This window comes from Streptomyces sp. TG1A-8 (assembly GCF_030499535.1).
Classification (GTDB): Bacteria; Actinomycetota; Actinomycetes; order Streptomycetales; family Streptomycetaceae; genus Streptomyces.
Genome location: NZ_JASTLB010000001.1, coordinates 5,961,118 through 6,016,861 on the forward strand (window position 1 = coordinate 5,961,118; position 55,744 = coordinate 6,016,861).

53 protein-coding genes, 5 pseudogenes and 1 riboswitch (2 of these 59 running past the window's edge) are annotated in these 55,744 nt (G+C 74.4%); of the genes and pseudogenes, 29 read left to right on the forward strand and 29 right to left on the reverse strand.

Annotated features, from left to right (window positions below):
* Positions 1–489, forward strand: partial view of a Gfo/Idh/MocA family protein gene (locus tag QQY24_RS26320; RefSeq protein ID WP_301975193.1) — the 3' portion only. 423 nt of this gene lie to the left of the window's left edge; the window shows 489 of its 912 coding nt (coding positions 424–912); its start codon lies beyond the left edge, outside the window; the stop codon is at positions 487–489.
* Here the strand turns inward: QQY24_RS26320 and lnt are convergent.
* Positions 407–1,981 (reverse strand): apolipoprotein N-acyltransferase, encoded by a 1,575-nt coding sequence (gene lnt / locus QQY24_RS26325; protein ID WP_301975194.1) that lies wholly within the window; start codon positions 1,979–1,981, stop codon positions 407–409. The genes QQY24_RS26320 and lnt overlap by 83 nt on opposite strands.
* A 229-nt stretch (positions 1,982–2,210) precedes the next feature.
* Here lnt and QQY24_RS26330 point away from each other — a divergent pair, with 229 nt between their 5' ends.
* On the forward strand, positions 2,211–2,822 hold the full coding sequence (locus QQY24_RS26330) for a DUF4291 domain-containing protein (protein ID WP_301975195.1): 612 nt from the start codon (positions 2,211–2,213) through the stop codon (positions 2,820–2,822).
* A gap of 15 nt (positions 2,823–2,837) precedes the next feature.
* On the opposite strand, the gene QQY24_RS26335 is transcribed toward QQY24_RS26330, so the two are convergent.
* Both QQY24_RS26335 and QQY24_RS26340 read right to left on the reverse strand, forming a co-directional pair.
* The gene (locus QQY24_RS26335) at positions 2,838–3,017 is read right to left on the reverse strand and encodes a hypothetical protein (RefSeq protein WP_301975196.1); all 180 of its coding nucleotides are present in this window, start codon (positions 3,015–3,017) and stop codon (positions 2,838–2,840) included.
* A gap of 205 nt (positions 3,018–3,222) precedes the next feature.
* A pseudogene (locus tag QQY24_RS26340) lies at positions 3,223–3,597 on the reverse strand (transposase); the annotation flags it as partial.
* 229 nt (positions 3,598–3,826) lie between these two features.
* Between QQY24_RS26340 and QQY24_RS26345 the strand changes: the two are divergent.
* From QQY24_RS26345 to QQY24_RS26360, 4 genes are all read left to right on the forward strand, one after another.
* Positions 3,827–4,780: an aldo/keto reductase gene (locus QQY24_RS26345; RefSeq protein WP_062010513.1), complete on the forward strand. Its 954-nt coding sequence runs from the start codon at positions 3,827–3,829 to the stop codon at positions 4,778–4,780.
* Positions 4,781–5,033: 253 nt separating this feature from the next.
* Positions 5,034–5,420, forward strand: a complete 387-nt coding sequence (locus QQY24_RS26350) for a Tn3 family transposase (protein ID WP_301975197.1) — start codon at positions 5,034–5,036, stop codon at positions 5,418–5,420.
* A 175-nt stretch (positions 5,421–5,595) separates the two neighbouring features.
* Positions 5,596–5,871 carry a hypothetical protein gene (locus tag QQY24_RS26355; protein WP_301975198.1) on the forward strand — a complete coding sequence of 92 codons (276 nt, stop codon included), beginning with the start codon at positions 5,596–5,598 and terminating at the stop codon, positions 5,869–5,871.
* Entirely contained in the window at positions 5,871–6,245 is a 375-nt protein-coding gene (locus QQY24_RS26360; protein WP_301975199.1) for an SDR family NAD(P)-dependent oxidoreductase, read from the forward strand. The genes QQY24_RS26355 and QQY24_RS26360 overlap by 1 nt, the downstream gene beginning before the upstream one ends.
* Here the strand turns inward: QQY24_RS26360 and QQY24_RS26365 are convergent.
* The 3 genes and pseudogenes from QQY24_RS26365 to QQY24_RS26370 form a co-directional block, all read right to left on the reverse strand.
* Positions 6,170–6,331 (reverse strand): hypothetical protein, encoded by a 162-nt coding sequence (locus QQY24_RS26365; protein ID WP_301976429.1) that lies wholly within the window; start codon positions 6,329–6,331, stop codon positions 6,170–6,172. The genes QQY24_RS26360 and QQY24_RS26365 overlap by 76 nt on opposite strands.
* A 65-nt stretch (positions 6,332–6,396) precedes the next feature.
* Positions 6,397–6,708 (reverse strand): annotated as a pseudogene (locus QQY24_RS34835) (DUF4158 domain-containing protein); the annotation flags it as partial.
* A 356-nt stretch (positions 6,709–7,064) separates the two neighbouring features.
* On the reverse strand, positions 7,065–7,850 hold the full coding sequence (locus QQY24_RS26370; RefSeq protein ID WP_301975200.1) for a TVP38/TMEM64 family protein: 786 nt from the start codon (positions 7,848–7,850) through the stop codon (positions 7,065–7,067).
* A 395-nt stretch (positions 7,851–8,245) separates the two neighbouring features.
* Here QQY24_RS26370 and QQY24_RS26375 point away from each other — a divergent pair, with 395 nt between their 5' ends.
* Positions 8,246–9,091, forward strand: a complete 846-nt coding sequence (locus QQY24_RS26375) for a spermidine synthase (protein ID WP_301975201.1) — start codon at positions 8,246–8,248, stop codon at positions 9,089–9,091.
* A gap of 37 nt (positions 9,092–9,128) precedes the next feature.
* Here QQY24_RS26375 and QQY24_RS26380 read toward each other — a convergent pair whose 3' ends face one another.
* Positions 9,129–10,148 carry a hypothetical protein gene (locus tag QQY24_RS26380; RefSeq protein ID WP_301975202.1) on the reverse strand — a complete coding sequence of 340 codons (1,020 nt, stop codon included), beginning with the start codon at positions 10,146–10,148 and terminating at the stop codon, positions 9,129–9,131.
* Between the two features lie 145 nt (positions 10,149–10,293).
* On the opposite strand from QQY24_RS26380, the gene QQY24_RS26385 reads away from it, so the two are divergent.
* On the forward strand, positions 10,294–10,746 hold the full coding sequence (locus tag QQY24_RS26385) for a DUF4442 domain-containing protein (protein WP_301975203.1): 453 nt from the start codon (positions 10,294–10,296) through the stop codon (positions 10,744–10,746).
* Positions 10,747–10,979: 233 nt separating this feature from the next.
* Positions 10,980–11,624, forward strand: a complete 645-nt coding sequence (locus tag QQY24_RS26390; protein ID WP_301975204.1) for a DedA family protein — start codon at positions 10,980–10,982, stop codon at positions 11,622–11,624.
* Here the strand turns inward: QQY24_RS26390 and QQY24_RS26395 are convergent.
* Positions 11,579–12,160, reverse strand: a complete 582-nt coding sequence (locus tag QQY24_RS26395; protein WP_301975205.1) for a gamma carbonic anhydrase family protein — start codon at positions 12,158–12,160, stop codon at positions 11,579–11,581. The two genes, QQY24_RS26390 and QQY24_RS26395, sit on opposite strands and share 46 nt — an antisense overlap.
* Positions 12,161–12,269: 109 nt before the next feature.
* Here QQY24_RS26395 and QQY24_RS26400 point away from each other — a divergent pair, with 109 nt between their 5' ends.
* The 3 genes from QQY24_RS26400 to QQY24_RS26415 all read left to right on the forward strand — a co-directional run bounded on the left by QQY24_RS26400 (position 12,270) and on the right by QQY24_RS26415 (position 14,275).
* On the forward strand, positions 12,270–13,034 hold the full coding sequence (locus tag QQY24_RS26400) for an acyltransferase (protein WP_301975206.1): 765 nt from the start codon (positions 12,270–12,272) through the stop codon (positions 13,032–13,034).
* Between the two features lie 503 nt (positions 13,035–13,537).
* Positions 13,538–14,110, forward strand: a complete 573-nt coding sequence (locus QQY24_RS26410; protein WP_301975207.1) for a helix-turn-helix domain-containing protein — start codon at positions 13,538–13,540, stop codon at positions 14,108–14,110.
* Positions 14,111–14,128: 18 nt separating this feature from the next.
* Positions 14,129–14,275 carry a hypothetical protein gene (locus QQY24_RS26415; RefSeq protein ID WP_301976430.1) on the forward strand — a complete coding sequence of 49 codons (147 nt, stop codon included), beginning with the start codon at positions 14,129–14,131 and terminating at the stop codon, positions 14,273–14,275.
* A gap of 70 nt (positions 14,276–14,345) precedes the next feature.
* Here the strand turns inward: QQY24_RS26415 and QQY24_RS26420 are convergent.
* From QQY24_RS26420 to QQY24_RS26435, 4 genes and pseudogenes are all read right to left on the reverse strand, one after another.
* A pseudogene (locus QQY24_RS26420) lies at positions 14,346–14,732 on the reverse strand (cation transporter dimerization domain-containing protein); the annotation flags it as partial.
* A gap of 72 nt (positions 14,733–14,804) precedes the next feature.
* The gene (locus QQY24_RS26425; RefSeq protein WP_301975208.1) at positions 14,805–16,028 is read right to left on the reverse strand and encodes a 4-hydroxybenzoate 3-monooxygenase; all 1,224 of its coding nucleotides are present in this window, start codon (positions 16,026–16,028) and stop codon (positions 14,805–14,807) included.
* A 102-nt stretch (positions 16,029–16,130) separates the two neighbouring features.
* A complete protein-coding gene (locus tag QQY24_RS26430) occupies positions 16,131–17,768 on the reverse strand; it encodes an APC family permease (RefSeq protein WP_301975209.1) in 1,638 nt (545 codons plus the stop codon).
* 201 nt (positions 17,769–17,969) lie between these two features.
* Positions 17,970–18,377 (reverse strand): CoA-binding protein, encoded by a 408-nt coding sequence (locus QQY24_RS26435; protein ID WP_301975210.1) that lies wholly within the window; start codon positions 18,375–18,377, stop codon positions 17,970–17,972.
* A 144-nt stretch (positions 18,378–18,521) separates the two neighbouring features.
* Here QQY24_RS26435 and QQY24_RS26440 point away from each other — a divergent pair, with 144 nt between their 5' ends.
* From QQY24_RS26440 to QQY24_RS26460, 5 genes are all read left to right on the forward strand, one after another.
* Entirely contained in the window at positions 18,522–19,373 is an 852-nt protein-coding gene (locus tag QQY24_RS26440; protein ID WP_301975211.1) for a hypothetical protein, read from the forward strand.
* A 47-nt stretch (positions 19,374–19,420) separates the two neighbouring features.
* Complete coding sequence (locus tag QQY24_RS26445; protein WP_301975212.1) at positions 19,421–20,047, forward strand: YigZ family protein; 627 nt, start codon at positions 19,421–19,423, stop codon at positions 20,045–20,047.
* A 251-nt stretch (positions 20,048–20,298) separates the two neighbouring features.
* Positions 20,299–21,462 (forward strand): exonuclease SbcCD subunit D, encoded by a 1,164-nt coding sequence (locus tag QQY24_RS26450; RefSeq protein ID WP_301975213.1) that lies wholly within the window; start codon positions 20,299–20,301, stop codon positions 21,460–21,462.
* Complete coding sequence (locus QQY24_RS26455) at positions 21,459–24,449, forward strand: SMC family ATPase (RefSeq protein ID WP_301975214.1); 2,991 nt, start codon at positions 21,459–21,461, stop codon at positions 24,447–24,449. Before QQY24_RS26450 ends, QQY24_RS26455 begins: the two co-directional genes overlap by 4 nt.
* Before the next feature lie 192 nt (positions 24,450–24,641).
* Entirely contained in the window at positions 24,642–25,157 is a 516-nt protein-coding gene (locus tag QQY24_RS26460; RefSeq protein ID WP_301975215.1) for an immunity 21 family protein, read from the forward strand.
* A 58-nt stretch (positions 25,158–25,215) separates the two neighbouring features.
* Here QQY24_RS26460 and QQY24_RS26465 read toward each other — a convergent pair whose 3' ends face one another.
* Both QQY24_RS26465 and QQY24_RS26470 read right to left on the reverse strand, forming a co-directional pair.
* A complete protein-coding gene (locus QQY24_RS26465) occupies positions 25,216–26,907 on the reverse strand; it encodes a DUF885 domain-containing protein (protein ID WP_301975216.1) in 1,692 nt (563 codons plus the stop codon).
* A 33-nt stretch (positions 26,908–26,940) separates the two neighbouring features.
* The gene (locus QQY24_RS26470; protein ID WP_301975217.1) at positions 26,941–27,444 is read right to left on the reverse strand and encodes an Lrp/AsnC family transcriptional regulator; all 504 of its coding nucleotides are present in this window, start codon (positions 27,442–27,444) and stop codon (positions 26,941–26,943) included.
* Positions 27,445–27,503: 59 nt separating this feature from the next.
* Here QQY24_RS26470 and QQY24_RS26475 point away from each other — a divergent pair, with 59 nt between their 5' ends.
* Positions 27,504–28,703: a PLP-dependent aspartate aminotransferase family protein gene (locus tag QQY24_RS26475; protein ID WP_301975218.1), complete on the forward strand. Its 1,200-nt coding sequence runs from the start codon at positions 27,504–27,506 to the stop codon at positions 28,701–28,703.
* 171 nt (positions 28,704–28,874) lie between these two features.
* Here the strand turns inward: QQY24_RS26475 and QQY24_RS26480 are convergent, their stop codons facing one another.
* Both QQY24_RS26480 and QQY24_RS26485 read right to left on the reverse strand, forming a co-directional pair.
* Positions 28,875–30,299 (reverse strand): GNAT family N-acetyltransferase, encoded by a 1,425-nt coding sequence (locus QQY24_RS26480; protein WP_301975219.1) that lies wholly within the window; start codon positions 30,297–30,299, stop codon positions 28,875–28,877.
* A 505-nt stretch (positions 30,300–30,804) separates the two neighbouring features.
* Positions 30,805–31,633 (reverse strand): annotated as a pseudogene (locus QQY24_RS26485) (alpha/beta fold hydrolase).
* 345 nt (positions 31,634–31,978) lie between these two features.
* Between QQY24_RS26485 and QQY24_RS26490 the strand changes: the two are divergent.
* A complete protein-coding gene (locus QQY24_RS26490; RefSeq protein WP_301975220.1) occupies positions 31,979–32,740 on the forward strand; it encodes a GntR family transcriptional regulator in 762 nt (253 codons plus the stop codon).
* Between the two features lie 76 nt (positions 32,741–32,816).
* Here the strand turns inward: QQY24_RS26490 and QQY24_RS26495 are convergent, their stop codons facing one another.
* The 10 genes and pseudogenes from QQY24_RS26495 to bioB all read right to left on the reverse strand — a co-directional run bounded on the left by QQY24_RS26495 (position 32,817) and on the right by bioB (position 44,555).
* The gene (locus QQY24_RS26495) at positions 32,817–33,974 is read right to left on the reverse strand and encodes an ROK family transcriptional regulator (protein ID WP_301975221.1); all 1,158 of its coding nucleotides are present in this window, start codon (positions 33,972–33,974) and stop codon (positions 32,817–32,819) included.
* 278 nt (positions 33,975–34,252) lie between these two features.
* Positions 34,253–35,199: pseudogene (locus tag QQY24_RS26500) on the reverse strand (IS481 family transposase); the annotation flags it as partial.
* Between the two features lie 123 nt (positions 35,200–35,322).
* Complete coding sequence (gene mug / locus QQY24_RS26505; RefSeq protein WP_301975222.1) at positions 35,323–35,811, reverse strand: G/U mismatch-specific DNA glycosylase; 489 nt, start codon at positions 35,809–35,811, stop codon at positions 35,323–35,325.
* Positions 35,812–35,873: 62 nt separating this feature from the next.
* Entirely contained in the window at positions 35,874–37,316 is a 1,443-nt protein-coding gene (gene purB, locus QQY24_RS26510; RefSeq protein ID WP_301975223.1) for an adenylosuccinate lyase, read from the reverse strand.
* A gap of 148 nt (positions 37,317–37,464) precedes the next feature.
* On the reverse strand, positions 37,465–38,256 hold the full coding sequence (locus QQY24_RS26515) for an SGNH/GDSL hydrolase family protein (protein ID WP_301975224.1): 792 nt from the start codon (positions 38,254–38,256) through the stop codon (positions 37,465–37,467).
* A 91-nt stretch (positions 38,257–38,347) separates the two neighbouring features.
* Positions 38,348–39,361: a hemolysin family protein gene (locus QQY24_RS26520; RefSeq protein ID WP_301975225.1), complete on the reverse strand. Its 1,014-nt coding sequence runs from the start codon at positions 39,359–39,361 to the stop codon at positions 38,348–38,350.
* The gene (locus QQY24_RS26525) at positions 39,358–40,713 is read right to left on the reverse strand and encodes a hemolysin family protein (RefSeq protein WP_301975226.1); all 1,356 of its coding nucleotides are present in this window, start codon (positions 40,711–40,713) and stop codon (positions 39,358–39,360) included. Before QQY24_RS26525 ends, QQY24_RS26520 begins: the two co-directional genes overlap by 4 nt.
* A gap of 618 nt (positions 40,714–41,331) precedes the next feature.
* Positions 41,332–42,048, reverse strand: coding sequence for a dethiobiotin synthase (gene bioD, locus QQY24_RS26530; protein WP_301975227.1), 717 nt, complete (start codon positions 42,046–42,048; stop codon positions 41,332–41,334).
* A gap of 1 nt (position 42,049) precedes the next feature.
* Positions 42,050–43,348: an adenosylmethionine--8-amino-7-oxononanoate transaminase gene (locus QQY24_RS26535; protein ID WP_301975228.1), complete on the reverse strand. Its 1,299-nt coding sequence runs from the start codon at positions 43,346–43,348 to the stop codon at positions 42,050–42,052.
* Positions 43,341–44,555, reverse strand: coding sequence for a biotin synthase BioB (gene bioB / locus QQY24_RS26540; protein ID WP_301975229.1), 1,215 nt, complete (start codon positions 44,553–44,555; stop codon positions 43,341–43,343). The genes QQY24_RS26535 and bioB overlap by 8 nt, the downstream gene beginning before the upstream one ends.
* 146 nt (positions 44,556–44,701) lie before the next feature.
* Here bioB and QQY24_RS26545 point away from each other — a divergent pair, with 146 nt between their 5' ends.
* Complete coding sequence (locus QQY24_RS26545) at positions 44,702–45,829, forward strand: 8-amino-7-oxononanoate synthase (protein WP_301975230.1); 1,128 nt, start codon at positions 44,702–44,704, stop codon at positions 45,827–45,829.
* A 135-nt stretch (positions 45,830–45,964) separates the two neighbouring features.
* Here QQY24_RS26545 and QQY24_RS26550 read toward each other — a convergent pair whose 3' ends face one another.
* Positions 45,965–46,189 (reverse strand): DUF397 domain-containing protein, encoded by a 225-nt coding sequence (locus tag QQY24_RS26550; protein WP_301975231.1) that lies wholly within the window; start codon positions 46,187–46,189, stop codon positions 45,965–45,967.
* Between the two features lie 9 nt (positions 46,190–46,198).
* Positions 46,199–47,068, reverse strand: a complete 870-nt coding sequence (locus QQY24_RS26555) for a helix-turn-helix transcriptional regulator (protein ID WP_301975232.1) — start codon at positions 47,066–47,068, stop codon at positions 46,199–46,201.
* A 213-nt stretch (positions 47,069–47,281) separates the two neighbouring features.
* Between QQY24_RS26555 and QQY24_RS26560 the strand changes: the two genes are divergently transcribed.
* Positions 47,282–47,740, forward strand: a complete 459-nt coding sequence (locus tag QQY24_RS26560) for an ATP-binding protein (protein WP_301975233.1) — start codon at positions 47,282–47,284, stop codon at positions 47,738–47,740.
* A gap of 457 nt (positions 47,741–48,197) precedes the next feature.
* Here the strand turns inward: QQY24_RS26560 and QQY24_RS26565 are convergent, their stop codons facing one another.
* Positions 48,198–48,671, reverse strand: coding sequence for a C40 family peptidase (locus QQY24_RS26565; protein ID WP_301975234.1), 474 nt, complete (start codon positions 48,669–48,671; stop codon positions 48,198–48,200).
* Positions 48,672–48,673: 2 nt separating this feature from the next.
* Positions 48,674–48,804, reverse strand: a riboswitch (cyclic di-AMP (ydaO/yuaA leader).
* A gap of 496 nt (positions 48,805–49,300) precedes the next feature.
* On the opposite strand from QQY24_RS26565, the gene QQY24_RS26570 reads away from it, so the two are divergent.
* The 8 genes from QQY24_RS26570 to QQY24_RS26605 all read left to right on the forward strand — a co-directional run.
* Complete coding sequence (locus tag QQY24_RS26570; protein ID WP_301976366.1) at positions 49,301–49,606, forward strand: type II toxin-antitoxin system Phd/YefM family antitoxin; 306 nt, start codon at positions 49,301–49,303, stop codon at positions 49,604–49,606.
* A gap of 253 nt (positions 49,607–49,859) precedes the next feature.
* Positions 49,860–50,162 (forward strand): urease subunit gamma, encoded by a 303-nt coding sequence (locus QQY24_RS26575; RefSeq protein ID WP_301975235.1) that lies wholly within the window; start codon positions 49,860–49,862, stop codon positions 50,160–50,162.
* 10 nt (positions 50,163–50,172) lie between these two features.
* Positions 50,173–50,484, forward strand: a complete 312-nt coding sequence (locus tag QQY24_RS26580; RefSeq protein ID WP_301975236.1) for an urease subunit beta — start codon at positions 50,173–50,175, stop codon at positions 50,482–50,484.
* Entirely contained in the window at positions 50,477–52,198 is a 1,722-nt protein-coding gene (locus tag QQY24_RS26585) for an urease subunit alpha (RefSeq protein WP_301975237.1), read from the forward strand. The genes QQY24_RS26580 and QQY24_RS26585 overlap by 8 nt, the downstream gene beginning before the upstream one ends.
* Complete coding sequence (locus tag QQY24_RS26590; RefSeq protein ID WP_301975238.1) at positions 52,198–52,872, forward strand: urease accessory protein UreF; 675 nt, start codon at positions 52,198–52,200, stop codon at positions 52,870–52,872. The genes QQY24_RS26585 and QQY24_RS26590 overlap by 1 nt, the downstream gene beginning before the upstream one ends.
* Before the next feature lie 109 nt (positions 52,873–52,981).
* Positions 52,982–53,659 carry an urease accessory protein UreG gene (gene ureG / locus QQY24_RS26595; protein ID WP_301975239.1) on the forward strand — a complete coding sequence of 226 codons (678 nt, stop codon included), beginning with the start codon at positions 52,982–52,984 and terminating at the stop codon, positions 53,657–53,659.
* A complete protein-coding gene (locus QQY24_RS26600; RefSeq protein WP_301975240.1) occupies positions 53,647–54,414 on the forward strand; it encodes an urease accessory protein UreD in 768 nt (255 codons plus the stop codon). Before ureG ends, QQY24_RS26600 begins: the two co-directional genes overlap by 13 nt.
* Before the next feature lie 147 nt (positions 54,415–54,561).
* On the forward strand, positions 54,562–55,744 hold the 5' portion of the coding sequence (locus QQY24_RS26605) for an alpha/beta hydrolase (RefSeq protein ID WP_301975241.1). 413 nt of this gene lie beyond the right edge of the window; only the first 1,183 of its 1,596 coding nucleotides appear in the window; its start codon is at positions 54,562–54,564; its stop codon lies off the right edge, out of view.

Consider the following 55,744-nt stretch of genomic DNA (forward strand, 5'->3'; position numbering starts at 1 on the left):
ATGCAGAAGAACCGGGTCGGACTGCCGGAGGAGCCGCGCACGATGATCCTGGACGACTTCATCCACGTCGTCGACACGCTGCGGTTCCTGGTGCCGGGCCCCGTCGACGACGTGACCGTGCGCGCCCGCACCGAAGCCGGGCTCCTGCACCACGTGGTGCTCCAGCTGGCCGGCGACGGCTTCACCGCGCTCGGTGTGATGAACCGCCTCAGCGGCTCGGCCGAGGAGGTCCTGGAGGTCTCGGGCCAGGAGACCAAGCGCCAGGTGCTCAACCTGGCCGAGGTGGTCGACCACAAGGGACAGCCGACGGTGCGCCGGCGCGGCGACTGGGTGCCGGTGGCCCGGCAGCGCGGCATCGAGCAGGCGGTGCTGGTGTTCCTCGACGCGGTCCGCGCGGGCGAGGTGCTCAGCGCCCGGGACGCGCTGGCGACTCACGAACTGTGCGAGCGGGTGATACGGGCCGTCGTGGACCGGCCCGGCGCAGCCTGAGCGTCCGCACGCCCTCGGCCGCGCCCAGGGCGGCCAGCACCAGCACGGCGCCGTGCACCGGCCAGTCGCCGTGGCGGGCGTACGGGGTGGTGCCGTGTGCGAGCGGCACGTCGTACACGCGTGCGGCGTCCGCGCCGGTGCCGAGCCACGGGCCAAGGCGCCGGCCGTCCGGGCCGTAGACGGCCGAGACGCCGGTCAGGGTCGCGTGGACCATGGGGCGGCCGGTCTCGGCGGCGCGCAGCGCGGCCAGCGAGGCGTGCTGCGCGGGTGCCCAGCTGCTCTGGAAGGACGAGGTGGAGGACTGGCCGAGGAGCACGTCCGCGCCGTCCTCGGCGAGGTGGCGGCTCATGTCCGGGAACGCGGTCTCGAAGCACACCAGCGGGCCGACCCGCAGTCCGTGCCCCACGTCCATCACGACCTGCCCGGTGCCGTGCCGTCGGTCCTCCCCGGCGGCACGGCCGACGGAGGTGGCCCAGCCGAGGAGCGAACGGGCCGGTATGTACTCGCCGAACGGGACGAGCCGCATCTTGTCGTAGCGGTCACCGGTCGGGCCGTTCGGGCCGACGAGCACCGAGCTCTTGTAGATGCCGGGCCGGTCGGAGCGGCGGGCGTCCACGTTGACCAGCACGTCGGCACCGGTCCGCCGGGAGAGCGCGGCGAGCCGCCGGGCCAGGTCGGGCCGGTCGTCGAGGTCGAAGCCCACGCTGGACTCGCCCCACACGACCAGGTCGACGCCCTGGCCGGCCAGCCGCCGGGTCAGCCGTTCCTCGCGGTCGAACCGCCTCCCCGCACCGTCCCGCCCGTCCACGATCCCCGGCTGGACGACGGCGACGCGCACCCGCCCGTCGACCTCCGGGCGCGGCGCCCACGCCCACGCGGCCGAGGCCGCTGCGGCAGTGGCGACCAGTGAGGCCACCGCGGGCACGCGGGCCCCGCGCACGGACACCAGCACCGCCGCCGCCACGTTCACCACCACCACCAGGAAGCTGAGCAGCCACACGCCGCCCACCGACGCCAGCCGCAGTGCCGGGCCCACCTGCCACTGGCTGGAGCCGAGCATGCCCCAGGGCCCGCCGAGCCCCTGCCAGGACCGGACCAGCTCGACCATCAGCCAGGCCGACGGCAGCACCAGCAGCGCGGCCGCGCCGCGCCCCGGCGTCGGCACCCCGCTCAGGAACCGGCGCACCAGCCAGCCCCAGGGCGCCCACAGCACGCCCAGCAGCCCGGCTATCAGGAAGATGAACACGTGCAGGCTGGGCAGCAGCCAGTGGTGCACGGCCACCATGAAGCCGAAGCCGCCGCACCAGCCGTCGTACGCCGCCCGCCGTCCGGTCGGCGCCGCGCGGGCCAGCAGGATCCACGGGACCAGGGCGAGGTACGCGAACCACCACAGCGAGGGCGCCGGGAACGCGAAGACGGGCAGGGCACCCGCGAGGGCGGCGGCGCAGGAGCGGCGCCAGGGGGAGGTCAGCCAGCGGTCGATCGTCCTCATACGGATGCTCCCTACCCAGGGCTGACCCCAGTGTGCGTGCCGGAGGCGATCCTCGACAGACGGCCGGGTCCCGCCGGGGGAGAACCGGCCGGCGACCCGGTCCCCGGCCCCCGGCACCGGCTCCGCACGCCGCGCCCCCGGCCCGGTGCCGGGCGCACCGGGCCGGGGACCGGGCCGACGTGCCGATATCCGGTGGTGCAGCGTGTGACGCGTGGCGCAACCTGTCCGGGTGAACGAACGTCCAGTCGAACCCGAACCGAAGTTCCGCGTCCGCGCCCGCCACACGGAGTCCACGGTCACCGTCTACCAGGCCTACCGCCCGGGGATCGGCGGCCCGGCGGCCCGCACCGGCCGCTTCCCGTCCTCCTGGAAGCGGGAGAGGATGACCTGGATCAAGCCGTCCTTCCTGTGGATGATGTACCGCTGCGGCTGGGGCACCAAGGAGGGCCAGGAGACCGTCCTCGCCGTCGAGATCGACCGGGCCGGCTTCGAGTGGGCCCTGCGGCACTCCTGCCTGTCGCACTACGTGCCGGGCCTGCACCAGGACGAGGCCGCCTGGCGGCGGGAGCTGCGGCGGGCCCCGGCCCGCGTGCAGTGGGACCCGGAGCGGGACCTGCGCCTCGACCCGCTGCCGCACCGGTCGCTGCAGCTCGGCCTGGCGGGCGAGGCGGCCGCCCGGTACGCCGACGAGTGGATCGTCGGTATCGAGGACGTGACCCCGCTCGCCACGCGGATCCACGGCCTGGTGCGGGCCGGAGAGCCGGAGCGGGCGGCGGCGCTGCTCCCCGCCGAGCGGCCGTACCCGGTGGCCGACGAGGTGCTGGCGCACCCGCGGCCGTAGGCGCCGCGCTCCGGCTCAGGCGGCCTCGATGCCCCGCTCGCGGATCGCCTCCGCCCACTCGACCACCAACAACTCGTACTCGGCGCGCTCCGGGGGCGACAAGGTGCCACCCGCACGCAGCCACAACGCCCGGATCTGCTCGTTCACCTCGGCAGCAGACCGCACGGAACCAGGGGACATGACTTCGGGGGACATGCGGACAAGCCTAGGGGCAGGCACTGACACTGCGCTACCGCGCGGCTACGCAGAACGTATGGGCTTGGTCACCGTCGCCGGCCGGGTCCTCGGCCTCGAACACCCAGGGGCCTGTTGTTGGGGCACATTTCTCGGCTGGTGAACACGCGGAGTGATGACCGAGAAGAGGACGCTTCTCTTAGAGGCCGCGCAGGTAGGCGTGGGTTCACGGTCGGCGGTTCGGGCGTTCGTTCCAGCGGTGGGTCGCCCACGCCTGCCGGCTCAGGCTACGCACGGTGATGATCGTGTCGGTGAGATCGAAGAAGGCGTCGATGACGGTGACTCGCCGCTCGTAGCAGCGGGCGAGCCGGTAGAAGGCGTTCTGCCAGGCGTGGGTGCGTTCCACGTGCCAACGCCGACTGGCCTGGATTGGTGCGTTCTTACCTTTGTGCGCGATGCGGCCGTGGAAGCCGCGCTCTTCAAGCAGAGCGCGGGTCTTGTCCGAGTCGTAACCAGCGTCCAAGTGCACGGTGATGTCATCGGGCAACGGGCCGAGGTCGTCCAGGCGGTCCAGCGTGGGAGCAAGCAGCGGAGAGTCGTGGCGGAACGACTCACATCAGCCCCGTGACCAGCGACAGGATCTTCGTAGGTCATGCTGGCAGCGGCTTTGCAGGAACGCGGGAAGTCCGTGCGCGCCGGGAACCGTGCGGTCCACGGCTTCTCGGGGACCCATCGCTGTACCCCTCAGCCGCCCGCTGAAGTAGGCGCGCAGAAAGTGGAGACACGGACAGGGGGGAACTATAGGAAACCGAGCGCACGTTGGTCTTGACGTGACTAAACTTCGCACCCTCGGCTCGTCCGACCTCCTCGTTTCCCCCCTCTGCCTGGGAGGCAACGTCTTCGGCTGGACCGCCGACAAGACCCAGTCGTTTGCAGTGCTCGACGCCTACCTCGCCGCCGGCGGCAATTTCATCGACACCTCCGACTCGTATATGAATTACTTCGCTGGCAACGAGCCGGGACAGTCCGAGAGCATCATCGGCGACTGGCTCGCCGCCCGCCGCAACCGCGACGACGTGGTCGTCGCCACCAAGGTTGGTGACCACCCGGAGTACATGGGCCTTGCGCCTGCCAACATCAAGGCCGCTGCCGAGGAGTCCCTGCGGCGACTGCGTACCGACCACATCGATCTCTACTACACCCATTTCGACCGGGACGAGTCCATCCCCGTGGACGAGATCATCACGGCTCTCGACGATCTCGTAAAGGCCGGCAAGGTGCGTGCCATCGCGACCTCCAACATCAGCCCCGAACGGCTGTCTGCATCGCTGGCCTTCTCCGATCGCGAAGGGCTGGCCCGCTACGTGGCTCTGCAGCCGCAGTACAACCTCGTCTCACGCGATACCTACGAGGGTGCGCGGCGGGAGGTCGTGCAGCGCGAAGGGCTGGCCTGCGTTCCGTACTTCGCACTGGCCTCCGGCTTCCTCACCGGCAAGTACCGTCCCGGGAAGAGTATCGAGAACGTGCGCAACGTTCCCGGACTCGCCGGTGGCTACGCGGACACTGAACGCGGCGTGAAGGTGCTCGACGCGTTGGAGCAGATCGCGACGGCGCGGGGGGTAGAGATGGCCACTGTGGCGCTGGCCTGGCTCGCGCAGCAGCCGACCGTGACCGCGCTGATCGCCTCCGCACGCACCGTCGAGCAGCTGCCGGCGCTCTTCGCCGCGCAGGACCTGCATCTGTCGGACACCGAGCTGCAGACTTTGACGACCGCCTCGTCCTGACCGGGGGCGCGGTCGGGGGTTAGGGGCCCCGGTCGCAGACCGGGCACAGGTCCTGGTGATCATGGAGTTGCGACGCTCTGTGATCACTTGGGAGACCTGTGCCTCAGCTCCTGTTCGGCCTCCGAGGTCGCCTCGATGATCGAGGGCGTGCTGCGGCACTGCACCGGCATGGTCGTCGACCGGCAGTACACCGACACGCACGGCGCCTCCATCGTCGGGTTCGCCCGTCTGCGACTATCTGGCCGACGTCGAGATGCGCCAGGAGGTCCACGAGGGGTTGCAGGTGGTGGAGAACCGGAACTCCGCGAACAAGGATCTCTTCTACGGCAAGGACGGCGACCTGGCCGGTGCGGACAAGGAGTCCCAGGAGGTCGGCATGTTCGCGCTGCACCTGCTCCAGTCCGCGCTGGTGCACGTCAACACGCTGCCGGTGCAGGAGGTCCTGGCCGATCCGAAGTGGGCGGACGAGCTCACCGACGCGGACCGGCGGCCCCTGTCGCCGCTGTTCTGGACCCATGTGAACCCGTACGGCCGGTTCGAGCTGGACATGGACAGCCGTCTCGATCTGGACCTGTCCGTCCGGGCGGCGGTGCCCGGCCCGCGCACCCCGCAGGGGGAGGCGACCGCCGCCCAGGGGTGATACCCGGGCGCACGACGCTGTGCCCCGGCTCCCGGGCCCGGCCGCCCCGGGTCGGCTTCCGCAGACCCAGGCGATACGGCCCGAGCAGGCGGGGCACCCTTAGCCTCCGGTGCAGTCGCACCATCCGCGGTGCGGGAGCGCGGCCCCGGGGCAGCCCAGGCCGAGGGTGCACGACATGGAGCCGTCCCGGTGGTCGAACTGGTGTCCGCCGCACCGCGGGAATCCCGGGGCGGGGCGGAGCAGCCGCACCCGTCGGCACAGGCCTTCGGAGCTCAAGCGCGAGATCGGCAAACGGCTCCGCAAGAAGGTGTTCTTCGCCGCCGACTACCCGATGCTCAGCCATGACGAGTTGGTCCAGGAATGGCAGGAGCAGGGCTTCGCGCCAGACGTCCTCGACGACGTCTTCCACGGAAATGCTGAGTCGTTCCTGACCTCGATCGGAGTCAACTGATGGACCTTGGACTGACAGACAAGGTAGCCATCGTCGGCGGCGGAAGCGACGGGTTGGGCTTCGCGATCGCCGATCGATTGCTCAACGAAGGCGCCTTCGTGACGATCCTCGGACGACGTGCGGAGAAGGCCGCCGCGGCCGCTGAAGAACTTTCTCGCAGGCACGGAGAGAACAAGGTCCTGGGGCTGGCCGCCGACTGTTCGAATGCGGACGACATCGGCCGGGTCACGGCTTCGACGGTCGCTCGGTTCGGAGCTCCGAACCGAGCGACGTTGGCCGCCCATCACGGCCGCTCCTGTCAGAGGCCATCCGCGGGAAGGCGAAGCGCGCTGTCGTACGGGCCGGGCGGGATGTGGAGGGTGGCGGTGTCGTAGTCGCCGAAGCGGAGCACGTTGTCTCTGCGGTGCGGGCTGAGCGCGGCGATGTCCTCGGGGTTCGCCTCCCGGCCCTGGGCAGCCATCTGCGCAGTGTGTCGGTCATGTCGACGGTGGTGGAGAAGATGATGCTGTTGGCCATCAGGTTGAGGAACTTGACGGAACGACGGCGCTCCTCGCTCCGCTCGGAATCCGCCTCTGGCACCGTCCCCGCAGCGAGCCCCGCCTGATCGCACACGGGAGCCACGACCACCTCGGGTATCCCCCCAATCTTGGGGACACGGCCCAGCCGCACTGCGGACTTCAGCATCACCAGCAGCGCCAAGGCCCGGTCCGGGCGGTCATGCGTACGCTCACCTGCCCACGCCACGTCCTCCGCCGACGGCGTGAAGAACTCCCGCAACCCCCGTTCCGAGATCAACCTCTTGAACCTCGGATACGCCGTCCGCTCCAGCGACGCCACACTAACCGCCCCGCGCCCGACCGACCGACAGCGGCCACCATGAACAGCGGCGGTCCCGGTAGCGGGGCCAGGGCCCGATCACGGAGTGTAGACACACTCACCGTATTCGAACATCACGCTCTGCCATGAAGTGGCGGCTTTTACACGTATCTCCTCCGCCCACCCAGGAGGCCGGCACGGCCGACGACGGCCGGCGGGAAGGAGTGTCCGGGTGCCCGCGGGCGGGTCGCCGGGGCCTCGTGGCGTGCCGGCCGCGGACGGGTTCGCCCACCGTGGGGCGGCGCGGACCCCGCCCGCCGGCACGGGGGCGTGGGCGCCGGAAGGGGCGCACCCACCGCCGCCCGCTCACTGACGGTTCACCGGCCGCGCAGGTGGTGGCGCTTGCGCCAGGCCACCGCCGTGCCCGCCAGCGCCGGCAGGGCGATGCAGGCCATCGCGACCAGGAAGGCCGGGGAGGTCGGGGCGGAGGCGCGGGCGCCGGCGACGGCGTAGGCGGCGGTGTTGGGGATCGAGCCGACCGCGGTGGCCAGCAGGAACGGCAGCCAGCCCATGCGGGAGACGGCGGCGCAGTAGTTCGCCGCCCAGAACGGCACGCCCGGGAACAGCCGGGCCGCCAGCATCGAACGGAATCCGTGCCGGCTGAGCTGCCCGTCCGCCGCCTTCAGCCAGCGGCCGCGCAGCAGCGGGCGCAGCGCCTCCTGGCCCAGCAGCCGGCCGAGCCCGAAGGCCACCCCGGCTCCCAGCACCGTGCCCGCCAGCGCCACCGCCAGACCCAGCTGGGAGCCGAACAGGGCACCCGCCGCCAGGTTCAGCAGCGGACGCGGCACGAAGGCCACCGTGCACAGGCCGTAGGCCACCGCGAACGCCAGCGCCGCCGCCGCGCCGCCGAGCTGCGGTGGCCAGCCGTGGGTGAGGAGCCGCTGCGGTTCGAACAGCAGCACACCGGCCGCCGCTCCCGCGAGCAGCGCGAGCAGCAGGGACAGCCGCGCGTACGGCGACAGCAGCGCCCGCGTGCAGCGGGTGGCCAGCCCCGCGCGCGGCAGGGACGGGACGGGAACGGGCGCGGGGACGGCGAGTTCCGTGGCGGTGGCCCGGGGAGAGGCCGTGGCGGTGCCCCCAGAGCGGTTGTGGGCATCGAGCATTCCGTGACATTAACCGACGAGCAGGTGTGATCGCCGTGCGGAGGGCGCCCCTTGCCGCGCCGCGCACCGCGGGGAACCATCCGACGTGCGACAACGCGGCGGCCATGATCTGCGTCATGTCCCGGCACGCCTTCCCCCTCTCGCGGCCTCCGCCTCACGGACGCCCCGGGGCCGCACCGACCGCGCCGGGAACGTGGTCACCGGCGCCGCGCGGGGGTCGCCCGGCCCGGCGGGACGGCGGGGCGCCCGTCGGGCCGGGGCGTGAGGGCCGGCGGCGGGGCCCGGGTCCGCCGCCCGCGGGGGCGGGCGGACCGTGGGGACCGGCACGGTCACCTCCGTGGCCCGGGGGTCCCCGGGGCGGCGGCCGGTCCGGACACGCGCCGCACAATGGAGGGGTGAACGAAGCCATACCCGTGACCCGGACCGTCGACCACGGCACCGCCAAGCTGATGCCCGACGTCGACAGGGAGCGGGCCTGGCTGCTGACGGTCGACGGGGCGCCGCAGTCCTACGTCGACCTGGACGACCCCGCCCACCTGGAGTTCGAATACGCCCGGCGGCTGGGACACGTGCTGGACACGGTCGCCGGGCCCGGCAAGCCGCTGGACGCGGTGCACCTGGGCGGGGGAGCGCTGACCCTGCCCCGCTACCTCGCCGCGACCCGGCCCGGTTCCCGGCAGGAGGTCGTCGAGGCCGACCGCGCCCTGCTGGAACTGGTCGCCGAGCACCTGCCGTTGCCGGCGGGCTCGGGTGTCGCGCTGCACGCCGCCGACGCCCGGGCCTGGCTGGAGACCGCCCCGGACGACTGCGCCGACGTGCTGGTCGCCGACGTGTTCGGAGGCTCCCGGGTCCCCGCCCACCTCACCTCGCTCGGCTACGCCCGCGAGGCCGAGCGGGTGCTGCGCCCCGACGGGGTCTATCTGGCCAACCTGGCCGACGCGGCGCCGTTCGGCTTCCTGCGCTCCCAACTCGCCACCTTCGCGGCCGTGTTCGAGGAACTGGTGCTGATCGCCGAGCCGGCCGTGCTGCGCGGCCGCCGGTTCGGCAACGCGGTCCTCGTGGCCGCGCACCGGCCGCTCGACACGGCCGCCCTGGCCCGCCGCGCCGCCGCCGACGCCTTCCCGGCCCGCGTCGAGCACGGGACGGCGCTGCGGGACCTCACCGGCTCCGCCCGGCCGGTCGACGACCGCGACGCCGTACCGTCGCCCGAGCCCCCCGGCGGGGCGTTCGGCATCGGCTGACCGGCTGGGAGGCGGCGGACCGCCGCCTCCCAGCCGGTCAGCTCCCCGTCGGGTCGCCGTGCAGCCGTACCGTGCTGAGGATCTTCATGATCGTCTCGGTGCCGACCTCGCCGCTCACTCCCTTGGCGCCGTAGAAGTCGAACGACACGATGTCGTCGGCCGAGTTCCTGAACGCGAACGAGACGGCCTTGCCGTCGCTCGCGCACTTGCCCTTCTGCGGGGTGCCGGTGGAGCGGGCCCAGGCGTAGGCGCCCTCGACGCCCGACGCGGTCTTGTACGGCGTGGCCTTCTTGTCGAAGGTGATGCTCTTCTTGTCGGGCTGGGTGTAACCGCCGTACACGTACCACGGCACGCGCTTGACCGCGGCGTCCGCGGGGCTCTTCGCGCCGTTCTCGCCCCGGGTGCCGGCCACGGCCAGCGCGGTGTCCTCGGTCGTGCCGTTCTTGTCGGAGTCGGTCGTGCACCACTTCGACCTGTACTCGGCGGGCGCCGACACGGAGGTCAGCAGCTTGTTGTCGTCGGACTGGTCGTCCTCCATGAAGATGGAGACGTCCGGGGACTGCACCTCCCAGTCGGCCGGGACGTCGAACGCCGTGCCGAACTTGGGGTTGACGACGACCTTCCAGCCCGCGACGGTCGGCTTCTCGGCGGCGCCGCCGCGCGGGTTGTCGTTCGCGGTGGACGAGGTCGCGGTCGGCTGCGCCGTCGGCGACTGGCTCGTCCCGGGCTGGTTCTCGCCGCCGCCGGCCTCGTCGTCCCCGGAGCCGCCCAGCACCAGGTAGCCGGTGACGCCCGCGGCGACCACGACGGCCGCCGCGGCGACGATCGCGACGGCCTTCGTCCGGCCGCCGCCCCCGCCCCGCGGCGGCTGGGGCGTGCCCGCCGGCCCGGGCGCCCCCCACTGCGGCTGCTGCCCGTACGGAGGGGTCCCGCCCTGCTGCGGGTACTGCTGGTAGCCCGGCTGCTGGTACGGATTCGGCTGCTGGTAGCCCGGCTGCTGGTACGGGTTGTTCTGCGGGTTCTGCGCGCCCCCGGGCGGCTGCTCTCCTGGCCACATGGCGCACCACCCTAGTGCGCCGCGGGACACGGCCGGGTCACCTCCTGCTGTCGGGGACGTACCGGATCGCCGGTCCGGGCGGCCCCGGGGCATCCGGTGCCCGCGGGGGTGGCCAGTCTTGCTACTCGTCGGTAACATCAAGTCCATGACTGTTGACAGCGCCTCGATGGGCGACATGCTGGCCGCCACGGTTCCCATGGTGCGCACCCTGAACCTGGAGTTCGTCGAGGTCACCCCGGAGCGTGCCGTGCTCCGGCTCCCGGACCAGCCGGACTACCACAACCACATCGGCGGCCCGCACGCCGGCGCCATGTTCACCCTGGCCGAGTCGGCCAGCGGCGCCATCGTCCTCGCCGCCTTCGGCGACCAGCTCTCGCGCGCGGTCCCGCTCGCCGTGCGGGCCGGGATCGACTACAAGAAGCTGGCCATGGGGCCGGTGACGGCCACCGCGACCCTGGGCCGGCCGGCCGCCGAGGTCGTCGCGGAGCTGGACGCGGGCCGGCGGCCGGAATTCCCGGTCGCGATCGCCATCCGGCGCGAGGACGGCGCCGTCACGGGCGAGATGACGGTGGTGTGGACCCTGCGGCTGAACGGCTGAACGGCTGAACGGTCAACCCGCTGATCGACTGGAGGCGGGCGGGGGCGGGACCGCTGCGGAGCCTTCCCTCCCGTGTGACGGCGGGCACCCGAAACGGGAGGGGCGGGGGTGGGACGTGCCGCCGGGCACGCGTGCGCGAGCCGCCTGCGGGTGCCGACCAGGTAGCCTTCCCATGGGACGCGCCGCACGGGCGCGGCCCGGGAAGCCAGGCAACGACACGGGAGGAACCGGCGGTGCACGTCCAGGAATGGCTCGACACGGTGCCCGCGGCCGCCGTCTACGCCCTGGTGGCCCTGGTGATCGGTCTGGAGAGCCTGGGCATCCCGCTGCCGGGCGAGATCGTCCTGGTCTCGGCCGCGCTCATGTCCTCGCAGCACTCCGGCGTCAACCCGGTCGTCCTCGGCCTGTGCGCGACCGCCGGCGCCGTGATCGGCGACTCCATCGGCTACGCGATCGGCCGCAAGGGCGGACGTCCGCTCCTGGCCTGGCTGGGCGGGAGGTTCCCGCGGCACTTCGGCGAGGGCCACGTCGCCGCCGCCGAGCGCTCCTTCGAGAAGTGGGGCATGTGGGCCGTCTTCTTCGGCCGCTTCGTCGCCCTCCTGCGCATCTTCGCCGGCCCCCTCGCGGGGGTGCTCCACATGCCGTACTGGAAGTTCCTCATCGCCAACGTCCTCGGCGGCGTCTGCTGGGCGGGCGGCACCACGGCCGTCGTCTACTACGTCGGCATCGTCGCCGAGGGCTGGCTGAAGCGGTTCTCCTACCTGGGCCTGGCGGCGGCGGTCCTGATCGGGCTGTCCTCCGTGCTGGTCCTCAGGCGCAGGGCGAGGAACGCTCAGCCGGTGGAGCGGGAGGCGGAGCCCGTGGGCGCCGGGGACTGAGCCCGCCGCCCCTCGTGCACGTCCCGGTGCGTCCTCGCCAGTTCCGCGTACAGGGTGCCGTTGAGGGTGACGCCCTCCTTCTCCTCCTGCGACAGCTCCCGCTTCACCCTGGCCGGCACGCCCGCCACCAGTGACCCAGGCGGGACCACCATCCCCTGCGGCACCAGCGCCTGGGCGGCGACGAGCGAGCCCGCCCCGATCACGGCGCCGTTGAGCACGGTCGCCCCCATCCCGATCAGGCAGTCGTCCTCCACGGTCGCCCCGTGCACCACCGCGTTGTGCCCGATGGACACCCGCTCCCCGACGGTCACCGGGAACCCGGGGTCGGCGTGCAGCGTGACGTTGTCCTGCACGTTCGCCCGCGCGCCCACGGTGATCCGCTCGACGTCGCCGCGCACCACGGCCCCGTACCAGACGCTCGCCCCCGCGTGCAGCCTCACGTCGCCGATCACCGAAGCCGTGGGCGCCACGAACGCCTCCGGGTCGACCTCGGGCTCCTTGCCGCCGATGCCCACGATCAGCGCCTTGTGCGTCATCACCGTCTCCTCGCGTGTCGTCGTCCCCCGCACGGTATGTCATCCGGTGGGGTGAAGATCACAGCGTTCCGCCCTCTCGCCGCGGGGGCCCGCTGAGTACCTTTGCCGGGTGCCCAAGCGCAAGAACACGTTCTCGTCCCGGCGACGCCGCGCGGCCCAGCGCGCCGTCCACGCGGTCTGGGCGTGGGCGCAGCGCACCGGATCGGTCACGGCCGAGCACCCGGCGCACTTCCGCTTCGGCGCGATGGGTACGGGCACGCGCCTGGCCTTCCCGCTCGGCACGGTCTTCGGCGAGCCCTGGATCCGCCTCGGCGCCCACTGCATCATCGGCGAGCGGGTCACCCTCACCGCCGGGCTGATGCCGGACCTGGACCTCGGCCCCGACCCGATCCTGTGCATCGGCGACGGCGTCGTCCTCGGCCGCGGCAGCCACGTCATCGCCGACACCTCGGTCACCATCGGCAGCGACTGCTACTTCGGCCCGTACGTCTACGTCACCTCCACCAACCACTCCTACGACGACCCCCACGAGCCCATCGGCAGGCAGTGGCCGCGCATGGAGCCGGTGGAGATCGGCCCGGGCTGCTGGATCGGCACCGGCGCGGTGATCCTGCCGGGAGCGCGGATCGGCCGGAACGTGGTCGTCGCGGCCGGCGCGGTGGTGCGGGGCACGGTCCCCGACCACGCCGTGGTGGCGGGGGCGCCCGCCCGGGTCGTACGGCGCTGGACGCCCGGCGACGGCTGGCAGCCGCCGCTGCGGACCCCCGCGCCGGTGCCGTTGCCGGAGGGCGTCACCCCCGGCCAGCTGCGCGCGCTGGCCGGTCTCGACGAGGAAGCGGCCGAACACCTGGCCCGCCTCGACGCCGACGGCTGACCGGGAGCGGCGCGCGGAGCGGGGCCGGGCGCCGAGGAAGCCCCGCGCGGCCGGCGCCGTCACCACGGTGACCGGGCCGTTGCGGGCGGCCACCGCGCGGGCGCCGTTCGCCGCCGCGTCCGCCGGACCGGCGAGGCCCGGGGCCGGCAGCCAGGCCCGGGCAGGGCCGCCCTCCGGCAGGGCGGGGCCACCGCGCCGGACCGGGGCGTACAGCGCCGCGCCGCCGGCCGCGACCTCGTCGCCCGCTGCGCGAACGGCGGGAGGAACAGCCCGGTGGCGCCGGCCGGCACCTCCGTGGCCGGCGCGGGCACCGCCGGCGCGGGCCCCCGACGCGTCAGCGGCCCGCCGCCGAAGTGGCCGGCCCCGCAGGAGACCGGTGGCCGGCGCGAGACGTGCTGTCACGGGCCACCTCGCAGTACAGTGCGGTGAACGACGAGGTACACCACACCGTGGTCGAGTGAGCTGAACGCCGTCGGCCGGAACAGCGGCCCCCTGGAGGTGATGTGTCGGATCTCGACCTGCTGACCCGGTCCCTGGCGCGCAACGTGAAACGCTGGCGCACCGAGCGCGGCTTCACCCTGGAGGCGCTGGCCGCCCGCGCGGGAGTCAGCCGCGGCATGCTCATCCAGATCGAGCAGGCCCGCACCAACCCCAGCATCGGCACGGTCGTGAAGATCGGCGACGCCCTCGGCGTCAGCATCACCACACTGCTCGACTACGAACGCGGCCCCGCGGTCCGTGTCGTCCCCGCCGAGCGGGCCGTGCGGCTGTGGCACACCGAGGCGGGCAGCTACAACCGGCTCCTGGCCGGCACCGAGGCTCCGGGGCCGCTGGAGATGTGGGACTGGTGCCTGATGCCCGGCGAGCACAGCCCGTCCGATCCGCACCCGGCCGGCACGGCCGAACTCGTCCACGTCACCAGGGGCGAGCTGACCCTCACCGTGGACGGGGCGCGGCACACCGTCCCGGCGGGCGCGAGCGCCACCTTCGAGGCCGACACCCCGCACGCGTACGGCAACGAGGGCGAGGTCCCGGTGGAGATGGTCATGGCCGTCTCGGTGCCGCCCGTGCGCTGAGCGCCGCCGGACGGGCTGTTGCCACTGCTGGTGGACGCGGCCGTGGTCGACCTGCCGTACGTGCTCGTCGGCAGCGGACGGCGCCGCGGCAAGCTGCTCGTTCCCGGCAAGGCGTTCGCCGAGCTGCCCGGCGCGGTGGTGCTGGACGGCCTGGGCACGGCCTGAGGCCGGGCGCCCTGGACCGGGGCCGTCGCCCGAGGGGCCCGAGGAATCCGGACGCGGTCCGTGCCGGCGCTCAGGCCGGCAGGTGGTGGGCGAGCGGCAGGTACGGGTCCGGCCCGCCCGGCACCGGCGCCGGATCGGCGTGCACCAGGGCGGCCGTGAGCCTCGGCACGGCGTGCAGCAGGGCGTGCTCGGCCTCGACGGCGATCGCGTGCGCCCGCCGCACGGTCGCCCCGCCGTCCACCACGACCGCCACCTCCGCCCCCGGCCGGTGCCCGATCCACCGCAGCCGCAGTTCGCCCACGCCGTGCACCCCCGGGACGCCCCGCACCGCCGCCCCGGCCCGGTCCACCAGCGCCGGGTCGACGGCGTCCAGCACTCGCCGGAACACCTCCCGTGCCGCGTCCCGCAGGGCCAGCGCGATGGCCGCGGTGATCACCAGTCCCACCAGCGGATCGGCCGGACCGCCTCGCCGAGGGGGCCGGCCCGGCGCGGGATTGAGCGCGCGGCACCCCCGCGCACCGCCGGGCGCTCAGAACGAGGTGGCGGAGCCCAGGTACTGCTCGGCGAAGGCCGCCGCCGCGGTGGGCGAGGTGAACAGGCGGCGCAGGCGGGCCAGGGTGGTGGCGGCCCGGAACGGATCGCCGGACGCGACACCGTGGTAGATGTCCGACAGCCACTGCGAGAACTCCTGGTAGTCCCACACCCGTCGCAGGCACGCCTGCGAGTAGCCGTCCAGACCGCTGCCGTCGCCCCGGGTGACGTACGCGACGAGCGCGTCACCCAGCAGGAAAGCGTCGTGCAGGGCGAGGTTCATGCCCTTCGCCGCGATCGGCGCCGTGAGGTGTCCGGCGTCCCCGGCCAGCAACAGGCGTCCGGCGTCCAGGGGTTCGACCACGTAGTGGTGCATGTCCAGCACCCGCTTCTCGATCAGCCGGCCCTCCGTCGGAGCCGGTGCCCCGGCCGCGCCGAGCCGGGTGCGCAACTCGTCCCAGACCCGGTCGTGCGGCCAGTTGGCCGGGTCGTCGCCGGGCGGGCACTGCAGGTAGTAGCGGGTGACCCCGGGACCGCGCGGCATGTGCCCGGCGAAACCGCGCGGATGGATGCCGAACAGCACGCAGTCGGAGGAGGGCGGCGCCTCGGCGAGCAGCGCCAGCCAGCCGATGCCGTCGTCCCGCCGCACGATCCGCGTCCGGTCCGCCGGCATCGCGTCCCGCGTCACCCCGCGCGCCCCGTCGCACCCGGCGACGAACGCGCAGTGCAGCACACGGCGTTCGCCCGTCCGCGGGCAGAGGTACGACACCGCCGGCCGGTCCGTGTCCAGGTCGTGCAGTCGTACGTCGCGCACGCCGAAGCGGATGTCGCCGCCGCGCACGTCGGCGTACTCCCGCACGAGGTCCGTGACCAGCAGCGGCTGCGGGTAGACGTGGTGGCGGTGGTCCGTCAGGTCGCCGTACGCGAACCGGTGCCGCTCGCCGCCGAAGCGGAACTCGCAGGCGTCGTGCACCTGGGCCGCGGCCGGCAGGTTCCCGGCGAGCCCCCGCCGCCGGAGCGCGCGCACCGCCCACTCCTCGATGACGCCGGCCCGGGGCCGGGTCTCGATGAACCGCCTGCTCCCGGCCTCCAGGACCACGCAGTCGACCGAGGCGTCGCGCAGGATGTTGCCGACGGTGAGACCGGCGGGCCCGGCGCCCACGACGACGACCGTACGGCGTTCCCCGGTCGCGGAGCCGGGCGGGGAGGAGGGGAAGATCATTCCCGCATTATGACGGCGTCCCGTCGGTCGCGGCGGCTGCCGCCGCGACCGACGGGACAAGGGTCCTGCGGGGCGGGCCCTGGCGGCGGGCCCCGGGTGCGGTCAGCGCGCCGGAGCGTCCGTGACCACGACCTCCTCGATGCTCTGCTCGATCGCCTCGGGCCGCGACGCGGTGGCCCTGGCCCAGTAGTAGACGGCGACGGAGAAGGCGGCCACGACCAGGATGTCCCACCACAGTCCGATGTGGCCCTGGCCGCCGAAGCCGCCCTGCCAGGAGATCAGGCCCATGCCCACCAGGTAGCCGGGCAACCACTGCGCCGCCCTGAAGTCCAGCCGGGGCGCGTCGGGCAGGCCCTTGCGGATCGCGTACCAGGCGTAGGAGCCCAGCAGCACGTAGCCGAGCAGGATCGCGAAGCCCAGCCGCCACAGGGTGTCCCAGCCGGCCCAGTAGATGATCAGGTTGGCGACCACGAACGACACCGGCGAGATGACCTTTCCGCCGGGCAGCCGGTACGGGCGTTCGTGGTGCGGCAGCCGGTCGGAGAAGACGCCGTAGGCCAGTGGGGCGCCCGCGTACATCAGCACGCTCGCCGAGGTGATGAAGCCGACCAGTTCCTGCCAGCTCGGGAACGGCAGGAAGCAGATCACGCCGGTGACGAACGAAACGACGAGGCCGAACCACGGCACACCGCGCCCGTCCGTGCGGGCGAACAGCTTCGGCGCGTAGCCGTTCTTCGCCAGGCCGAAGGAGACGCGGGACGTGGCGGTGGTGTAGATCAGGCCGGTGCCGCCGGGGGAGATGATCGCGTCGATGTACAGCACCATGCTCAGCCAGCCCAGGCCCACCACCGTCGCCAGACCCGCCCAGGGGCCGCTGATGCCGGGGAAGTCCAGCTTGGCCCAGCCGTGCGCGAAGGCGGAGTGCGGCAGCGCGGCGATGAACACGACCTGGAGCAGGATGTAGATCACCGCGCCGATCGCGACCGAGCCGAGGGTCGCGCGCGGCAGGTCCCGCTGGGGGTCGCGGCTCTCGCCCGCCAGCTGGATCGCCTGCTCGAAGCCGAGCAGCGCGAAGATGATGCCGCTGGAGCTGATCGCGCCGAGGACGCCCTTGGCGCCGAACGGGGCGAAGCCCTCGGAGGTGAAGTTGCCGGGGTGGAAGTTGCCGATCGCGATGATGAAGATCGCCGCGAGCGGGACGGCGATCTTCCACCACGTGGCGGCGCTGTTGGTGTGCGCCAGGGCGCGGACGCCGAAGAAGTTGACCGCGACGAAGACGGCCATGAGGACGACGGCTGTGACGAAGCCGCTGGTGCTGAGCGTGCCGTCGGCGTGCTGCAGGCCGTCGGCCCAGTGCCAGTGCTTGGCGTAACCGATCATGGCCTCGACCTCGATCGGCGCCACGGTCGCCGCCTGGAGCCAGGAGAACCAGCCGAACGACATGCCGGCCAGGCCGCCGAACGCGTAGTGCGGGTAGCGGGCCGTGCCGCCCGCGACCGGGAACATGCCACCAAGTTCGGCGTGCACCAGTGCCAGCAGCACGATGGCCACCGCGCCGATCACCCACGAGATGATCGCCGCGGGGCCGGCCACGACGACCGCCTTCTCGGCGCCGAAGAGCCAGCCGGACCCGATGATGGAGCCCACGGAGGCCCACATCAGGCCGATCAGCCCCACGTCCCGGCGCAGACCGCCGGAGTCCGCCACGGCTACCGGCACAGCATGGTCGACTTTCACCATGTAAGTGGCCTCTCAGATCGTGAACACAGGTTTAACGACGCATGAGGCCACAGATTAGGGACGCCCTCCGCACGGGCAAAAGAGTGGTTGCCAAGTCTTGACCGAGGATCCTGTGTGGCTTGGGTGCAGCCTTCGCACAGGTCAGACGTCTGCCCGAATGTCAATATTCAACCGTCAACTGTAGGAAGAATCCCAGACAGGCTAACGCAGGAGGGGGATCTCGATCGCCGGGCAGCGGTCCATGACCATCTCCAGACCCGCCGCCCGCGTCCGTTCGTACGCGTCCCCGTCCACGACGTCCAGCTGGAACCAGACCGCCTTCGCGCCCTTGGCCACCGCCTCGTCGGCGACCGCGCCGGCCAGCTCGCGGTTGACGAAGACGTCGACCACGTCCACGTCGAAGGGGACGTCCGCGAGGGAGGCGTAGCCGCGCTCGCCGTGCACCGTCTCCGCCCTGGGGTGCACCGGCACGATCCGCTTGCCGAACCGCTGCAGCACCTGCGCCACCCCGTACGCGGCCCGCCCCCGGTTCGAGGACAGGCCGACCACGGCCCAGGTGTCACCCAGCTCGGTCAGGATCCTGCGGATCGTCGCTTCGTCGCCGTACACGGCCGCCTCCTCGGGCTGCGCGGGGAATGTCGTCCGGGGCAACAGCACCCACCGGACGCGGATTCCCGCCCGGTACCCCGCCACGGCGGCCGGAATCGGCGCGAGGTACCCGCTCGCCGCCGCCCGCGCGCCTACGCTCGCCCCGTGCTGCGCATCCTCGACGCCCGAACCGGCGAACCCGTCACCGCCGCCCCCGCCCGCCGCGGCCTGACCCGCGTCGCCGTCCACGCCTGCGGCCTCGGCCCGACGACCCTGCGCGTCCTGCTCACCGCCGACCTCCTGGTCCGCGCGCTGGAGCTCGACGGCACCCCCGTCTGGACGGCGCTCGTCGCACCCGGCCGGCACGCGGAGCTGCGCACGGCCGCCACCGCCCTGGGCATCCGCCCCTTCGAGGACGACCACGACCCGGCCTCCGGGCCGGGGGCGGCGCAGGTGGTCCACGTGGTCGCCGCGGACGCGGCGGACGCGGCGGACGTGCCCGGCGGCGGTCCGGTGGTGGCGGTCGCCCCGGCGGCGGGCGCCCCGGAGGGGGCGCGCGGCGACTGGGGGCCGGGCGGGGCGCCGGAGGAGGGGGAGCTCCCGGCGGCGCGCGCGGCATCTGCTCCGGGTGCCGGGCCCGGGAACCCCCCCGACACCCCGCTCACCGCTCTCCTCGCCGACCCCTCCGCCCTGCGCCTCGCCCTGCTGTCCGTCCCGCGCGGCGCCCCGGTGCGGGTGGACGGCGCGCGGCTGGACGGGGCCGCGGCGGACCTCGGGCACTGGCGGCTCGCCGTCGCCGGATGGGCCCGGCGGCCCTCGCGCCCGGTGCCCGACCGGGTCCGGGCGCGGCTGCGGGCCGCCTGGGAGGACGACCTCGACCTGCCCGGCGTGCTGGACGTGCTGCGTGACGTGGCGCAGGACCCGGAGCTGCCCGACGGCGCCCGGTTCGAGACGTACGCGTACGCCGACCGCCTGCTGGCCCTCGACCTCGCCCGCGACCTCGGCGGCCCCGCCTGACCGGGCGGCGGCACGACCGGGTCCGCCCGCTCGCATAGGCTGACGGGATGCAGGACGAGTACCGGACGGTGGCCCGCGCGGGCGTGCACGGGACCGAGGTCAACCGCTCCCGCTTCCTGTGCGCCCTCGCCCCGGCCGCCACCGAGCAGGAGGCCCAGGACTTCATCGCCTCCGTCCGCAAGGAGCACGCCGACGCCACCCACAACTGCTGGGCGTACGTCATCGGCGCCGACGCCCGGGTGCAGAAGGCCGGCGACGACGGCGAACCGGGCGGCACCGCCGGCGCCCCCATGCTGCAGACGCTGCTGCGCCGCGACATGCGGTACGTCGTCGCCGTCGTCACCCGCTACTACGGCGGCGTCAAACTCGGTGCGGGCGGGCTCATCCGCGCCTACGGGGGTGCCGTCGGCGAGGCACTGGACGCGCTCGGCACGCTCACCCGGCGCCGCTTCCGGCTCGCCACCGTGACCGTCGACCACCGGCGCGCGGGCAAGGTGCAGAACGACCTCAGGGCCGCCGGACGCCAGGTGCGGGACGTGCGCTACGGCGAGGCCGTCACCATCGAGATCGGCCTGCCGGACGCCGACGTGGACGCCTTCCGCGCCTGGCTGGCCGACGTGACGGCCGGCACGGCGGGCTTCGAACCGGGCGGAGAGGCCTACGGGGACGCGTGAGCGGTCCGGGGCACACGCGTGGCGCCGGCCGGGCGGCGGCAGCGGGGGAGCCACCGCTCCGGGAGGCCGTCGGGAACAGGATCGGCACGCGTCCCGGTGCCGTGCCGATCAGCGTCACCGGGCCCGGGACCCGCGGCTCCGGCCCGTCGTGAACGGATCCGGCGAAAGGTGACGGTTGTTCAGGCGGGAGACGGGGCGGTCATAGGGACGACCGTCCGTGATGTCGGACCCGGCCGTTAGTCTCGGGGATCATGAGACTCCTGCACACGTCCGACTGGCATCTCGGCCGGGCCTTCCACCGGGTGAACATGCTCGGGGCCCAGTCCGAGTTCATCGGCCACCTCGTCACCACCGCGCGCGAGCACGCGGTGGACGCGGTGGCCGTGTCCGGGGACGTGTACGACCGCGCGGTGCCCCCGCTCGCCGCGGTCGAGCTGTTCGACGACGCCCTCCACCGCCTCGCCGCCCTCGGCGTCCCCACGGTGATGATCTCCGGCAACCACGATTCGGCCCGCCGCCTCGGCGTCGGAGCCGGGCTCCTGGACCGCGCGGGCATCCACCTGCGCACGGAACCGTCCGCCGTCGGCACCCCCGTGATCCTCGCCGACGCCCACGGGGACGTCGCCTTCTACGGCCTGCCGTACCTCGAACCAGCCCTGGTGAAGGACGAGTTCGCGGTGGACAGGGCCGGCCACGAAAGCGTGCTCGCCGCCGCCATGGACCGCGTCCGCGCCGACCTGGCCACGCGTGCGCCGGGCACGCGCTCCGTCGTCCTCGCCCACGCCTTCGTCACCGGCGGCCGGGTCAGCGACAGCGAGCGGGACATCACCGTCGGCGGAGTGGCCGCCGTCCCGGCCGGGGTGTTCGACGGCGTCGACTACGTGGCGCTCGGGCACCTGCACGGCTGCCAGACCCTCACCGAGCGCGTCCGCTACTCGGGCTCCCCGCTCGCCTACTCCTTCTCCGAGGCCGACCACCGCAAGAGCATGTGGCTGGTCGACCTGGGCGCCGACGGCTCCGTCACCGCCGAGCGCCTCGACTGCCCGGTGCCGCGCCCGCTGGCCCGCATCCGCGGCACCCTGGACGACCTCCTCGCCGACCCGGCCCTGACCCGTCACGAGGACGCCTGGATCGAGGCCACCCTCACCGACGCGGTCCGCCCCGCCGACCCGATGGCCCGGCTCGGCGAGCGCTTCCCGCACACGCTCAGCCTCGTCTTCGCCCCCGAGCGGGCCCCCGACGACCCCGAGGTGTCCTACGCCCGGCGGCTCGCAGGCCGCAGCGACCAGCAGATCGCCCAGGACTTCGTCGCCCACGTGCGCGGCGCCGGACCCGACGCGCACGAGGCGGCCGTGCTGCGCGAGGCGTTCGACGCCGTGCGCGCCGACGGCGCCGTGCGGGAGATGGCGCGGTGAGGCTGCACCGGCTCGACGTCACCGCCTTCGGCCCCTTCGGGGGCCGCCAGACCGTCGGCTTCGACGCGCTGTCCGCCGCCGGCCTGTTCCTGCTGCACGGCCCCACCGGCGCCGGCAAGACCTCCGTCCTGGACGCCGTCTGCTACGCCCTGTACGGCTCGGTGCCCGGCGCCCGGCAGAGCGGCCAGGGCGGCGCCCTGCGCAGCGACCACGCCGCACCGGGCACCCGCACCGAGGTCCGCCTCGAACTGACCGTCGCCGGGCGCCGGCTGGAGGTCACCCGGCAACCGCCGTGGGAACGCCCCAAGAAGCGGGGTACCGGCACGACCCTCGACAAGGCCCAGACCTGGCTGCGCGAGTACGACGCCGCGGCCCGCGCATGGAAGGACCTCAGCCGCTCCCACCAGGAGGTCGGCGAGGAGATCACCCAGCTGCTCGGCATGAGCCGCGAACAGTTCTGCCAGGTCGTCCTGCTGCCCCAGGGCGACTTCGCCCGCTTCCTGCGCGCCGACGCCGAGGCCCGGGGCCGCCTGCTGGGCCGCCTCTTCGACACCCAGCGCTTCGCCGACGTGGAGAAGCGGCTCGCCGAGCGCCGGCGCACCACCGAGGCCCGGGTGCGCGAGGGCGACGCCGCGCTCCTCGCCGACGCGCACCGCATGCAGCAGGCGGCCGGCGACGCCATGGAGCTGCCCGGGACGGCCCCCGGCGAGCCCGGCCTCGCCGAGGCCGTCCTCGCCGCCGCCGCCATCGCCCGCAGCACCGCCCGCGAGCGCCTCGCCGTCGCCCACTGCCGCCTCGCCGCGGCCGAGTCCCACCGCGCCGCCGCCCGGCGCGCCCTGGACGAGGTACGCGAACTCGCACGGCTGCAGGCCCGGTTCACCGAGGCACGGCAGCGCGCCGAGCACCTCCGGGAGCGGGCCGCCGCCCACCGCGCGGCCCGGGAGCGCATGGAGCGCGGCCGCAGTGCCGAGGCCGTGGCGCCCGCACTGGAGCTGCGCGCCGACGCCGAGGAAGCCCACCGCCGGGCCGCCGGGGCCGAGGCGCGCGCGCGTGCGCTGCTGCCGCAGTCCTTCGCCGGCGCCGGCGCGGCCGGCCTCGCGGCGGCCGCCCGGCGGGCCGCCGAGGAACTGGGCGGCCTGGCCTCGGCCCGGCGGGCCGAGCGGCGGCTCGCCGAACTGGTGCAGGAGCGGGCCGGCCTCGACCGGCAGGAGCGCGCCGACGAGGACGCGCTGCGGGAGGCCGACGCCTGGCTCGCCGACTGGGACGCCACGCGCACGGCCCTGCGGGCCCGCGTCGAGTCCGCCCAGGAGGCCGCCGCCCGCGCCGAACAGCTCGCCGTCCAGCGCGAGCCGGCGCGCCGCCGCCTCGACGCGGCCCGCACCCGGGACGAGCTGGCCGCCGGCATCGAGGAGGCACGGCACCGGGCCCTCGCCTCCGGACAGCGCGCCGTGGTCGCCCGCGCCCACTGGCTCGACCTCAAGGAACAGCGCCTGAGCGGCATCGCCGCCGAACTGGCCGCCCACCTCAGCGACGGCGAGCCCTGCGCCGTCTGCGGCGCCACCGAACACCCCGCCCCGGCCCGCAGGGTCGCCGGACACGTCGGCCGGGAAGCCGAGGAGGAGGCCCTCGACGCCGCCCGGCGGGCCGACGAGCGGCACACCGAGGACGAACGCCGTCTCGGCGCCCTGCGCGAGGCCCTGGCCGCCGCCACCGCCGAGGCCGGCGACGCCCCCACCGCCCGGCTCGCCGCCGAGCACGACGAACTGGAGCGGGAGCACACGCGCGCCCGCCGCGACGCCTCCGCCCTGCACGCCGCCCACGAGGAGCTGCGCCACGCCGAGCAGGAGCGCGAACGGCGCCTCGCCGACCGCCAGCAGGCCGCCGTCCGGGCCGCCTCCCGGCTCGCCCGGCGCGACACCCTGGAGCGCGAACAGGCGGGTCTGGAGGCGGAGCTGGCCGAGGCGCGCGGGACCGCCGGCAGTGTGGCCGCCCGCGCCGCCCAGCTGGAGCGGGACGCCGCCCTGTTCGGCGACGCCGCCGACGCCGTGCGCGCCGCCGGGGACGCGGCCCGGCTGCTGAAGGACGCCGACGCCCGGCTGGCAGACGCCGCCTACCGCGCCGGGTTCGACACCCCGCGGGCCGCGGCCGACGCCCTCCTGGACGACGCCGACCGCCGCGAGCTGCAGCGCCGCCTGGACGCCTGGCAGGCCGAGGAGGCCGCCGTCCGCGCCGTCCTCGCCGAGGCCGGCACCGCGGCCGCCGCGCAGCAGCCGCCCGCCGACCCCGCCGCCGCGGAGCGCACCGCGGCCGAGGCGGAACGGCGGCTGCGCGAGGCCGCCTCCGCGCGCGACGCCGCCGCCCGCTGCTGCGCCGAACTGGACCGGCTCTCCGCCCGCGCCGCCCAGGGCGTGCGCCGGCTCGCCCCCCTGCGTGAGGAGTACGACCGGGTGGCCCGCCTGGCCGCCCTCACCGCGGGCACCTCCGCCGACAACGAGCGCAGGATGCGGCTGGAGGCGTACGTGCTGGCGGCCCGGCTGGAGCAGGTCGCCGCCGCCGCGAGCGTGCGGCTGCAGCGGATGTCCTCCGGCCGGTACACCCTCGTCCACTCCGACGACCGCACCGGGCGCGGCCGCAGCGGGCTCGGGCTGCACGTCGTGGACGCATGGACCGGCCGGGAACGGGACACGTCCACCCTGTCCGGCGGCGAGACCTTCTTCGCCTCCCTCGCGCTCGCCCTGGGCCTCGCCGACGTCGTCACGGACGAGGCCGGCGGCGTCCGCCTCGACACGCTCTTCATCGACGAGGGCTTCGGCAGCCTCGACAACCAGACCCTGGACGAGGTCCTGGACGTCCTCGACTCGCTGCGCGAACGCGACCGCAGCGTCGGCATCGTCAGTCACGTCGCCGACCTGCGCCGCCGCGTCCACGCCCAGCTGGAGGTCGTCAAGGGCAGGTCGGGGTCCTCGCTGCGGCAGCGGGGCGCGTGAGGGGGCCGCGCCGCCGCGGCGCGGCCCCCTCACGCCCGTCCCGTCTCCGCCGGGGACCCGGGACGGGCGGCTGCCGCGCTGCCGGGGAAACTGCCGTCCGTGTGCCGGTGGAATCCCGGTGATCGGGGCCAACAGCCCTTGGAAGGGCGGGTAGTTGTCGAACACCGGATGCCGTGCGTGTAGGTTCTGCCCATGGTTCGATACGCGGATCCAGGCGCGCTGGAATGGGTGGAATCGGGCGGCGGCCCCCTGATAGCGGTTCCGGAGACGGTCCTGCCGTTCTGGGCGGGCGCCGACAGCGAGGAGCTGGACACCGACTACGACCGCGCGTGCGAGGTCGACGGGTACGTCGGCCTGCTCCCGGTCGGCGACAGCGCGGCCCTGGTCCTGGGCGACGAACCGGCCTCCACCTCCTACCTGCCCGACCAGGCCGCCTTCGTGCGCTGGTCCGCCGCCCACTGCGAGGGCGACCTGCTGGCCGGGGTGCCCGCCGCGCTCGACGCCGCCGTGTGGGAACAGGAGATCCGCTGGCAGGTGCCCGGCCCGGTGCTGCTGTTCGACTCGGCCTGGCCGGGCGGAGCGGCGGGCAGGCGGGAGCACCTGCGCGTCCCCCTGACGGCGGGCACCTACGCGGTCCGGGCCGCCTACGCCCAGCCGGGCCCGGAGACCTGGGTGGGGCTCGTACAGCTCAGGCGGCTCGCGCACTGACGGCGGGCGGCTTCCCCGGCCCGGCCCCGCCGGGCCGGGGAAGCCGCCCGCCACCGGCTCACAGCCGCGACAACTCGTCCACCAGGTCGTCCAGGCCCAGGGAACCCTGCGACAGCGCCGCCATGTGCCAGGACTTCAGGTCGAAGCCGGCCCCGTGGCGCTCGCGCGCGAGGTCCCGGCCCCGCAGCCACGCCCGCTCGCCCAGCTTGTAGCCGATGGCCTGGCCCGGCATGGTCAGGTAGCGGGTCAGCTCGCTCTCCACGAAGTCCGCCGGCCGGCTGCTGTGCGTGCCGAAGAACTCCTGCGCCAGCTCCGGCGTCCAGCGCTCGCCCGGGTGGAAGGGCGAGTCCGCCGGGATCTCCAGCTCCAGGTGCATGCCGATGTCGATGATCACCCGGATCGCGCGCATCATCTGCGCGTCCAGGTAGCCGAGCCGCTCCTCCGGGTCCGCGAGGTAGCCCAGTTCGTCCATCAGGCGCTCCGCGTACAGTGCCCAGCCCTCCGCGTTGGCGCTGACCACACCCACCGTGGCCTGGTAGCGGGACAGGTCCTGGGCGACGTGCGCCCACTGGGCGAGCTGGAGGTGGTGGCCCGGCACGCCCTCGTGGTACCAGGTCGACACCAGGTCGTACACCGGGAACCGGGTCAGGCCCATGGTCGGCAGCCAGGTCCGGCCGGGACGGGAGAAGTCCTCCGAGGGAGCCGTGTAGTAGGGGGCCGCGGCGCCGCCCGGAGGGGCGATGTGCGCCTCCACCCTCCGCACCCGCTCGGCGAGTTCGAAGTGCGTGCCGTCCAGGTCCTCGACGGCCCTGTCCATCAGGCCCTGCAGCCAGGCGCGGACCTCGTCGACGCCCTCGACGTGCCGGCCGTGCTCGTCCAGGTGGGCGAGAGCCGCCCAGGGCGTCGCGGCGCCGGGCAGGACCCTCTCCGCCTCCTGCCGCATCTCGCCGAGCAGCCGGTGGAACTCCGACCAGCCGTAGGCGTACGCCTCGTCCAGGTCGAGGTCGGTGCCGTTGAAGTAGCGGGCCCAGCGCGCGTACCGCTCGTGGCCCGCCGTGTCCGGCGCGCCCTCGACGGCCGGCGCGTACGTCTCCCGCATCCAGTCCCGCAGTTCCGCGACGGCACCGGTCGCCGCCCGGGCCGCCTCGTCCAGCTCCGCGCGCAGCGCGTCCGGACCGGCCGCGGCGAAGTCCTCGTACCAGCCGCGGCCCGAACCGTCCATGTCCGACCACTCGGTGAGCTGCTCGACGAAGGTGGCGGTCGGCCGCGGCGCCGCGTACAGCCCGCGCTGCAGGCCGAGCGCCAGCGACTCCCGGTAGCCCGCGAGCGCGGCCGGCACCGCGCGCAGCCGCTCGGCGACCGCCGCCCAGTCCTCGTCCGTCGCCGTGGGCGTCACCGTGAAGATGTCCCGCACGGAATGGCCCGGCGTGTGCATGTTGCCGACCGCGCGCAGGTGCTCGTCGGCCTCGTGCATCGCCAGTCCGGCGGTCAGCCGTTCCCGCAGCAGCCGTCCGCAGCGCCGCTCCACGTCACTGTCCGCGCCCGGCTGCCGCTCGGCCTCGTCCAGCCTCGCGAGGGTGGTCCGCGCCAGCTCCGCCAGCGCCTCCTGGCCCGCCGGCGAGTAGTCGGGCAGCCTGCTGGAACTCTCCTTCACACCCAGGTAGGTACCGGTGACCGGGTCGAGGGCGATGAGGTCGTCGACGTAGGCGTCGGCGACCTGACGGGGCAGCAGGCTCTTGATGTCAGGCATGCCGCCCATCCTCATACGGGGAGTGTGTCCGCGTCACCCGTGCCCCACCGATTCGGCCTTCGGCGTGTCCGGTGGCAACAGCGGTCCGCAGTCCCACTGCTGGAAGATCAGCCGGGTCTCCACCCGGGCCACCTCCCGGCGGGCCGTGAACTCGTCCAGCACCAGCCGCTGCAGATCGGCCATGTCCGCCACGGCCACGTGCACCAGGTAGTCGTCGGGCCCGGTCAGGTGGAACACCGTCCGTGACTCCGGCAGCGCGCGGATCCGTTCGACGAACGGTCCCACCAGCTCCCGCCGGTGCGGTCTCACCTGCACGGACAGCAGCGCCTGAAGCCCCCGCCCGAGCTTCGCCGGGTCCAGCCGCAGTTGATGGCCGAGGATCACGCCCGAGCGGCGCAGCCGGGCCACCCGGTCCAGACAGGTCGAGGGCGCCACGCCCACCTGGGCGGCGAGGTCCCGGTAGGTGGTCCGGGCGTCGTTCTGCAACAGCCGCAGCAGATGGAGATCGACCGGATCCAGTACGACTGATTCCACCATCCGCCGAACGTAGCACGGCGAACGGCGCCACCGGCCCGTGCGGTGTTCACCCTTTGGTCATGGACACAGCGAGCACCGGTGCCTACGACGACGTACGCACCGCGCCCAGAGCACTGGCCACCGAGGCCGTGCACGCCGGCCGCGACGACCTCGTCCGGCAGGGCCTGCACGCCCCGCCGATCGACCTGTCCACCACCTACCCCTCCCACGAGAGCCGCGCCGAGGCCGCCCGCATCGACGCCTTCGCCGCCGACGGCGCCGACCCGGACGGCCCACCGGTCTACGGCCGCCTCGGCAATCCGACCGTCGCCCGCTTCGAGACCGCGCTCGCCCGGCTGGAGGGCACCGAGTCGGCCGTCGCGTTCGCCAGCGGCATGGCCGCCCTCGGCGCGGTCCTCCTCGCCCGCTCCGCCACCGGCCTGCGCCACGTGGTCGCCGTGCGCCCGCTGTACGGCTGCAGCGACCACCTGCTGACCGCCGGCCTCCTCGGCACCGAGGTGACCTGGACCGACCCGGCCGGCATCGCCGACGCGCTGCGCCCCGACACCGGGCTGGTGATGGTCGAGTCCCCGGCCAACCCCACCCTCGCGGAACTCGACCTGCGGGCCGTCGCCCACGCCTGCGGCTCGGTGCCGCTGCTCGCCGACAACACCTTCGCCACGCCCGTGCTGCAGCGCCCCGCCGAGCAGGGCGCGCGGCTGGTCCTGCACAGCGCCACCAAGTACCTCGGCGGGCACGGCGACGTACTGGCCGGCGTGGTCGCCTGCGACGGGGAACTCGCGGGCCGGCTGCGGCAGATACGGTTCGCCACCGGTGGCGTCCTGCACCCGCTGGCCGGCTACCTGCTGCTGCGGGGCCTGTCCACGCTGCCGGTACGGGTGCGCGCCGCCTCCGCCAACGCCGCCGAACTGGCACGCCGGCTGGCCGCCGACCCGCGCGTGGCCCGGGTCCGCTACCCGCGGCTGGGCGGCGCGATGGTCGCCTTCGAGGTGCACGGCGACCCGCACGAGGTCATCTCCCGGGTGCGGCTGGTCACCCCGGCGGTGAGCCTGGGCAGCGTGGACACCCTGATCCAGCACCCGGCGTCCATCAGCCACCGCATCGTCGACGCCGGCGACCGGCGCGGCGCCGGGGTCGGCGACCGGCTGCTGCGGCTGTCGGTGGGCCTGGAGGACGTGGACGACCTGTGGGCCGACCTGGACCGGGCGCTGGGGGAGCGGACCCGGACGCCGGCGCCGCTGCGGGAGGCGGTGCGGTGACGCGCCGCCCGGCGGCCGCGGCCGGCGGTGCCGCACCCCACCGCCGGCCGCGGCCGCCGGGAGGGTCGCCGTCGCGGCGGTCCGGCCCGGAACCGGCGGCGCCCCGCACGCGGCGCCCCGCGCGCACCCGGCCTAGCACCCGGGTGCCGGGCCGGGTGCGCGCGGCGGACGTCAGTCGCGCCGGGCGGGGTCGCCGGATGTCCGGCTGCCGGTGCCGTACGGCTCCCGGGGCGCGCCCGGCGCGCTGTCCAGGCGGGCGGTGATGACCAGGGTGCCCTCCTCGATCTGGTAGTCGAGGGGCAGCCCGAGGCCGCGCATCGCGGCGACCATGCCGGTGTTGGAGGCCTGCGTGACGGCGTACACGCTCGCGCAGCCCGCCTCGCGCGCCATCGCCACCAGCCGGCCGAGCAGTTCGGCACCGATCCCGCGCCGCTGCCACTCGTCCTCGACGAGCAGCGCGACCTCGGTCTCGTCCCCGTCCCACAGCAGGTGCCCGAGGCCGACGATGCGGCCCGGGCCGGTCTGCGCCGCGAGGGTACGGCCGAAGCGGGGGCTGAGCAGGTGGTTCAGGTAGCGGTCCGCGTCGCCGGCCGGCCCGTGGTAGCGCATCCCCAGGGTGTGCGGCGAGCACCGCTCGTGCATCGCCCTGGCCGCCGCCAGGTCACCTGTGCCGGCCCGGCGCACGGTGATGTCGTCGCCCTCGGGCAGCGTCAGCACGTCCTGGCCGCGCGGAACCCGCGGACCGAGCCGGCTGTCCAGCTCCACCAGTGCCCGTGCCCGCGCGAACTCGGTCGGCGTGAACGGCAGGTACGGCCGCTCCACGGTCAGCACTCCGCCCCCCGGCGCCCGCAGCCGCATGACGGTGTCCTCCAGGATCCCCTCGACCGGCACGACCGCCGGTCCGCGGTCCTCGCCGGCCGACGCGGCGGGCAGTGAGCGGATGGTGCAGCGGCCCAGCAACTGGCGCAGTGACAGAGGCAGTTCAGCGGTATCCAGCGCGGTGCGCGTCGCCAGGCCGAGGACCCGGGTGGGCGCGTCCACCAGGTCGTGGGCGTCGGCCCGCTCGATCCACGTGGAGGTGCCCCCGGCCAGTGCGACCTCCCGGGTGATGCCGGCCGCCGCCAGCGCCTGCGGTGCCCGCAGCAGGAACTCGTCCACCGTGCCGTCGGCCAGCGGGTGCGTCTGCAGGCTGAGGATGTCGACCCGCTGTCCGGCCAGTGCCGTGCACAGCGCGGCCAGCGAGCCGGGTTCGTCCTTCACCGTGGTCCGCATCCGCCACAGCACGCTCGCCCCGGCCGCGTCCCCGGGCCCGCCCGGCCGCGTCCCGGCGGACGGCCGGGCGCCGGTATCACCGGCCGGCGGTGCGTGCCCGTGGCGCCGTGCCCACCAGCTGTGGAAGGCCGCCGTCGCGGCGAGCACGACCGCGGAGACCACGAGCAGCGCCGGGCCGTCGGGGCCGTGCCCGATCAGGTTCGCCACCGCGTCCGCGACCGCGACGGCCGTGAACAGGGCGGCGAGTTCGACGATGTCGCGCCGCCAGTGGTGGACCGGCCGTCCGTGCCTGGACCGCGTCGGGTGGGACATGTCTGGAGTCATGCAGCCACTGTGAAGGAACGGTGTTGCGTGATCACTAACGGTTTGTGACCGATGGGTTAAGCATGCTTGCGCCCTTTTTGTTGCTCTTTCCATTGTTGAAGGGCGCGAGCACGTCCGGCACGGCTCGGGGCCGCCCCCTCGGCCGCCACCGGGGCGGTCCCGGACGGGGCGGGGGCCCGCGGGGCGGGGACCGGGCGGGAGCGGGAACCGTGCCGCGCTCCGGGGGATGACGCCGGTGCGCGGCACGGCTTCGAGAGTACGGGACCGGGTGGTCCCGCCGACGGCCTACCGTCCGATCCGGCCCGGCCGCGCTGTACGGGGCCGGGCCGCCGCGCAGCGGGGCCGCCGGGAACGCGAGGGCGTCCGGCGGCCCGGGGGGCGACTCCCAAAATGGCCGGAAAACGGCGGGCGCGGTCCGCGGCGGCCGATGGTGCCGGGCGCAGGCGCGGCGTGCGGTCCGGGGTGACTGGGAGCGTCCTGGACGCCGGCGCGTCCGGGGGTCCCGTCAGCGGCTGCCGTCGAGGATGACGCGGGCGACCAGTGCCGGGTCGTCGTTCATCGGGCAGTGCCCGCAACCGGGGAGCCGGATCAGCCAGGCGTGCGGGATCAGCTGCTTGAGGCGGATCCCCTGGCGGCGCATGAGGATCCGGTCACGGGTGCCCCAGGCCACGGTGACCGGCAGACCCGGCAGGGTGTCGGTGAACCGGACGGTGGTGCCCGCGCGCAGGGTCGCGCCGAAGCCGGTGGCGCCCGCCAGCGCCAGCGTCTCGGCCACCACGGCCTCGGGTGAACGGCGGGCCGGGCGGGCGTAGATGGTGTGCGTCAGCGCCGTGCGGCCGGCCGCGCTGCGCGACAACCGCTCCACCAGGGGCAGCGGGAGCCGCCGGGCGATGCCCCGCATCGTGAGCAGCAGGCCGAAGGCGTAGCGACGTTCGGCCTCCGACCAGAAGCCGGCCGGGGACAGGACCGTGACGGAGCGGACCAGCTTCCCGCGGCCCAGTTCCAGGGCCAGCAGGCCGCCCAGCGAGTTGCCGGCCACGTGCGGACGGTCCAGCCCCAGCGCCTCGAACAGGGCGCCGAGCACGCTGTTCGTCGTGGGCAGGTCGTACTCCAGGCCGCCGGGCAGGCCCGGGGACGCTCCGAAGCCCGGCAGGTCCACGGCGATCACCTCGCGCTCGGTGGCGAGGATGTCCACGACCGGGTCCCAGGCCTGCCGGTGGTGGCCGATGCCGTGCAGCAGGACCAGCGGTGCGCCGCGCCCCGCGCGCGTAGGAGACGGTCACGTCCTCCGGGCCGTGCGGGGCGGGGACCGTGAAGGAGACGGTGGCGGACATGGGTGCTCCTCGTCCGGGCTGCCGACGGATGATGTGGACGGCTTGTCAGCGATTACTACCGGCGGGTAGCCCCTCGGTGGCCCGGGTCGGTGCGGTGCAATGGCGGTGGCGGTGGCGGTGCGACGGCGGCCCGGCCGCGCGGTCGGCCCTGTGCCGCGCCACCACGCGCGTGCGTGCGAACGCCTCGTGAACGCTGTGCGGCGCGGTCCCCGGGCGCTGCCCCGGGGAGCGAGGATTGGTCTTGACCAAGGGTGGCGGCCGCCCTATGGTCGCAGATAAGTGCAACAACCTTTAATAAACAAGGGCGCTAAAAACCGCCGGATCACGGCTCTTGCGGAGGACAGGGTGGGGACCACGCAGCTGGAATCGGTACCGGAACCGAAGTACTGGCATCTCAAGACCGTGCTCAGCGAAGCACTCGACTCCGAGTTCTCGGTCGGCGAGATCCTGCCCAACGAGCGCGACCTGGCCGCCCGCTTCGGCGTGGCCCGCGCCACGCTCCGCCAGGCCCTCGAACAGCTGGAGCTGGAGGGCCGCTTGCAGCGCCGCCGCGGCGTCGGCACCACCGTCGCGCCCCCGCGCGTGGGCGTGGACGTCGGCACCGAGCAGCCGGACTGGCCGGGGTCCGCCGACGACGCCTGGCAGCCCGTCGACGCGGTGCGCTCCGTCCCGCCCGCGGCCGTGGCCGCCGCACTGGAGACCGGCGCCGGCGACCCCGTGCACATCGTGCGCCGCTCGCGGACCTCCCACGGCCGGCTCGTCGCCACGGAACTGCTCTACGTCCCGGACCCCTCGGTCCCGGACCTCACCGCCATCGACGCCCCCTCCGGACCGGCGCGCGCGCGTGCCGTGCTGCGCGAACTGCAGCGCCGGGAACTCGACGGCCAGGACCGCGCCGTCGAACTGGGCTCGGCCCGCGCGGACGACGCCAAGGACCTCGGCCGGCTGCCCGGCTCGCCCGTCCTGGTCGTCACCACCCGCTTCTTCGCCGGGGGCCGCACCGCCGCGCTCTCCGTGGCGACCTACCGCGCCGACACCTGCCGGCTCACCTTCGGCGACTCGCCCGGCGTCGAGATCCATCCCGGCCCGGAGCGGCGCGCCTCCTGAACCGCCGTCTGCCGTACGGCCCCGCCGCGCCCCGGAACCGTTCCGGGGCGCCCGGCGTTCGGGGCGCGGAATCCGCTCAGCGCCGCCCCGTCACCGTGCCCCCCACGGCGAACAACTGCTCCTCCGCGTGGTCGAGGGCCAGCCGCAGCGCGCCCGTGGTCACGGCCGCCTCGCCCAGCAGGGACAGCGTCACGCGCGGCGGGCGCAGGCAGTAGCGGGCGAGTTTGCCGCGCAGCGGATCCAGCACGCCGTCCAGGCCGGCCGCCCAGCCGCCGATCACCACCAGTTCGGGATCGAGGGCCAGCACCAGCGCGGCCACGTCGTGCACGAGCCGCTGGACGAACCGCTCGACCGCGTCCCGCGCCCGCTGCTCCCCCTTCCGGGCGAGGGCGAACACCTCGGTGACCGCCTGCTCGTCCAGCGGGTGCAACGGCTCGCCCGTGGTCGACAGCAGCGTCTCCGGGGTCGCCTCCCGCCCCAGCAGGTGCAGCGCGCCGATCTCCCCGGCCGCCCCGCCGTACCCCCGGTGCAGCCGCCCGCCGATCAGCGCACCCGCGCCCGGGCTGAGCCCGGCCAGGACGAACACGACGTCGTCCGTCCCGGTCGCGGCCCCCTTCCAGTGCTCGGCGACGGCCGCCGCGTTGGCGTCGTTCTCCACCAGCACCGGGCACGGGAAGGACCGGCTGAGCCGCTCGCCGAGCCGCAGTCCCGTCCACTGCGGCAGCGCCGTGCCCAGCCGTACCGTGCCGTCGGCCTCCACGATGCCCGGTGTGCCCACGCCCACCGCCCGCAGGGAACTGCGGGCGACCCCGGCCCGCCGCAGCAGTTCCGCGACCGCGCCGCGCAGCCGCTCCAGCCGCTCGTCCGCCGGAGCCGCCTCGTCCACCTCCTTGGCCTGCGTGCCCAGCACCCGTCCGTCCAGGTCGGACAGCAGCGCGGCGACCCGGTGCGCCCCTATCTCCAGGCCCAGCAGATGCCCGGCCTCGGCCCGGAACCGGTACCGGCGGGCGGGCCGGCCCTGACGGCGCGCGGTGCCCTCGTCGGCCGCCTTCTCCACCACCAGCCCGGCCTCGACGAGCCCTTCCACGACCCCCTCGACGGTCGGCCGGGACAGTCCGGTGACCTGGGTGATCTCGGTGAGCGTCGCGCAGTCCGCGGCCCGCAGCGCGTGCAGCACCACCGCGGAGTTGATCCGTCGCAGCAGCGAGGGATCGCCACCGGTCAGCTGCCCCACCGTACGTCCTCCCAGCTCGCGGCCGTGTTGGGCGGATCGTACTCGGCCCGGCCCACCCCGGCGAGTGCCGGGCGCGACGGCCCGCGGGACACCGCAGGACCGGTCCGGCGCGTGCGCGGCGATCACCACCCGCGTCCACCCGCGTCCGGCCGCGTGCCCGGGGCCCGGGGCCCGGCGGGCAACGCCCTCGCCCGCGGTCCCGCCGCCGTCGTCCCGGCCACCGCCGGACGCCCGGGAGTTCCCGCGGCGCGCGGCCGGACGGACGACGGGGTCCAGGTGTATCGCCCTGTGAGGTGGGGGACGCGGCTGGCGGGTGGTCGGCCTTTCAGCGCGGTGTGTCCGCGGTGGTGAGTGCAGGTGTGCAGCCGGTCGGGGAACGTCTCGCGCCGTTCGGCTTCTGAGCGGTAGGGGCAGGCGCGGGCCCATTCGTGGAGCAGGGTGCGGTTGAAGCGCTCGACCTTGCCGTTGGTCCGCGGCCGGTGGGGCCGGGTGCGCCTGGGGGCGATCCCGGCCGCCGTGAGAGCGTCGCGCCAGTCGCGGGAGCGGTAGCAGGCGCCGGTGTCGGTCGGGACCCGCTCGACGGTGATCCCGGCTGGGCGAAGAAGGTGTGGGCCCGTTGCCGGAAGCCGGTGGCGGTCTCCTTGCGCTCGTCATCGAGGATTTCGCCGTAGGCCAGGCGGGAGCGGTCGTCCACGGCGGTGCGCAGGCAGCTGTAGCCGGCGTTCCTGCGGGTCCTGCGGCCCGCCTGGCGGCCCAGCACCTTGTGACCGCCGCCGTCGGGGATGTTGCCCAGCTTCTTGATGCCGACGTGCACCAGCTCGCCGGGACGTTCGCGTTCGTAGCGGCGTGTCGTCCGGCCGGTCGCGCGGTCCAGGTGCGCCAGGCGGGCCAGGCGGTAGCGGGCAAGGACGCGGTGCACGGTCGGGGGTGCCCTCTGCAGCAGGTGGGCGATGCGGGCCGGGTCCCAGCGGCACAGGACGCGGACCTTGATGATGCGCCGTTCGGTGCGGGTGGGTGTCCTTCGGGGGCTGTGATGCGGGCGGGAGGAGCGGTCGGTCATCCCGGCCTCGCCCAGAGCCCGGTACCGGTCGGCCCACCGCTGGGCCGTGGTCGGCGAGACCTGGAAGCGTTCCGCGGCACGACGCAGGGGCCAGCCGTCCTCGACCACGCAACGGGCCGGACGCAGACGGCCGGTCCCGGTCAGGGGTGCATCGCGGTGGGGCACGAGGGCCTTTCCGCCGCTGGTGCAGACGTCGCCATCCACACCGGGCCGGAAGGTCCTCACCCATTTCAAGATCACACGTCGGTGATCGCCGTCACCCGTCCCCAACCTCCGTGGACGGAACAGCTAGGCCTCCGCGGCCTCCCGCAGCCGCGCGAACTCCTCGGCCATCGTCGCCTTCGTCCAGTGCGCGTTCAGCCCGCTGGGATTGGGCAGCACCCACACCCGGGTGTCCCCGATGGTCCGCTCCTGCGGACCCACCCGGGCCGCACGGTCGTCGAACGCGGCCCGGTACGCGGTCACCCCGACCACGGCCAGCCACTTCGGCCGCCACCGCGTCACCTTCTCGGTGAGCAGCCGGCCGCCCTCGACGTACTCCTCGGCGGCCAGTTCATCGGCCCGTGCGGTCGCTCGCGCCACCACGTTCGTGATGCCCAGCCCGTACGACGGCAGTTCGTGCTGCTCGGCCGGCTTCAGCAGCCTCGGGGTGAAGCCGGACAGGTGCAGCACCGGCCAGAAGCGGTTGCCGGGGCGGGCGAAGTGCTGCCCCGTCGCCGCCGACATCAGACCCGGGTTGATGCCGCAGAAGAGCACGCGCAGGCCGTCCGCGACCACGTCCGGGACGAGCAGGTCGCGGGCGGCCTCCAGTTCCGCCGGGGTGAAGCGCGGCGAGCGGGTCAGAGGATCGCTCCCGGGGTGTAGCCGGCGGCCGCCGGGTGCTGCTTGACGACCTCCTCGATCCGGCCCACGACCACGCCGACCTGGTCGGCGGCCGCACCGGTGAAGGACAGCCTGTCGGCCATCAGCGCCCGCAGCTGCTCGCGGTCGAGCGGCAGGCGTCCGTCGTCGGCGAGCTTGTCGAGCAGGTCGTTGCGCTCGGCGCCCTGCTCGCGCATCGCGAGGGCGGTCGCCACGGCGTTCTCCTTGATCGCCTCGTGGGCGACCTCCCGGCCGACGCCGGCGCGCACCGCGCCCATCAGCACCTTGGTGGTCGCGAGGAACGGCAGGTAGCGGTCCAGCTCGCGGGCGACCACCGCCGGGAAGGCACCGAACTCGTCCAGGACGGTCAGGAAGGTCTCCAGCAGGCCGTCCAGGGCGAAGAAGGCGTCCGGCAGCGCGACCCGGCGCACCACCGAGCAGGAAACGTCGCCCTCGTTCCACTGGTCGCCCGCCAGCTCGCCGGTCATCGAGGCGTAGCCGCGCAGGACGACCATGAGGCCGTTGACGCGCTCGCAGGAGCGGGTGTTCATCTTGTGCGGCATCGCCGAGGAGCCCACCTGGCCCGGCTTGAAGCCCTCGGTCACCAGCTCGTGCCCGGCCATCAGCCGGATCGTCCTGGCCAGTGAGGACGGCGCGGCCGCCAGCTGCACCAGCGCGGTGACGACCTCGTAGTCCAGCGAGCGCGGGTAGACCTGGCCGACCGAGGTGAACGCCTGCGAGAAGCCCAGGTGCCGTGCGATCCGCTGCTCCAGCTCGGCGAGCTTCGCCGCGTCGCCGCCCAGCAGGTCCAGCATGTCCTGCGCGGTGCCGACCGGGCCCTTGATGCCGCGCAGCGGGTAGCGGCCCAGCAGCTCCTCGACCCGGCCGTGGGCGACGAGCAGCTCGTCGGCGGCCGTCGCGAAGCGCTTGCCGAGGGTCGTGGCCTGCGCGGCCACGTTGTGCGAGCGGCCGGCCATGACCAGCTCGGCGTACTCGCCCGCCAGCTTGCCCAGGCGGGCCAGCACGGCCACCGCGCGGTCGCGCACCAGCTCCAGCGAGAGCCGGATCTGCAGCTGCTCGACGTTCTCCGTCAGGTCCCGGGAGGTCATGCCCTTGTGCACGTGCTCGTGCCCGGCGAGGTCGTTGAACTCCTCGATCCGCGCCTTCACGTCGTGCCGGGTGACCTTCTCGCGCTCGGCGATGGAGGCCAGGTCGACGGTGTCGAGGACACGCTCGTAGTCGGCGATCGCCTCGTCCGGCACCTCGATGCCGAGGTCCTTCTGGGCCCGCAGCACGGCGAGCCAGAGCTGCCGCTCCAGCTTCACCTTCTGCTCGGGGGACCAGAGCGTGGCGAGCTCGGCGGAGGCGTAGCGTCCGGCGAGGACGTTCGGGATGCGGGGCTTGGCGGGCGCTGGAGTCACGTGTACGGATTCTACTGGCGGTTCGTGCAGGCCGGCGCCACGGGCGGGTTCGGCGTAACCCGCGAAACTCCCGCCACGCCGTCGGCCGGGGTCCTGCGTCCGGATCCTGCCGGGCTCGCGGGGGCCGGCCCGATCCGCACGAGGGACCCTAGGCCACCGGCGGTTCGTACGGCAGCAGCTCGGGCCGCTTGGCCGGGCGGCCGTCGCCGGAGGAGCGGCCGGTCAGGCGCCTGCCTATCCACGGCAGCAGGTGCCGCCGGGCGAACCGCGCGTCGGCGACCCGGCGCGCCAGCCAGTGCGGCGGTGCGGTGGCCGCCATCGGCGTGTGCCACCCGGTGTCCTCGGCCTCGTGGCCCAGCGCCTGCCAGACCGCCTCGGCGACCCGGCGGTGCCCCTCGGCCGTCAGGTGCAGCCGGTCCACGTCCCACAGCCGCGGATCGGCCAGCGAGGGCGCCCCGTACAGGTCGACGACCAGGGCACTGTGCTTCTCGGCCAGCTCGTCCACGCAGGCGAACAGCTCCTCCATGCGCGGCCGGAACCGCTCCAGCACCGGGCCCTGCCGACCGGGGCTGCGCATCAGCACGAGCTGCTTGCAGGAGGGCGCCAGCCGCTCCACGGCCTCGGTCAGCAGATCCCGCACCCGGCCCATGTCGCACTTGGGCCGCAGGGTGTCGTTCAGCCCGCCGACCAGCGTGACGACGTCGGCGTTCATGGCGGCCGCCACGTCCACCTGCTCGTCGACGATCTGTCCGATCAGCTTGCCGCGCACGGCCAGGTTGGCGTACCGGAAGCCGGGGGTGCGGGCCGCCATCCGTGCGGCCAGGAGGTCGGCCCAGCCCCGGTAGGAGCCGTCGGGTAGCAGGTCCGACATGCCTTCGGTGAAGGAGTCGCCGACCGCGACCAGGCTGGTGTACGGGGGAGGTGTGGGATTCGTCTGCATGGCGACAGCGATGGTATCCCGGCCCCGTACCCGCCGGTCGGTCGCCCTGGGAGGGGGCCGTGGACCGGTCTGCGGACCGGTCCACGCGGGTTCACGCGGGCTGTCCGAACAGCTGCCGCAGCACGTCCTCCATGGTCACCAGCCCGGCCAGCCGCCCGTCGTCGCCGAGCACGGCCGCCAGGTGCGTACGGCTGCCCCGCATGGCCGTGAGCACGTCGTCCAGCGGCGTGCCCTCCCGCACGCGCGCGATGGACCGCATGTCCCGCAGCCGGAACGGCACGTCCCGCGGCAACTCGTCCAGCGCGTCCTTGACGTGCAGGTAGCCCACGATCCGGCGGCCCGCGTCGACCACCGGGAAGCGGGAGAAGCCCGACCGGGCCGACAGCCGCTCCAACTGCTCCGGGGTGACGCCCACGCGTGCGTACACCACCCGCTCCAGCGGCACCACCACGTCCCGCACCGGCCGGCTGCCCAGCTCCAGGGCGTCGTGCAGCCGCTCCTGCGCCCGGTCGTCGATCAGGCCCGCCTCACCGGCGTCCTTCACGATCTCGGCCAGCTCGGCGTCCGAGAAGGTCGCCGCGACCTCGTCCCTCGCCTCCACCCGCAACAGCCCGAGCAGGCCGCTCGCGAAGGCGTTGACCGTGAAGATCACCGGGCGCAGGGCCCGGGCCAGGGCGACCAGGGGCGGGCCGAGCGCCAGCGCGCTGCGCACCGGTTCGGCCAGCGCGATGTTCTTGGGCACCATCTCGCCCAGCAGCATGTGCAGGTACGTCGCCAGGGCCAGCGCGATCACGAAGGACACGGCGTGGCCCGCGCCCGGGGCCACGCCGGCCGCGTGGAACGCCGGCTCCAGCAGGTGGGCGATGGCGGGTTCGGCGACCACGCCCAGGACCAGCGTGCACAGCGTGATGCCGAGCTGTGCGGCGGCCAGCAGCACGGACACGTGCTCCAGTCCCCACAGCAGGGCCTTGGCGCGCCGGTCACCCTCCTGGGCCAGCGGTTCGACCTGGGAGCGGCGCACGGAGATCAGCGCGAACTCGGCGCCCACGAAGAAGGCGTTGACCACCAGGGTCGCCAGCCCGATCAGCAGGTGTGCGACGGTCATCGGACCCCCTCCGCCCTGCCGCGGTGCAGGGCCTCGCCGTGCCCGTCGGCCGGCGGCGCGTGCAGCAGCACCCGGGCCGCCCGATGCCCCGAGGCGTCCACGACGTCGAGGCGCCAGCCGGCCACCTCGACGGCGTCCCCGGCCTCGGGTATCCGGCCCAGTCCGGTCGCGACGAGGCCGGCCAGCGTCTCGTACGGGCCCTCGGGGGCGCGCAGGCCCACGCGCGCGAGCTGGTCCGTGCGGACGGCGCCGTCCGCCGAGTACAGCGCCCGTCCCCCGTCGTCGGTGCCGGCGGGAACCAGGTCGGGCACCTCGTGCGGATCGTGCTCGTCGCGCACCTCGCCGACGACCTCCTCGACGATGTCCTCCAAGGTGGCCACGCCCGCCGTGCCGCCGTACTCGTCGATGACGACGGCCATGGTGCGCCTGCCGCCCAGCCGGTCCAGCAGCCGGTCCACGGTCAGCGACCCGGGCACCAGCAGCGGTTCGCGCATCACCTGGGCGACCGTGCGGCGGCGCCGCTCCTCGGACGGCACGGCGAGCACGTCCTTGATGTGGGCGGTGCCGACCACCGAGTCGAGGCTGCCGCGGTAGACCGGAAACCGGGACAGCCCGGTCGCCCGGGTCGCGTTCGCGACGTCCTCGCAGGTCGCCTGGGTGTCCAGGGCGACCACCTGGACGCGCGGGGTCATCACGTTCTCCGCGGTCAGGTCGGCCAGGTTCAGCGTGCGGACGAACAGTTCGGCGGTGTCCGGCTCCAGGGCGCCCTCCTTGGCGGAGTGCCGGGCGAGGGCGGCCAGTTCCTGGGGTCCGCGCGCCGAGGCCAGTTCCTCGGCGGGGTCGAAGCCGAGCCGGCGCACGATGCGGTTGGCCGTGTTGTTCAGGTGCGTGATGAAGGGGCGGAAAGCCGCGCTGAACCACCGCTGCGGGGTGCCCACCCGCCGGGCCACGGCCAGTGGCGAGGAGATCGCCCAGTTCTTGGGCACCAGCTCGCCGACGACCATCAGGAACACCGTCGACACGGCCGTGCCGAGCACCAGCGCGACCGAACCCGCCGTTCCGGGTGACAGGCCCACCGCCCGGAACGGGCCGGCCAGCAGCTTCGCGATCGACGGCTCGGCGAGCATGCCGACCACCAGGTTGGTGACGGTGATGCCGAGCTGGGCGCCGGAGAGCTGGAAGGTCAGGTTCCGCGCGGCCTTCAGGGCGCCCGCGGCACCACGCTCGCCGCGCGCGGCAGCCCGCTCCAACTCGCGGCGCTCGACCGTGGTCAGCGAGAACTCGGCCGCCACGAAGGCACCGCAGACGAGCGAGAGCAGGACCGCCAGCAGGAGGAGGAGCACTTCGGTCATCGGGTCACCCCCGTCCCATGATCGGACAGCGGGGGACGGGCCGCACGGTGCCGCGGACCGGGAGGGTCGTCCATGGGCGGACGCTCACAACCTTTCATGGAGAGCCGAGTACTCCCTCCAGGGTAAAGGACGGGCAAAGAAGCGTCGTGGGCTCGGCCGGACAGCGGTGGCGTCCGGCGACGCCGGTACTCCCGCGGCGGGTACCCGGCCGCCCGCCGGGCATGCTGCGCCGTCCCGCGCGGCCCCGCCCCACCCCGTCCCGCCCCACCCCGCCCCGTCGCGCACCGGCGCCCTCGCGCCGCCGCGTCGGCCGCGGGCCGCGCGAAGCGCTCCGCGGCGGCGGCCGGTGGCGTGCCTCCGGCGCCCTGCCGCCGCCACCGTGGTGCGCCGCGAGCCGCTGCGGCCGGCGGCGCACGCCGGCCCGGCGGCCACCGTGCCGACCGGCCCGCCCCGGCTCCGACGCGCCCGGTCCCGCACGGGCGGGCAGGAGCCGCGGGGGCGGGGATCAGCGCCGTGCGCGCCGGGGCGCACCCAGGGAGTCCCCGGGCCGGGCGGGACCCGCGTGCGGCGGTGGCGGTGCGGGCGACCCGCTCCCGCCGTCCGCCCGGCCCGTCCCGGTCACGGGGCCGTCCGCGCGCGGAACGCGTTCGCGTCCCACGTGCCGTGCAGGCCCGGCGCCAGCCAGCCCGGTGCCGCCGCGCGGAAGTGCGCGGGCGGCAGGGAGCCCGCCCCGGCCGGCAGGGCGCCGAGCAGCGGGGCCGAGGCGACCTCCGGCAGGTCGGTCACGTTGCAGCGGGCGGCCAGGTCGGGGGAGCCGGGCCAGCTGCCGATGACCACGCCCGCCGGCTCCAGCCCGCGCGAGCGCAGTTCGCGGACCGTCAACTCGGTGGCGTTCAGGGTGCCCAGGCCGGCCGGGGCGACCACCAGCACCGGCGCGCGCAGCAGCTCCGCCGCGTCCGCCAGGGTGCCGCCCGCCGCGTCGAACCGCACGAGCAGCCCGCCCGCCCCCTCGACCAGCACCAGGTCGTGCTCGGTGGCCAGCTTGGCGGCGGCCTCGGCCACCTCCCGCGGACGCACGGGGGCCGTCCCGGCCCGCCGGGCCGCCGTCCCCGGCGCCAGCGGATCCGGATAGCGCGCCACTTCGGCGGCGGTCACCGCGCCCGCGAGCCGCGCGACCTCCTCGGCGTCCCCGGGTTCGCCCGGCCGCACGCCCGTCTGCGCGGCCTTCAGCACGGCCACCGAACGTCCCGCCGCCAGCGCGGCGGCGGCGACGGCGGCGGTCGTGACCGTCTTGCCGACCTCCGTGCCCGTGCCCGTGATCACCAGTACCGGCATTTCATCCCTCCTGCGCGGCGGCGCACACCGCGCGCGCGATCCGTGCCACGTCCGCGTCCTGCGTGACGTACGGCGGCATCGTGTAGACCAGGTCGCGGAACGGGCGCAGCCACACGCCCTCCCGCACGGCGGCCCGGGTGGCCGCGGCGATGTCCACCTCGTGGTTGAGCTGGACGACGCCGATGGCACCCAGGACGCGCACGTCCCGCACGCCCGGCAGGCCGGCGGCCGGCGCCAGGCCCTCGCGCAGGCCCGCCTCGATCCGCCGCACCCGGGCGCGCCAGTCCTGTCCGAGCAGCAGTTCCACGGAGGCGCAGGCCACGGCCGCCGCGAGCGGGTTGCCCATGAACGTCGGGCCGTGGGCGAGCACCGGCACCCCGCCCCGCGAGATGCCGTCGGCGACCCGCGTGGTGCACAGTGTGGCCGCCATCGTCAGGTAGCCGCCGGTCAGTGCCTTGCCCACGCACATCACGTCCGGCGCGACGCCCGCGTGCCCTGCCGCAAACAGCGCGCCGGTGCGTCCGAAACCGGTGGCGATCTCGTCGAACACCAGCAGCACGCCGTGCGCGTCGCACGCCTCGCGCAGCACCCTCAGGTAGGCGGGGGAGTGGAACCGCATCCCGCCCGCGCCCTGTACCACCGGCTCCACCACCACGGCGGCCAGTTCGTCCGCGTGCCGCTCGATCAGCTCGCGCAGACGGGCCGCGTACGCCTCCTCGTACCGGGCCGGCGGCGCGTCCGCGAACACCTGGCGCGGCAGGATCCCGGTCCACAGCTCGTGCATCCCGCCCTCGGGGTCGCACACCGACATCGGCTGCCAGGTGTCGCCGTGGTACCCGCCCCGCCAGGTCAGCAGCCGCTGCTTGCCCGGACGGCCGAGCGAACGCCAGTACTGCAGGCACATCTTCACCGCGACCTCGACCGACACCGAGCCGGAGTCGGCGAGGAACACGTGCTCCAGGCCGTCGGGCGACATGTCGACGAGGAGTTTCGCCAGCCGCACGGCGGGCTCGTGGGTGAGGCCGCCGAACATCACGTGGCTCATCCGGCCGAGCTGGCGCCGCGCGGCCTCGTTGAGGACCGGGTGGTTGTAACCGTGGATCGCCGACCACCACGAGGACATGCCGTCCACCAGTTCCCCCGAGCCGTCCGCGAGCCGCAGCCGGACCCCGCTCGCCGACTCCACGACGAGCGGCTCGGCACGCCCGGGCATCGGACCGTAGGGATGCCACACGTGCCGCCGGTCCAGCTCCAGCAGCTCCGGCACGCCCAGGGCGGGCCGGCCGGACCGGTCAGGCATTGGGCGCGAGGTCCGTTCCGGCGCCCCGGCGGCGCACGGCGACGAGGTCGGTGCGCGGCTCCTGCGCCGCGGGCGCGGCCGCCGTGCCGCAGATCCCGCCGCCCCCGTGCGACCCGCACCCGGCATCCGCGTGCGCCCCGGGGCCCGTCCCGGCGTGGGAGCCGCAGCCCGCGCCCCCGGACGGCCCGCACCCGCCGGCGGCCGCCCGGTGCCCGGGCAGCGTCACCTCGTCGGCGCCCTCCACCTCGAACCCGGCGTCCGCGATCATCTCCAGGTCGGCCCTGCCCGCCTGGCCCTCGCTGGTCAGGTAGTCCCCGAGGAAGATCGAATTGGCCAGGTGCAGGGCGAGGGGCTGCAGGGTGCGCAGGTGGACCTCCCGGCCGCCGGCGATGCGCACCTCCACGTCCGGGCAGACGAAGCGGACCATCGCCAGGATCCGCAGGCACCGCTGCGGGGTGAGGTTCCACTCCTTGGCCAGCGGGGTGCCCTCGAACGGGATGAGGAAGTTCACCGGAACGGAGTCCGGGTCCAGCTCGCGCAGGGAGAACACGACGTCGACGAGGTCCTCGTCGCTCTCGCCCATGCCCGCGATCAGACCGGAGCAGGCGGACAGACCCGCCGCGTGCGCCTTGTGCACCGTGTCCACCCGGTCGGCGTACGTGTGGGTGGTGGTGATGTCCCCGTAGGCGGCCTCGGAGGTGTTCAGGTTGTGGTTGTAGGCGTCCGCGCCCGCCTCGCGCAGCCGCTCGGCCTGGCCGTCGGACAGCAGGCCGAGGCAGGCGCACACCTCCACGCCCTCGTTCTGGTCCTTGATGGCCCTGATCGTCTCGGAGACCCGGTCCACGTCCCGGTCCGTCGGACCGCGCCCGCTGGCCACCAGGCAGACCCGCTTGGCGCCCCCGGCCAGACCCGCCGCGGCCGTCCTGGAGGCCTCGTCGGGCTTGAGCCAGGTGTACTTCAGGATGCCGGCCGTGGAGCCGAGCCGCTGGGAGCAGTAGGAGCAGTCCTCGGGACACAGGCCCGACTTGAGGTTGACCAGGTAGTTGAGTTTCACGCGCCGGCCGAACCAGTGCCGGCGCACCCTGCCGGCCGCGGCCACCACGTCGAGCACGTCGTCGTCGGAGGTGGCCAGTACGGCCAGCGCTTCCCCGCGGGTCGGCAGTTCGCGCCGAAGCCCCTTGTCCACCAGCGTGTTCAGCAGGTCCATGGGGCCCGATCCTGTCCTACGGGAGCGCTCCGGGCCAAGGAGGGTTCGCACGACGCGAGCGGTTCGCCGTGTGGGTATCGCCACACGGGGGGCGGCCGGCCGTGCCGCTAGTGTCTGTCCGCCACCCACAAGAGCCCGGAGGACCCATGGCGTTCGGCTGGATCGACGAACAGGCCGAGGCGCGCCGCCGCGCCGGCCTCGTGCGGACCCTGCGCCCGCGCCCCGCCGACTCGCCGCTGCTGGACCTGGCGAGCAACGACTACCTGGGCCTGGCCCGCCATCCCGAGGTCGTTGAGGGGGCCGCCCGGGCCGCCCGGACCTGGGGCGGCGGCGCCACCGGCTCCCGGCTGGTGACCGGCACCACCGAGCTGCACACCGAACTGGAGCGCGAGCTGGCGGACTTCTGCGGCTCCGAGGCGGCCCTGGTCCTGTCCTCCGGTTACGCCGCCAACCTGGCGGCGGTCACCGCGCTCGCCCCGCACGGCTCCCTGATCGTCTCCGACGCGGGCAACCACGCCTCGCTCATCGACGGCTGCCGGCTCGCCCGCGGCACCGCACAGGTCGTCCGGCACGCCGACCCGGACGCCGTGCGCAAGGCGCTGGGCACGCACCGGGGGGAGGCCGTCGTCGTCTCCGACACGGTGTTCTCCGTCGACGGGGACGCGGCACCGCTGTCCGCGCTGGCGGGGGTGTGCCGGCGACACGGCGCGGGGCTGGTCGTCGACGACGCCCACGGGCTCGGCGTGCTGGGCGACGGCGGCCGGGGCGCGCCGCACGCGGCGGGCCTGGCGGGCGCCGGGGACGTGGTCGTCACGGCGACGCTGTCCAAGTCGCTGGGCAGCCAGGGTGGGGTGGTGCTCGGCCCGGCCAGGGTCATCGAGCACCTGGTCAACGCGGCACGGACGTTCATCTTCGACACCGGTCTGGCCCCGGCGGCCGTGGGCGCGGCGCTGGCGGCGCTGCGGCTGCTGCGCCGGGAGCCGGAGCGGGCGGCGCGGGCCCGGGCGGTGGCCGCCGGGCTGCACGCACGGCTGACCGCCGCGGGTCTGGACGCGGTGCGTCCGGACGCCGCGGTGGTCTCCGTGCGGGCTCCGTCCCCGGAGAGCGCCGTGCGCTGGGCGGCCGGGTGCCGTACGGCGGGTCTGGCCGTGGGCTGTTTCCGTCCTCCTTCCGTGCCCGACGGCGTCTCACGGCTGAGACTGACCGCCCGTGCGGACCTCTCCGGGACGGAGATCGAACGCGCTGTACGAGTGATCGACGAAACACGACCATGAGTCGGCGTGACACGGCCGGGTGTCGCTCCGGAATGATCGAAATCGATCAGTGCCGGATGTGATCGGGAAGGGTCGGCCGGAGGGTGTCCGGCGGGACGTGGTGCATTCGGGTGACGGGGACGGCGGGGACGGCGGTCACCTCAGCCCGGCCACGAACCCCGCCCAGCTCCCGGGGGAGAAGAGCAGCGCGGGTTTGTCCGGGTCCTTGGAGTCGCGCACGGCGAGCAGCCCGGCCCAGGGGCCGGAGCGCGGCCGGGCCGTCTCCACGCAGTTGTTCGCTCCCGTGCTGTAGCTGCTGCGCAGCCAGCGCACGTCGTGCAGGTCGGTACTGACAGGGACGTTCCGAGGTAGCACTGACATGGTGCCTCCTTATGCGCCATGACCTATTCCGGCGATGTAATCCAACGAGTCACCGGGGGAAAGGGCGTGCTTCTGAAGGGCGTTGAAGGCCTCCGAGTAGGCCTTGAGGTCTCCTTTCCGTTCCAGATAGAGGCTACTCGTCAACTGGTCAACAACAACCACATCGAGATCGGAAATGCTCGGAAATGAAAAGATAACGAAAGGCCCGGTGAGGCCGATATGCGCCCCCGCGGTGAACGGCAGTACCTGGAGCCGTACCTGGGGCAGGCGTGCGGCCTCCAGCAGCCGTTCCAGTTGCCGTGCCATCACCTCCGGGCCGCCGACCTCACGCCGTAGTACGGCCTCGTCCAGTACGGCGTTCAACGCGAGCGGCGGATCCGAGCGCAGCACGTCCTGCCGGGCCAGCCGCACCTCCACCAGCGCGTCCAGCCGCTCCTCGTCCACGTCGGCCACGCCCTCCATGGCGGCCCGGGTCACCGCGCGGGCGTACTCGGGTGTCTGCAGCAGCCCGGGCACCACCGAGGTCTCCAGGGTGCGCATCGCGCAGGCCTGCGACTCCAGGCTGATGAAATCCCGGTAGGTGGGCGGGAGCACTCCGCGGTAGGCGTGCCACCAGCGGTGCCGGCCGCCGGCGGCCGACGAGCCCGCCAGGGCCAGCAGCAGTTCGCGTAGTTGGGCGTCGCGCACCCCGTAGGCGTCCAGGAGTAACCGGACGTCGGAGGGTTTCACCCCGCTCGCTCCGGTCTCGATGCGGCTCACCTTCGACTGGTGCCAGCCCACCAGACGGGCCGCCTCGCCACTGGTGAGCCCCGCCCCGGTGCGCAGCGTGCGCAGTTCGGCGCCCAGTTTCCGGCGCCGCACCGCGGGACCGTTCTGCATGGGGGTACTCCTTACTCCCTCCGGGCCGCCCGAATACGGTCTCGCGTCGTGGAGTTCACCGCTTCGAGCGACAGATATATGCACAACCTGGTGGATCGCTGCCCCGACCGGCCCGGTAATGGCAGTCTGGCGAAGAAGCACCAAAGCGGGACCGTACTCGAACCATCCACTCCTCGTCGGACTGCGGTCCCCTGGGAAAGGGGCGACGTCGCCATGGCAGACCATCTGGAAGCGTCCATCACTCTGCCGAGCGCCCCCGCCTCGGTCTCCACGGCCCGCTCCTACGCCTTGGGCACCCTCGCGGAGTGGGGTCTGCCGCCGGACACCGGGGTCGCCGACTCCGTCCGGCTCATCGTCTCCGAACTCGCGACGAACGCCGTGCAGCACACCCTCGGGCAGTCGCCCACCTTCACGGTGCACATCGCGCTCGACCACGGCGGACGCCTGCGTGTCGGCGTCACCGACAGCCATCCGCGCTTCCCGAAGAGACTGCCCGCCGCCGTCCAGCAGGACAACGGGCGCGGCCTGGTCATCATCCGCTGGCTCACCGCCGAGTGCGGCGGCAGGCTCCGCGTCCGCCCCACCCGCGAGGGCGGCAAGACGGTCTCCATCGAACTGCCCGGGACGCTCCCGGCCCGGCCGGTCACGACGGCGGTCCGGCGGGAGCCCTGACGCCTGAGGAGGGGGAAGGTTTTTCCACCGCGGGAACGCCCGCTGCGGGCCGGCGGGCGGACACGGCCGGCCGGGCGCGGGCAGCGGCACACGTGAAGAAGCCGGGCGGTGAACGCCCGGCGGCGGGGGAGGGAGGGAGAGGCGGACGAGGGTGCCCCGGAGGAAGCGCGACGAGCTGTGCCCCGGCCACCCTCAAGTGGCCGGGGCACCCCACGCACGGCCGGCACCGGGACCGCGCAACGCGGTGCCCGGGCCGGCGGGCGCTCATCCGTCCCCGGTGCCGCGTCCGCGCCGGCTGCGCGTGCTCGACACCCCGCGGCCGCGTCCCGGCGGACCGGCGCCCCGCGCGGGCCGCGGCCCCGCCCGCGGCCCGCGTGACCGCGGCCTCCCGCGGCGCCCGAGGCCGCCTGCCACGGCTCCGGCCCCGCTGCCGGAGCCGCTCACGGCCCGGGACGGGTCAGCCGACGCGGCCGTACCAGACGCTCCTGGTCCAGATCTTCTGCAGCCGCACCACGTCCCCGCTCTTCGGGGCGTGCCAGATCCTGCCCTTGCCGGCGTAGATCCCGACGTGGTAGACGCTGGAACCGGAGTGGAAGAACACCAGGTCACCGGCCTTGCGCTTCTTGGCCGAGATGTGGTGCGTCTTGTTGTACTGCTGGGCGGCCGTGCGCGGCAGCTTCTTGCCCGCCTTCTTGAACGAGTAGACCGTCAGCCCCGAGCAGTCGAACCTCCGCGGCCCGGTCGCCCCCCACTTGTACGGCGCGCCCTTCTTGGACGCCGCGACGTGCAGTGCCTTCGCGGCCGTGGTCGCGGCCGAGGCGTCGGCGGCGAGACCGGGGATCACGAGGGAACCGCCCACGGCGGCGAGGGTGAGAGCCGACGCCGTACCGGCACGGGCCACCACCGACGGGACACGATTGAGCGCAGTCATGCGCAACCCTTCGTCAGCCGCCTGTGAAGGATGACCTGTCGGATTCGGGCTGGCGAAGTTGCCCGGCCGCGTTGCCGCGGCTTCACCCCAAGGGCTGCTCGGCACGACCGCCCGTCTGTGACGAACGTCCGTCCCGGCGACCCGTCTTGCTCGGGTCCTCCACTCCTGCCGATCCACTCCTGTCGACCCGTCATCCGGGCGGCGGCAGGACTCGGCGTCCGCCCGGATCGCCCCGCCGCTGCGGCGGGGGCTTGTCGTCAGTCACGGATCTTGACTCACAACTGGCCCGAAATCCCAATGGAACCGGGTGTTTGTGGCGATCCTCACGACTCGTCCGTACGGGTGCCGAAGGCGGTGCCGACTCCCCGTCAGTTCCCCTGCACAGTCGCTGACCTGGGACGGAACACTTCCCCACGCCTTCGGCACCGGTGCGGTGTGCAAGTCGAAAGAGAAGAAAATCGACATGGAGATACACCGGTCGGGGGTAGACCGGACGGGTCGTTTCAGGTCCGGGCCGGCGGCACGCGTGGTCCGCCGGCCCGCACGCCCGTGTCGGTCCGGGGCCGGGAGGCAGCGCGACCCGCGCGGTGCGGCGTTCGCCGTCCAGCACCCGCAACGCCCGCGCCAGGGTGCCCCCGTGCAGTTCGGTCTCGCCCCGCCGGTGCGTCAGGGCGAGCGCGTCGCGCGGTTCGGAGCTCGCCGACCTGATCGACCGGGTGGTGTACGGCGGGGAGCGCGTCGTCGTGACGCGGCACGGCAAGCCCCTGGTCGCGCTGGTCCCGGCCGCCGACCTGGAGCGGCTCGACGCCCTCGACGAACCCGCCGGGGAACAGGTGGTCGGCTCGGTGTCCGCGGTGCGCGAGGCGGCGCCCGCCACGCGCGGACAGCAGCGCCTCGGGATCGCGGCGGAGCACCGGAGGCCGGGCGTGTCGTGACCCGCGCCGGACCGGGCGGCGGGGGGAGGGCGTCCCGGTATGGGGAACCCCATCGCGCGGTCATGCCGTGACCAAGGTCTGGTTAACGTCGCTGAAACTCCGGCGAACTAGCCTGCCGATCCACGCCACCAGGGGTTTCTTCCACCCGCGTTGCCCACGGCCGGGCGATTTGTCGGTGTGTTACACCTGTCCCGTCGCGGTGGCTGCGGCAACCGGGCCCCGCCGGTCCGGAGCGAGGACTGTGAGGTGGGACGTGCAACTGACCCCGCACGAGCAAGAGAGGCTGCTGATCCACGTGGCGGCCGACGTGGCCGGGAAGCGCAGGGCCCGCGGGCTCAGGCTCAACCACCCCGAAGCGGTCGCCCTCATCACGTCGCACGTCCTCGAGGGCGCGCGGGACGGCCGCACCGTCGCCGAACTGATGTCCTCCGGCCGTACGATCCTGACCAGGGACGACGTCATGGACGGCGTCCCCGAGATGATCCACGACGTGCAGGTCGAGGCGACCTTCCCGGACGGCACCAAGCTCGTCACCGTCCACGAGCCGATCGTCTGAGGAGCCCGCGATGATTCCCGGAGAAGTGCTCTTCGCGGACGGCCCGGTCGTCTGCAACGCGGGTCGCGAGGTCACCCGGCTGACCGTCCTCAACGCCGCCGACCGCCCGGTCCAGGTCGGCTCCCACTACCACTTCGCCGAGGCCAACCCCGGCCTGGAGTTCGACCGTGCCGCCGCGCACGGCAAGCGGCTGAACGTGGCCGCCGGCACCGCCGTGCGCTTCGAGCCCGGCATCCCCGTCGACGTCGAACTCGTCCCCCTCGCCGGCGCCCGCGTGGTGCCCGGCCTGCGCGGTCAGGTCGGAGGCGCCCTCGATGCCTGAGATCTCCCGCGCCGCCTACGCCGACCTGTTCGGCCCCACCACCGGTGACCGGGTCCGGCTCGCCGACACCGACCTGCTGATCGAGATCGAGGAGGACCGCTCCGCCGGCCCCGGGGCCTTCGGGGACGAGGCCGTGTTCGGCGGCGGCAAGGTCATCCGCGAGTCCATGGGCCAGTCCCGGGCCACCCGGGCCGACGGCACCCCCGACACCGTGATCACCGGGGCCCTCATCGTCGACCACTGGGGCATCGTCAAGGCCGACGTCGGCATCCGTGACGGCCGCGTCACCGGCATCGGCAAGGCCGGCAACCCGGACACCATGGACGGCGTCCACCCCGACCTCGTCATCGGCCCCGAGACGGAGGTCATCGCCGGCAACGGCCGGATCCTCACCGCCGGCGCCGTCGACGCGCACGTCCACTTCATCTGCCCGCAGATCGCCGACGAGGCGCTGGCCTGCGGCATCACCACCCTGGTCGGCGGCGGCACCGGACCCGCCGAGGGCTCCAAGGCGACCACCGTGACGCCCGGCCCCTGGCACCTGGCCCGGATGCTGGAGGCCATGGAGGCGTACCCGGTCAACGTCGGCCTCCTCGGCAAGGGCAACACCGTCTCGCACGAGGCGATGCTCTCCCAGATCCGCGGCGGCGCCGTGGGCCTGAAGCTGCACGAGGACTGGGGCTCCACCCCCGCCGTCATCGACGCCGCGCTCACCGTCGCCGACCGCACCGGCATCCAGGTCGCCATCCACACCGACACCCTGAACGAGGCCGGTTTCGTCGGCGACACGCTCGCCGCGATCGCGGGCCGGAGCATCCACTCGTACCACACCGAGGGCGCCGGCGGCGGGCACGCGCCCGACATCATGACCGTGGTCTCCGAGCCGCACGTGCTGCCCAGTTCCACCAATCCGACCCGGCCGTTCACCGTCAACACCGCCGAGGAACACCTCGACATGCTGATGGTGTGCCACCACCTCAACGCCGCCGTCCCCGAGGACCTGGCCTTCGCCGAGTCCCGGATCCGGCCGTCCACCATCGGCGCGGAGGACATCCTCCACGACCTCGGCGCGATCTCGATCATCTCCTCCGACTCCCAGGCCATGGGCCGCGTCGGCGAGGTCATCATGCGCACCTGGCAGACGGCCCACGTCATGAAGGGACGGCGGGGCGCCCTCCCGGGCGACGGGCGCGCCGACAACCACCGCGTACGGCGCTACGTCGCCAAGTACACCATCAACCCGGCGCTCGCCCAGGGCCTGGCCGGCGAGATCGGCTCCGTGGAACCCGGCAAGCTCGCCGACCTGGTGCTGTGGGAACCCGCGTTCTTCGGGGTCAAGCCGCTCCTCGTGCTCAAGGGCGGGCAGATCGCCTACGCGCAGATGGGCGACGCCAACGCGTCGATCCCCACCCCGCAGCCGGTCCTGCCCCGGCCGATGTACGGGGCGGTCGGACGGGCCCCGGCCGCCAACTCCGTCAACTTCGTCGCGCCGCAGGCGATCGAGGACGGGCTGCCGGAGCGGCTCGGGCTCGGCAAGCGGTTCGTGGCGATCGACTCCACGCGTCAGATCGGCAAGGCGGACATGCGCGAGAACGACGCCCGGCCGCGGGTCGAGGTCGACCCCGACAGCTTCGCCGTGCGCATCGACGGCGAACTGGTCGAGGCCACTCCCGCCGCCGAACTGCCCATGGCTCAGCGCTACTTCCTCTTCTGATGTCCAGGGCCGCACTGCTCGTCCTGGCCGACGGCCGCTTCCCCGCCGGGGGACACGCGCACTCCGGCGGGGCCGAGGCCGCCGTCAAGGCCGGGCGGATCGCCTCGGCCGCGGACCTGGCCGACTTCTGCCGGGGCCGGCTGCACACGGCGGGGCTGGTCGCGGCGGCGCTGGCGGCTGCCGCCGCACTGGGCGTCGAGCCCAGGGAGCTGGACGCCGCCGCGGACGCCCGGACGCCCTCCCCGGCGCTGCGGGGCGCCGCGCGCCGGCTCGGGCGGCAACTGCTGCGGGCCGCGCGGGCCGGCTGGCCGTCGGCCGAACTCGACGCCTTGGCGCGGGAGTTCCCCAAGGGCGCCCATCAGCCGGTGGTCCTCGGGACCGTCGCCCGGGCGGCCGGGCTCGGGCCGGACGACGCGGCGTACTGCGCGGTGTACGAGAGCGTCAGCGCTCCGGCGACGGCGACCGTGCGACTGCTGGGCCTCGACCCGTTCGAGGCCACGGGGGTGCTGGCGCGGCTGGCTCCCGACCTGGATCGCGTCGTGGACCGGGCGGTGGAGGCGGCGCTGCGGGTGCCCGAGGAGGGGGCCGACGCCCTGCCCGCCGCGTCGGGGCCGCTGCTGGAGATCGGCGCGGAATGGCACGCGGCCTGGCCCGTACGGCTGTTCGCGTCCTGAACCCCCTCACCCCCGGCCGGAACCGCCCCTCCCGCGCCTCCGGCCCGACGCCCTCGTCCCCGCCCGCCCGACCGGACACACCGGGCCCGCCAGATCCCAGGAGCCGTACATGCACCTCGACCACACCCACCGGGGCCCCGCCGCCCTCAGCGCCGACGCCCACCGCCCCGACGGTACCCGGCGGGCCCTGCGCATCGGGCTCGGCGGCCCCGTGGGGTCCGGGAAGACCGCCACCGTCGCCGCGCTCTGCCGCGTCCTGCGCGACGAGCTGTCCCTCGCCGTCGTCACCAACGACATCTACACCCGCGAGGACGCCGAGTTCCTGCTGCGGGAGGCGGTGCTGCCGCCCGAGCGGATCACGGCCGTGGAGACCGGGGCGTGCCCGCACACCGCGATCCGCGACGACATCTCCGCCAACCTCGAAGCCGTGGAGGACCTGGAGGACGCGGTCGGGCCGCTGGACCTCATCCTCGTCGAGTCCGGCGGGGACAACCTCACCGCGACCTTCTCCAAGGGGCTCGTGGACGCACAGGTCTTCGTGATCGACGTCGCCGGCGGTGACGACGTCCCCCGCAAGGGCGGCCCCGGCGTCACCACCGCCGACCTGCTCGTCGTCAACAAGACCGACCTCGCCCCGTACGTCGGCTCCGACCTGGCCCGGATGGCCGCCGACGCCAGGGCGCAGCGGGCCGGGCTCCCGGTCGTCCTGCAGTCCCTGCGCGGTGGGCGGGGGATCGAGGACGTGGCCGCCTGGGTGCGCGAGCGGCTCGCCGCGTGGACGGCGTGAGCGCGGCCGGGGTCCGGGCGCACGCACGGATCACCGCCCGAGGTGACGGCCGCGGCGGCACGGCGCTGCCCGTGCTGGACGGCGAGGGGCCGCTCGCACCGCGCCGCACCCGGGCGAGCGGCGCCGGTGCGCGGGTCGTGCTGGTCGGCGCGATGAGCGGCCCGCTCGGCGGGGACCGCTTCCACGTCACGGCACGGGCGGAGGAGGGCGCCCGGCTGCACGTCGGCTCGGCCGCCGCCACGCTGGCGCTGCCCGGCCAGGCCGGGGGCGAGGCGCGCTACGACGTGCGGCTCGACGTGGCCGACGGCGCCGAGCTGCGCTGGCTGCCCGAGCAGCTCATCTCCGCCCGGGGCAGCGACCTGCGCGTCACCACCCGGGCCGAACTCGCCGCCGGGGCGCGGCTGGTGCTGCGCGAGGAGCAGGTGCTCGGGCGGACCGGGGAGGAACCCGGCCGGCTCGGCAGCAGGCTCACGGTGCGGGTCGCGGGCCGGACCGTGCTGGACCAGGAACTGGCCTGCGGCCCCGGAGCACCGGGCGGCTGGGACGGGCCCGCCGTGCTCGCCGGCCACCGGTCGGCCGGCCAGCTGGTGGTCGTGCGGCCGGAGTTCGCCGGGCGGTCGCCCGCCGCGGCGATGCTGGGGGAGTGCGCCGCGCTGGTGCCGCTCGCCGGTCCGGCCGTGCTCGTCAGCGCCGTGGCCCCCGACGCGCTCGGGCTCCGGCGCCTGCTGGACGAGGCGTTGGCGCTGCTGGCGTAGGGCCTGTCCAGCGGCTCCGCTCAGCGGGACGTGATCACCCGGTTATCGGATTGATAAAGATGGTCCGCGCCCCCTGTTCTCAGGCGCCTCACAGCCGGAAGGATTCCCCGCCTGAGCATTTGCAGCGATGGAGGGGGAGGGGCCCACGTGAGGCACTACAGACCGAAGAGCCGCCTGCTGGCGCTCGGTTCGGCCGGCGCGCTCGTCACGGCGACCCTGATCGCCGGCACGGTGTCGACGCCCGCGGCCGGCGTCGACGGCCGCACCGGCCGGGTCAGCGAGGCCCTGGGAGCCGGGATCGCCGCGGCCCGTGCCGCCAGGGCCGGCGTCGACTGGCAGGACTGCCCCGCCGACTGGGGACTGGAGAAGCCCATCCAGTGCGGCTGGGTCTCCGTGCCGGTCGACTACGCCAAGCCGAACGGCAGGCAGATCAAGCTCGCCGTCGACCGGATCGGCAACACCGGCACCGCGGCGGAGCGCCAGGGCGCCCTCCTGTACAACCCGGGCGGCCCCGGTGGCTCCGGACTGCGCTTCCCGCGCCGGGTCACCACCAAGGCCGCCGTCTGGGCGAAGGTCGCGAAGGCCTACGACTTCGTCGGTTTCGACCCGCGCGGCGTCGGCCACTCGGCACCCCTCTCCTGCGTCGACCCGCAGGAGTACGTCAAGGCGCCCAAGGCCGACCCGGTGCCGGACTCCGAGGCCGACAAGGCCGCCCAGCGCAAGCTCGCCCGCGAGTACGCGCAGGGATGCGCCGAGCGCAGCGGCGCCATGCTGCCGTACATGACCACCCCGAACACCGCGCGCGACCTGGACGTCATCCGCGCCGCGCTCGGCGAGAAGGGACTCAACTACCTCGGCGTCTCCTACGGCACCTACCTCGGCGCCGTCTACGGCACCCTCTTCCCGGGCCACCTGCGCCGGATGATCGTGGACAGCGTGGTCGACCCGTCCCGCGAGAACATCTGGTACCAGGCCAACCTGGGCCAGGACGTCGCCTTCGAGGGGCGCTGGAAGGACTGGGAGGACTGGGTCGCCGCCAACGACGCCGCCTTCCACCTCGGCACCACCCGCGCCGCCGTCCAGGCCAAGTGGCTGCAGTTGCGCGCCACCGCCAAGAAGGACCCCATCGGCGGGGTCGTCGGCCCGGCCGAGCTGCTCTCCTTCTTCCAGAGCGCCCCGTACTACGACTCCTCGTGGGTGCCGGTCGCCACGGTGTTCAGCCAGTACGCGGCCGGCGACACCCAGGCGCTCGTGGACGCCGCCGCCCCCGACCTCACGGACACCGCCGGCAACATCAGCGCGGAGAACAGCAACGCCGTCTACACGGCGG

Bases quoted from the DNA above. Each gene is read 5' to 3' on its own strand.
- lnt (WP_301975194.1), bottom strand. From the start codon at position 1,981: ATGAGGACGATCGACCGCTGGCTGACCTCCCCCTGGCGCCGCTCCTGC.
- QQY24_RS26335 (WP_301975196.1), bottom strand. From the start codon at position 3,017: ATGTCCCCCGAAGTCATGTCCCCTGGTTCCGTGCGGTCTGCTGCCGAG.
- QQY24_RS26350 (WP_301975197.1), top strand. From the start codon at position 5,034: ATGCGCCAGGAGGTCCACGAGGGGTTGCAGGTGGTGGAGAACCGGAAC.
- QQY24_RS26355 (WP_301975198.1), top strand. From the start codon at position 5,596: ATGGAGCCGTCCCGGTGGTCGAACTGGTGTCCGCCGCACCGCGGGAAT.
- QQY24_RS26360 (WP_301975199.1), top strand. From the start codon at position 5,871: ATGGACCTTGGACTGACAGACAAGGTAGCCATCGTCGGCGGCGGAAGC.
- QQY24_RS26365 (WP_301976429.1), bottom strand. From the start codon at position 6,331: ATGGCTGCCCAGGGCCGGGAGGCGAACCCCGAGGACATCGCCGCGCTC.
- QQY24_RS26370 (WP_301975200.1), bottom strand. From the start codon at position 7,850: ATGCTCGATGCCCACAACCGCTCTGGGGGCACCGCCACGGCCTCTCCC.
- QQY24_RS26380 (WP_301975202.1), bottom strand. From the start codon at position 10,148: ATGTGGCCAGGAGAGCAGCCGCCCGGGGGCGCGCAGAACCCGCAGAAC.
- QQY24_RS26385 (WP_301975203.1), top strand. From the start codon at position 10,294: ATGACTGTTGACAGCGCCTCGATGGGCGACATGCTGGCCGCCACGGTT.
- QQY24_RS26395 (WP_301975205.1), bottom strand. From the start codon at position 12,160: ATGACGCACAAGGCGCTGATCGTGGGCATCGGCGGCAAGGAGCCCGAG.
- QQY24_RS26425 (WP_301975208.1), bottom strand. From the start codon at position 16,028: ATGATCTTCCCCTCCTCCCCGCCCGGCTCCGCGACCGGGGAACGCCGT.
- QQY24_RS26430 (WP_301975209.1), bottom strand. From the start codon at position 17,768: ATGGTGAAAGTCGACCATGCTGTGCCGGTAGCCGTGGCGGACTCCGGC.
- QQY24_RS26445 (WP_301975212.1), top strand. From the start codon at position 19,421: ATGCAGGACGAGTACCGGACGGTGGCCCGCGCGGGCGTGCACGGGACC.
- QQY24_RS26450 (WP_301975213.1), top strand. From the start codon at position 20,299: ATGAGACTCCTGCACACGTCCGACTGGCATCTCGGCCGGGCCTTCCAC.
- QQY24_RS26460 (WP_301975215.1), top strand. From the start codon at position 24,642: ATGGTTCGATACGCGGATCCAGGCGCGCTGGAATGGGTGGAATCGGGC.
- QQY24_RS26465 (WP_301975216.1), bottom strand. From the start codon at position 26,907: ATGCCTGACATCAAGAGCCTGCTGCCCCGTCAGGTCGCCGACGCCTAC.
- QQY24_RS26470 (WP_301975217.1), bottom strand. From the start codon at position 27,444: ATGGTGGAATCAGTCGTACTGGATCCGGTCGATCTCCATCTGCTGCGG.
- QQY24_RS26475 (WP_301975218.1), top strand. From the start codon at position 27,504: ATGGACACAGCGAGCACCGGTGCCTACGACGACGTACGCACCGCGCCC.
- QQY24_RS26480 (WP_301975219.1), bottom strand. From the start codon at position 30,299: ATGACTCCAGACATGTCCCACCCGACGCGGTCCAGGCACGGACGGCCG.
- QQY24_RS26515 (WP_301975224.1), bottom strand. From the start codon at position 38,256: ATGCAGACGAATCCCACACCTCCCCCGTACACCAGCCTGGTCGCGGTC.
- QQY24_RS26520 (WP_301975225.1), bottom strand. From the start codon at position 39,361: ATGACCGTCGCACACCTGCTGATCGGGCTGGCGACCCTGGTGGTCAAC.
- QQY24_RS26525 (WP_301975226.1), bottom strand. From the start codon at position 40,713: ATGACCGAAGTGCTCCTCCTCCTGCTGGCGGTCCTGCTCTCGCTCGTC.
- bioD (WP_301975227.1), bottom strand. From the start codon at position 42,048: ATGCCGGTACTGGTGATCACGGGCACGGGCACGGAGGTCGGCAAGACG.
- QQY24_RS26535 (WP_301975228.1), bottom strand. From the start codon at position 43,348: ATGCCTGACCGGTCCGGCCGGCCCGCCCTGGGCGTGCCGGAGCTGCTG.
- bioB (WP_301975229.1), bottom strand. From the start codon at position 44,555: ATGGACCTGCTGAACACGCTGGTGGACAAGGGGCTTCGGCGCGAACTG.
- QQY24_RS26545 (WP_301975230.1), top strand. From the start codon at position 44,702: ATGGCGTTCGGCTGGATCGACGAACAGGCCGAGGCGCGCCGCCGCGCC.
- QQY24_RS26550 (WP_301975231.1), bottom strand. From the start codon at position 46,189: ATGTCAGTGCTACCTCGGAACGTCCCTGTCAGTACCGACCTGCACGAC.
- QQY24_RS26555 (WP_301975232.1), bottom strand. From the start codon at position 47,068: ATGCAGAACGGTCCCGCGGTGCGGCGCCGGAAACTGGGCGCCGAACTG.
- QQY24_RS26560 (WP_301975233.1), top strand. From the start codon at position 47,282: ATGGCAGACCATCTGGAAGCGTCCATCACTCTGCCGAGCGCCCCCGCC.
- QQY24_RS26565 (WP_301975234.1), bottom strand. From the start codon at position 48,671: ATGACTGCGCTCAATCGTGTCCCGTCGGTGGTGGCCCGTGCCGGTACG.
- QQY24_RS26580 (WP_301975236.1), top strand. From the start codon at position 50,173: ATGATTCCCGGAGAAGTGCTCTTCGCGGACGGCCCGGTCGTCTGCAAC.
- QQY24_RS26585 (WP_301975237.1), top strand. From the start codon at position 50,477: ATGCCTGAGATCTCCCGCGCCGCCTACGCCGACCTGTTCGGCCCCACC.
- QQY24_RS26590 (WP_301975238.1), top strand. From the start codon at position 52,198: ATGTCCAGGGCCGCACTGCTCGTCCTGGCCGACGGCCGCTTCCCCGCC.
- ureG (WP_301975239.1), top strand. From the start codon at position 52,982: ATGCACCTCGACCACACCCACCGGGGCCCCGCCGCCCTCAGCGCCGAC.